Raw genomic sequence first — 55722 nt, forward strand, 5'->3', positions numbered from 1 at the left:
CTTCGACAACCGCGATGTCGGCCTGTCGCAACGCTGCCCCGCGCCCGGTGTGCCGTCTTCCGCCGACGAGATCCTTGAGGCGCTGCGACGTGGAGTCCCTCTTCGCCCGGCCTATACGCTCAATGACATGGCGCGCGATGTCGTTGGCCTGATGGACGCGCTGGATATCCCACGCGCGCATGTCTTCGGCATCTCAATGGGGGGCGCCATCGCCCAGATTCTGGCGCTCGATCACGGCGCAAGACTGTTGACCGCGACCTTCGTGATGACCGCCTGCGGGCCGTTTTCCGCGATCAGCGGGAGCGAACCCGAATCAACCGCCGAACTGACGTCGCGCCTGTTGAGCCGTCCTCAAGGCCTCGCGGACTATGTCGCCTCTCAGATCGCCGAGAGCGCCCTGTGGGGCAGTCCCGGATTTCCTGCCACGGACGAAGAACTGCGTGAAATGGCGGCGTGCGCCCATGCGCGGGGCGTGGATGCGCAGGGAATCAACCGGCAATTCCTGGCCGTCGCGTCGCAGCACGGCAGATGCGAGGCGCTGCGCCGCCTCGCGCTGCCCTGCCTTGTCATTCACGGAACGCACGACGCCCTGATACCGCCGGACAAGGGTCGCGAACTCGCCGACATCATCCCCGGCGGCGAATACAAACAGATCGACGGGATGGGGCACATGATAACCACAGCCCTTGCCCCCCTGATCGTCGAAACGGTCAGCGACTTTGTCGCCCGCCGCGCGGGCTGAGGCCGGAAGAACCTATTCCAGCTCTTTCGCCGCCAGTGCCCGATGGATTTCCCGGCGCACCAGCTTGCGGACATTTCGGGTGATCCGTTCGCCCAGAGCGCCCTGAAGTTCCTGGCGCACGATGTCCGCGACCAGTTCGCGCAGGCTTTCTTCGTCCAGCACCGCTTCGTCGTCGAAAACCGATACAGGCTCCCGGGAGTCGTCCGATGCGTGGGGCTCAGGAGGCCTGTGCACGAACATTCCGCGGATATCGCCGCCCGCCCCCTTGCCTTCGCCGTCCTGCGCGCGCCCGTCAGCGCCGTGGCCGTCCTGCTCCGGCATTCCCTCCGGTTGCGCGGCAATCGTTTCCCTTTCGAACACGCCCCGGATCACGCCCGCCGGGGACGACCGGGAGGGATTCCCGCCGTTCTCCCACTCGATGGGCCGGACTGGCGTTCCGGCATAGTCGTCTTCGCCGGGGCCGTCCGGTTCGAACTGCTCGTGACTGCGCCCGATCGCTTCTTCCAGGGCCTTGATCTTGGCGGTGAGGTTCTCGGTGCGCCGTTCGAAGTCTTCTTCCAAAGCCTCACCGTCTCCGATGCCCTCCTCCGCCGGCTCAATGATGTCGTCCGAAATCGATTCCCGAAAGCTGTCCGCGCCTTCGTCTGCCTCCCGATCCGTCTCTGCGCGCGGATCATCGGCCGGTTCCCCCCCCTTCAGGTCGCCGGATGACTCGCGCTCCACCAGATCCAGATGCAGGCGGGGCTGGAATTCTCCCGCCGCCCCTCCGTCTGAGGGATCGATCACGTCGTTTTCGTCGGGCCTTTCGGTCACCGCTTCACACCCGGCCTCGCGTGCCGACGCGAACAGAGTCGCCTCGGGGTCACGCCACGGCTCTTTGCCCACGTCCAGCCCGCTCTCGGCGTCGGGCGAATCGTCGACGCGGTCGGGTTCGAATGCCGCGGCCATCTCCGGCTCGGGCGCGATGCCGGTCTCTTCGCGCTCTGTCTCTGCAGGTTCGGCCTCGACAAGATCGATACCGTCAGGTGCGGCACCCTCATCCGCGGCGTTGTTTCCGAACTGATTACTAAACCATCCGGTTTCGTCCCGCAGCGCATTGATCTCGTCGATCCATGATTCGCTTTCGCCCTCTGACGTCTCGTCATCCGCCACCCGCAAGGCCGGCGTGAGCACGAGCTTGTCCTGCGCGACCCGTTCGCGGGAAACGACCCGTCGCGGCCCTATACGGCTGTCTTCGCTGACAAGTCGCCGAATCGAGGACAGAACATCCTCGATAACGGTCTTTGATACTGGATCAGACATGTGCTCGCCCATTCTCGCCTCTGGGCGAGTTTAACCCCCGTTGCGACTTCTCACAACAGAAAGGGCCGCGTCCTATTTCTTGCCGATCGCCTGAAGAACCCGGTCCAGATCCTTGCCGCGCTTGCTCAGACGCGCCGGGGCGTCCTTGACCATGTTGTAGTAAAGCGTCGGATCATAGATCTGCACGGGCAGGCCCAGATGCTCGGCCGTCAGAAGGCCTTGGGCGAACAGCACCTGGTAATAGGCAAAGGACAGCTCGCCGCGCGCCTGGTTGCGCAGGGTCAGCGCATCAAGCAGATCCTGCTCGGCGATCAGCACGTCAAGCGTCGTGCGCGCGCCCAGCTTGGCCTCTTCCCGGGTTCCGTCGAACGCCACCCGCGAGGCCCGAACCTGTTCCTCGGTCGCCTTCAAGCTGGCCCGCGCGGTGTTCAGGCGCACATAGGCATCGGTGACCGCCTGGACGACCTGATCCTTGACCTCCAGCAGATTGCCCCGCGCCGCGTCCCGCTGCGCCATCGCGCGGCGATGCGTGGCGGCCAGCGCGCCGCCCTGAAAGATGGGCTGCTGGACGACGACCGACGCCGCCGCATTGTCGGTGCTAAACGACGTGCCCGAATATTCGGTGATTCCGGCCGACAACCGCAGGTTGGCGGTTGGTCCGTAGGCCTTGCTCGCGCTCAGCACGTTCAGTTCCGCCGCCTTCACCTGATGCTGGACCGCCTGAATCTGCGGGTGGTTGCGCTGCGCGACGGATTGCGCGTCCTTTTCAGAGGCCGGAATCCTGGGCAGGGGCGGCTGGCCGCTCAGCTTGCCCGGCGCATGCCCGACCACATTCACATATTCCGCCCGTGCACTGGCCAGTTCGCCGCGCGCCGTCGCCAGGCCGGACTGGGCATTGGCCACGCGCGCCTCGGCCAGGGCGACGTCGGTGCGGGTTACTTCACCGACATCAAATCGGTCCCGCGCGGCCTTCAGCTCCTCTTGCAGCACGCGCAGGTTGTTTTCCCGCAGCCGCACGTTTTCCTCGGCGATCAATGCGTTGACATAGGCAGCAACCGCCCGCAGCATTACCTGCTGTTCGACCTGCAACAGCGACTGCCGGGTGGCGAGCACGGTTTCCTGCGCCGCCTGTTTCCTCAGCCGCGAGGCCCCGCCGTCATACAGCAGCGCATCCAGCTGCAGCCCCGTGAAGAAGGAGCTGTCGTCATAATTGTAGGAAACGCCAAAACGGCTCACCCCGTCCGTAAAAGACCGCGTAACCTGGGTCGTCCAGGTCACCACGGGACGCAAGGCGGCGACGGCCCGCGCCACGTCTTCGTCCGCCGCACGCAGCAGGGCCCGGTTCTGTTTCAGCAGACCGCTGGTGTTGTAGGCACCGACCAGAGCGTCGGCAAGGTTGTCGGCCTGCGCCGCCCTCGGCCCCGCTCCGACGGCACCCATCGCGATCCCTCCGGCAAGGACCATCGCCCGAACCAGACCTTTACCAAATGCTCTGCTCATGACTGCCATTCCGATCACTCTGTAGCTTTGGCCCAATCCTGAGGCCTTTCCATGTCCCGAACAATATCGCCGGCGCCGACTTCAGCACCGCATAACGTTGTCACAATGCGAATTCATGCTCTCTTTCAAAGCCGGGAAGCACCCGGGCCGAGGCATTGAACTCGAACCGCCAGGACACCGCACCGCCGACCTTGAGCCCGGTTTTCACCGTGCCCAGCGCGCCGTCCATGAAGATCGCGGCGATCCGGCCGCCTTCCTTCAGCTGATCGATCAGCGCATCGGGCACGCGTTCGACCCCGCCTTCGATCACGATGACATCATAGGGCCCGTGCTCGGCGGCGCCTTCGGCCAGCGGGCCGGCATGGACGATCGCATTGTCGGCCCCGATCTCGGCCAGCAGCGGTTCGGCCTCGGCGGCCATGGCTTCGTCCTGCTCGACACCGACCACGGCCTGCGCCATCCGCGCGATCACCGCGGTCGAATAGCCCAGCCCGCAGCCCACATCCAGAACCAGATCGTCCGGGCCGATGGACAGAGCGTCCAGCATCTTCGCCAAAGTCCGAGGCGGCAGCAGCTCGCGCCCGCCGCCGAGATCGACACATTCGTCGGCATAGGCGGCCTCGCGCCGGGCGTCCGGCACGAACAGTTCGCGCGGCACCTCCAGCATCGCCTCGATGATCGGGAACTTGGTCACGTCCGAGGGCCGAATCTGGGTATCGACCATGACGCGGCGGCGGGTGGCGAAATCGGTCATTGCAGCGCTCTCTCGCTCTTTCGGGTCGAAGCGCTTTTGCCACATCCCCGCACCGCCGGCAACGGGCTGCATCGGGAAAACGCAGTCGCCGCCCCTGCGCGAGGTGCGACAGATCGGCCCTTGCCGCGCCCGCATCGACGGCTCCGACGCCGCGCAGTCTATACCCCCAGCGCCGCCAGCACGCCAGGAAGCGCCTCGGGCAGGTCTTCGGCGATCACCCCCGGGCCCACGGCCCGCGCGCAGTCCACATGCAGCCACACGGCGGTTTCGGCCGCTGTCACCGGCGGCAGGCCGCGCGCCAGAAGCCCCGCGATCAGCCCCGCCAGAACATCCCCCGCCCCGGCGGTGGCCAGCCAAGGGGCCGCGCGGTCGCCATGGGCGGAATGCACCGCCGCCGCCCCGCCCGGCGCCGCGATCACCGTATCAGGCCCCTTGAACAGGACCACGCAGCCGGCCCGGTCCGCCGCCTCGCGCGCGGCGTCCACCTTGGAGTAGGCCGGTCCGCTGCGCGGCGGTTCGGCCAGGCGGGCGTGAATGTCGGGAAAGAGGCGTGCGAATTCGCCGCCATGGGGTGTCAGCACGCAACCGTCATGCAGCACGCCGGACAGCCCCGAATCGCCGGCCAGCAGCGTCAGGGCGTCCGCGTCCAGCACGGTCGCCCGCCCCGCCTCCAGCGCCGCCTTGACCAGCGCGGCCTGGGCCTCGGCCGTGCCAAACCCCGGCCCCAGGCACAGGGCGTTGAACCGGCGGTCCGCGAGCAGCGCCGACAGCGCCGCGCCATCCGCGATCCGGCGCAGCATCAGGGCGGTGATCTGGCAGGCGACCTCCTGCTGCGCGGCCGGCGGCACGCCCAGAGTCACCAGTCCCGCCCCCACCCGCAGCGCCGCCCGCGCGGCCAGCCGCGCCGCACCGGTCCGCCCGGCCCCGCCGCTCAGCACCAACGCGTGTCCGTGGCGGTATTTGTGATCGGCGTCGCTCTTGGCCAGGCGCTCGGGCGCGATCGTGCAGGCGCGCGCAACAGGGCCATCCGTTTCGCGCAACAGACCGCCGCCGGACCGGATCCCGATCGGCTTGACCGCCACATGACCCGCCGCGATGGTGCCCGGATCCAGCCGGTGCCCCAGCCGGGGACGCTCGAAGGTCACGGTCAGGTCGGCGCCGGGACGCGCATCCGGGTTCTGCGCGGCGATCACCGCGACGTCGAACAGCGCCCGCCCGCTGTCCGAGCAATAGCCCGACGGCATGTCCACCGCGACCACGCGGGTGCGGGACACGGTGCCGCGCATCCGGGCCAGACGTCTCAGGGCGGCGGTCGCCCGGTCGTCCAGCGGGCGCGACAACCCGGTTCCGAACAGCGCATCCACAGCCAGATCGGCCCCTGCGCCCGCCTCGCCCGCGTTGAATGCCTCCAGCGGCGCGACCGCCCCGCCGGCTGCCCGCCATCTGTCGCAATTCGCCTTGGCATCGGCGGGCAGGCGCGCCGGGTCGCCATAGGAGAAAACGTCAACCCCCCAGCCCCAGCCCCGCAGCAGACGGGCGATCACATACCCGTCGCCGCCATTGTTTCCCGGACCGCACAGCACCACCGCCCGGCCCGGCACCGCAGCCAGGTCGGGCCAGTGCGCGAACACGGCCTCAACCACGCCCCGCCCCGCGGCCTCCATCAGGTCAAGCCCGGTCAGCCCGCCCTCGGCCATCGCCCGCCGTTCGATCGCGCGCATCTGCTCTGCCGTGAGAAGTTCGCTCATTTCGGTCCCTCGTCCTGTGCTCACGATTCAAAACTGCCCGCAATTTGTGCAGCTCGCCCAAATTTCGATCACAACGCCGGCACAATTTCCGACTGCGCGCCGTCCCTGACCGTATCCGATTGTGCCCTGCCACAAGAAGTGATCTGACGCGCAATGACAAGGATGCGAGGAGTGCCGCGATGAAGAAGATCGAAGCGATCATCAAGCCGTTCAAGCTGGACGAAGTCAAGGAGGCGCTGCAGGACGCCGGCGTCCAGGGACTGAGCGTGATCGAGGTCAAGGGCTTCGGCCGGCAGAAGGGGCATACCGAGCTTTATCGAGGCGCCGAATATGTCGTGGATTTCCTGCCCAAGGTGAAGATCGAGGTCGTCCTTGATGATGATCAGGTGGACGGCGCCATCGACGCCATCGTGGGGGCGGCGAAAACCGGCAAGATCGGCGACGGCAAGATCTTCGTCAGCCCGGTCGAACAGGCCATCCGCATTCGCACCGGCGAAACCGGGCCGGACGCGCTGTAACGCAGACAATTTCCAATCAAGAGGACAATGGAAATGAGCAAGGACGCAGTTCTTCAGCTGATCAAGGAAGAAGAGGCGGAATACGTAGATATCCGCTTCACCGACCCGCGCGGCAAGCTGCAGCACGTCACCGTGCTGGCCGACCAGGTGGACGAGGACTTCCTGGAAGAAGGCTTCATGTTCGACGGCTCGTCGATCGCCGGCTGGAAGTCGATCGAAGCCTCGGACATGAAACTGATGCCCGACACCGACAGCGCCTATGTCGATCCGTTCTACGCCGAAAAGACCGTCTGCATCCATTGCTCGGTCGTGGAACCCGACACCGGCGAACACTACGAGCGCGACCCGCGCGGCACCGCCCAGAAGGCCGAGGCCTATCTGAAGTCCTCGGGCATCGGCGACGTGGCCTATTTCGGCCCCGAGGCCGAATTCTTCCTGTTCGACGACGTGCGGTTTTCCAACACCATCAACAAGGTGTCCTATCAGGTGGACGCCACGGATGCGTCGTGGAACACCGATGCCGAGTTTGAAATGGGCAACATGGGCCACCGTCCGGGCGTCAAGGGCGGCTATTTCCCGGTCAACCCGGTGGACGAGGCGCAGGATCTGCGTTCGGAAATGCTGTCGACCATGAAGCGGCTGGGGATGAAGGTGGACAAGCACCACCACGAAGTGGCCAGCTGCCAGCACGAGCTGGGCCTGATCTTCGACAGCCTGACCCGGCAGGCCGACGAGCTGCAGAAATACAAATACGTCATCCACAACGTCGCCCACGCCTATGGCAAGACCGCGACCTTCATGCCGAAACCGATCGCGGGCGACAACGGCACGGGGATGCATGTCAACATGTCGATCTGGAAGGACGGCAAGCCGCTCTTTGCCGGCGACAAATATGCCGATCTCAGCGACGAGGCCCTGTGGTTCATCGGCGGCATCCTCAAGCACGCCCGGACGCTGAATGCTTTCACCAACCCGTCCACCAACAGCTACAAGCGCCTGATCCCCGGTTTCGAGGCCCCGGTCCTGCGTGCCTATTCGGCCCGCAACCGGTCGGGCTGCGTGCGCATTCCGTGGACGGAATCGCCGAAAGCGAAGCGCGTCGAGGCCCGCTTCCCCGACCCGTCGGCGAACCCCTACCTGTGCTTTGCGGCCCTGCTGATGGCCGGCCTGGACGGCATCAAGAACAAGATCGATCCGGGCGAGGCGATGGACAAGAACCTCTATGACCTGCCCGCCGAGGAACTGGCCGGTATCCCGACCGTCTGCGGCAGCCTGCGCGAGGCGCTGGATGCGCTGGCCGCCGACCACGACTTCCTGCTGCAGGGCGACGTGTTCACCAAGAACCAGATCGACGGCTACATCGCGCTGAAGATGGAAGAGGTCGAACTTTACGAACACACCCCGCACCCGGTGGAATATCAGCTCTACTACAGCTGCTGATCCCTGCCTGCGCGGCGGGACGCGCGCGCCGTGTCCCGGAATGCAGCCTGAACATGATGCGCCCCGCCGACCTGCCGGCGGGGCGCATTGTCTTGTGAGGCGTATCGAACCACGCCCCCAGCGGCCGCCCCCCAAATTGCCGCGAAAACCGTTGGTTGGCCAGGTTTCACGCAGGACGCGATCGCCGCTTTTTTGCGTTGCACGGCACCGCGGGTTCGGATAAACGGCTGCTGCGCACCGCGCTCGGCCCATCGGACGATCGGGCCTTCGGTCTTTCCGGGCCAGGCTCGCACCTCGGGCCGGGCACGGTGGGAATTGACGGTCGCAGAGAAGAATGCCGGTGTAGCTCAGCTGGTAGAGCACGTCATTCGTAATGATGGGGTCGGGGGTTCGAGTCCCTTCACCGGCACCATTCTTCTCTCGCAAGGCGCTGTCATGTTCATGGTCAAGATCATGGCGCGATGTCAGCCTAACAGGCGCCCGCCACGACCGCGGCCCTTTCCTGTCTGATCCAGCATTGCCGGTTTCGCCCGCTGGACAAGCGCTGAGGCGCGGGCACCATGCCACGCCTCAAACGGACCGGGAAAATTTCCACCAAGCCGAAGCGCGGCATTCCACCACGCCGGACGGCCGAACGGATCGAGGCGTCAGTCCGACTTGAAACCGTAATTGCCGAAGCTGACCATGACCTCGTCGATTTCCGCCGCGCTCAGGATATGGGGTTTGCCAACGCTGCGGGCGAGGATCCAGCTGCGCGCTAGGGTTTCCAGTTCGATCATGCGCCACAGTGCCTTGTCGAGCGTTTCGCCCACAACCACCGCGCCGTGATTGGCCATGAGACAGCCGTGGCGGTCGCGCATGGCGCGGGCGACCTCGTCGCACAGATCCTCACCGCCGAACAGCGCATAGCCGGCCAGCGGCACGGTGTTGCCGCCAAAGGCCGCGACCATGTAGTGGCAGGCGGGGATCTCTTCGCGGTTGATGGCAAGCGCGGTGCAATGCACCGGGTGGGCGTGGACCACCGCGTGCATGTCGGGCTTGTCCCGCAGGAGCCGCTGGTGAAAGCGCCATTCGGTTGAGGGTCTCGGCCCGACGGGTGCGGGTTCGGCGGCGTCGAGCGGAACCGAAACGATCATCTGGGGCGTCATCGCCTCGTAAGGCACCGCCGAGGGCGTGATCAGCATCGCGCCGCCAGCCCGAACCGAAACATTGCCCGAGGTGCCCTGATTGATCCCCAGCGCATTCATCCGCAGGCAAGCGTCGATAATGGCCTGCCGGATTTCGATGCGGTCGGTGTAGGGCGTCTTCATGCCGCCGCCCGTTCGGGGAAGAGCGCCGCCAGCCCCTCGGCCGAGGCCGCGCAGACGCCGCGTTCGGTGATGAGCCCGGTCACCAGCCGGCCCGGCGTGACGTCAAAGGCCGGGTTGGCCGCGCCTGTCCCGTCGGGCGTCACGCGGACGGCGCCGATCCCGCCATCGCCCAGCGCCCCCTGAACATGGGTCACCTCGCCCGCGTCGCGTTCCTCGATCGGGATTTCCGCCACGCCGTCGGACACCGTCCAGTCGATCGTGGGCGAGGGAAGCGCGACGTAGAAGGGCACGCCGTTGTCTCGCGCGGCGAGCGCCTTGAGATAGGTTCCGATCTTGTTGCAGACGTCGCCGGTGCGCGTGGTGCGGTCGGTGCCGACGATCACCATGTCCACCAGACCGTGCTGCATCAGATGCCCGCCGGCATTGTCGGTGACATAGGCGTGCGGAATGCCGTGGCTGCCCAGTTCCCAGGCGGTCAGCGCGCCCTGGTTTCGCGGGCGGGTTTCATCCACCCAGACATGGATGGGCAGGCCCGCGTCATGGGCCTGATAGATCGGGCTGGTGGCGGTGCCCCAGTCCACCGTCGCGATCCAGCCCGCATTGCAGTGCGTCAGCAGGCGCACGGGCTCTCCGGTTGGTTTGCGGGCGGCGATTTCCCGAATTATCTCAAGCCCGTGCTCGCCGATCCTGCGGTTGATTTCCACATCCTCGTCGGCGATCGCATGGGCCAGTTCCAGCGCCGCCGCGGCGCGGTCCCGGGACGCGAGGGGGCGCAGTGCATTACGGCAGCGGTCCAGCGCCCAGCGCAGGTTGATCGCCGTGGGGCGGGTGGCGTTCAGCTGCTCCCATGCCGCGTCCAGGTGCGCATCCGACGGGTCCAGCCGCATCGCCAGCGCCATGCCATAGGCCGCCGTCGCCCCGATCAGCGGCGCGCCGCGCACCCGCATCTGGGTGATCGCATCGCAGAAATCCTGCAGAGTCGCGACCGGCTGCACGCGAAAGTCATGCGGCAACCAGCGCTGGTCGATGATTTTGAGAACCTGCTCGCCCCGGTCCCACCAGAGCGAACGGTAATGTGTGCCGTTGACCTTCATCGGGCCGCTCCATCGCCGTTCTTGCCGCTACCGCAGTGGCACAGCGCGGCCACCCATTGCAAGAGGTCAGCCGGCCTGGAACTCCGGCGCGTCCGAGCGATCAGTAGTGCCGCCGGCGGTCTGACGGACCCGGCAGACGATGACCCGCGCGCCGTCCTTTTCCTCGACCCGGTTGATGCGCACCTTGCCCAGACCCGGCAGGTTCAACTCGCGCCCCTCGGCCAGCATCTCGCCCAGCACGGCCAGCGTGGCTTCGGCCGCGGGCTTGGCGTCGCGCTTCTTCACGCCGGATGTCGCGACAACGCGGTCGATCAGTTCCTTCTTGCGCAGATCGGGCGCGGGTTCGGAAGCCGCTGCCTTGACCACCTGCGGCATCGGCGTCGGCGCCGTTACAGATGGCTGTTCCGGTGCGGGTGCCGGTTCAGCCTTTGCCGATGCCGATTTGGCCGTCTTGACTGTCTTGGCCGACCGCGCGGAGGTGGTCTTGCGCGTTGTGCGCGTTGCGGTGGATTTGACGCTGGTCGTCTTGCGGGTGGCGGCTCTGCTCGTTGCCATGGTCCTGCTTTCTCTTTGAGTTTTTGTCATTTTCTACTTCAGCATCCGCATTTATCCAAGCTTTTCGGCACATTTCGCCGGTCAAACCGGTCATGACCCCAGATATGGTGCGTAAAAGACGCAAAAAGGGCGGACCCCCGAAGGCCCGCCCCTGTTGCGTCCCAATGCCGAAGCGATCAGTGCGCGGTCTGCGCCGCCTCGCTGCCGGCGGCCGCGGCCGCCTTGGCCGCGGCGGCCTCCTCGGCGGCCTCGTCCCACTCGATCGGCTCGGGCTGGCGCACCAGCGCGCGCTCCAGCACCTCTTCGACGGTTTCGACCGGGATGATCTCCAGACCTTCCTTCACGTTGTCCGGGATCTCGGCCAGATCCTTTTCGTTCTCCTTCGGGATCAGCACCGTCTTGATGCCGCCACGCAGCGCGGCCAGCAGTTTCTCCTTGAGCCCGCCGATCGGCAGCACATGCCCGCGCAGCGTGACCTCGCCGGTCATGGCGACATCCTTGCGCACCGGGATGCCGGTCAGCACCGACACGATCGAGGTGACCATGGCGATCCCCGCCGAAGGCCCGTCCTTGGGCGTGGCGCCCTCGGGCACATGAACGTGGATGTCCCAGCGATCGAACTGCGGCGGCTTGATGCCGATCCGGGGCCCGATGGAGCGGACATAGCTGGATGCGGCCTCGATCGATTCCTTCATCACGTCGCCCAGCTTGCCGGTGGTCTTCATCCGGCCCTTGCCGGGCAGGCGCAACGCCTCGATCGACAGCAGCTCGCCGCCCACGCTGGTATAGGCGAGCCCCGTGACCACGCCGACCTGGTCCTCCTTCTCGGCCAGACCATAGCGGAACTTCTTGACGCCGAGGAACTCCTCGATGTTGTCCTCGGTGACCACGACGCGCTCGGCCTCGCCCTTGACGATCTTTGTCAGCGCCTTGCGGCAGAGCTTGGCGATCTCGCGTTCGAGGTTCCGCACCCCCGCCTCGCGGGTGTAATGCCGGATGATCGCGGTCAGCGCCTCGTCGGTCAGCTCGAACTCCTTGGCCTTGAGCCCGTGGTTCTTCACCTGCTTGGGAATCAGGTGACGCTTGGCGATCTCGCGCTTTTCATCCTCGGTGTAACCGGCCAGCGGAATGATCTCCATCCGGTCCAGAAGCGGCCCCGGCATGTTGTAGCTGTTAGCCGTGGTCAGGAACATCACGTTCGACAGGTCATATTCGACCTCGAGATAGTGATCGACGAAGGTGTTGTTCTGTTCCGGATCCAGCACCTCGAGAAGCGCCGCCGCCGGGTCGCCGCGGAAGTCCTGGCCGAGCTTGTCGATCTCGTCCAGAAGGATCAGCGGGTTGGTGGTCTTGGCCTTCTTCATCGCCTGGATGATCTTGCCCGGCATCGACCCGATATAGGTCCGCCGGTGGCCGCGGATCTCGGATTCGTCGCGCACCCCGCCCAGGCTGATGCGGATGAACTCGCGCCCCGTGGCGCGCGCCACGCTCTTGCCCAGCGAAGTCTTGCCGACGCCCGGAGGCCCGACGAGGCACAGGATCGGACCCTTCATCTTCTGGCTGCGCTGCTGCACGGCCAGATATTCGACGATCCGTTCCTTGACCTTTTCCAGCCCGTAGTGGTCGGCGTCCAGGATCTCCTGCGCCCGCTTGAGATCCTTTTTGACCCGGCTCTTCTTGCCCCACGGGATCGACAGCAGCCAGTCGAGATAGTTGCGCACCACCGTCGCCTCGGCGCTCATCGGGCTCATGGACTTGAGCTTCTTGAGCTCGGATTCGGCCTTTTCGCGCGCCTCCTTCGACAGCTTGGTGTTGGCAATCTTCTCTTCCAGCTCGGCGATCTCGCTGGCGCCCTCGTCGCCGTCGCCCAGCTCTTTCTGAATGGCCTTCATCTGCTCATTCAGGTAGTATTCGCGCTGGGTCTTCTCCATCTGGCTCTTGACGCGGGTCTTGATCCGCTTCTCGACCTGCAGGACGCTCAGCTCGCCTTCCATCAGGCCATAGACCTTTTCCAGCCGCTCGCTGATCACCAGCGTCTCGAGCAGATCCTGCTTTTGCGCGACGTCGATGCCCAGATGCCCGGCCACGAGATCGGCCAGCTTGCCCGGATCGGTCGCCTCGCTGACGGCGGCCAGGGCTTCGTCGGGGATGTTCTTGCGCACCTTGGCGTAGCGGGCGAATTCGTCCGCCACCGTGCGCAGCAGCGCCTGCGTGGTGGCCGCGTCGCCCGGCACCTCGGTCAGTTCCTCGGCGACGGCCTCGAAATAGGCGTCATTGTCAACGAATTCGGTGATCTTCACCCGGGTCTGGCCCTCGACCAGAACCTTCACGGTCCCGTCGGGCAGTTTCAGCAGTTGCAGAACATTCGCCAAGACGCCGGTGCGGTAGATACCCTCCGCCATGGGGTCGTCCTCGGACGGGTCGATCTGGCTGGACAGCAGGATCTGCTTGTCATCTGCCATGACCTCTTCCAGCGCCCGGACGGACTTTTCCCGCCCGACGAACAGCGGCACGATCATGTGCGGGAACACGACGATGTCCCGCAGGGGAAGGACGGGATATGTAGTGTTGAGAGGGTCTTGCATGCTCTATCCTTGGTGTTGGCAAGACGACCGGTCCCTGTAAGGCAACGCTGGCCGTCTCCTTTTCTGGTTCCTTGGAATATGGGGCGCGGCGTGCGCGATTCAACCGACCCAAGGGCCTGTCGAAGAATGGCCCTGCACGCCCAAATGCGCAAGGGCGCAATTTGGGCGATTTTCATGCGTCCGGGGCGGACGCGATCAAAGCGGTTCTATGTCGCCGAGCGCCCGCCGGGCGTGAAATTCGGCCTCCCACGCGGCAAACCGGCCCTCGGCGATGGCCGCGCGCATCCCCGCCATCAGCTCTTGGAAATAGTGCAGGTTGTGCCATGTCAGCAGCATGGCGCTGATGATCTCGTTGGCGCGGAACACATGATGCAGGTAGGCCCGCGAATAGCCGCGGCAGGCGGGGCATGTGCAGGATTCGTCCAGCGGGCGGGGATCCTCGCGGTGGCGGGCGTTCTTGATGTTGAGCACACCGTGGCGGGTGAACACCTGCCCCGTCCGGCCCGACCGCGACGGCAGCACGCAGTCCATCATGTCGATGCCGCGCTTGACCGCGCCAACGATGTCGTCGGGCTTGCCCACCCCCATCAGATAGCGCGGCTTGTCCACCGGCAGCATGTCGGGGGCGAAATCCAGCGTGGCAAACATGGCCTCCTGCCCCTCGCCCACGGCGAGCCCGCCCACCGCGTAGCCGTCGAACCCGATCGCCTTCAGCGCCTCGGCCGATTCCTCGCGCAGATCGCGTTCCAGCCCGCCCTGCTGGATGCCGAACAGCGCGTGGCCGGGGCGGTCGCCGAAGGCATCGCGGGACCGCTGCGCCCAGCGCATGGAAAGGCGCATCGATTCGGCGATCCGCGTCCGGTCGGCGGGCAGCGCGGGGCATTCGTCGAACGCCATCACGATGTCCGACCCCAAAAGCCGCTGGATCTCCATCGACCGCTCGGGCGTCAGTTCATGGCGCGAGCCGTCGATATGGCTGCGGAAGGTGACTCCGCGCTCGGTCAGCTTGCGCAACTCGGCGAGACTCATCACCTGAAACCCGCCTGAATCGGTCAGGATCGGCCCATGCCAGTTCATGAAACGGTGCAGCCCGCCCATGCGGTCGATCAGTTCCGCCGTAGGGCGCAGCATCAGGTGGTAGGTGTTGCCAAGGATGATGTCGGCGCCGGTTTCCCGCACGCTTTCGGGCAGCATCGCCTTGACGGTGCCGGCGGTGCCCACCGGCATGAAGGCGGGCGTTCGGATCTCGCCGCGCGGGGTGCGTATCACGCCCGTGCGGGCCTTGCCGTCGGTCGCATGCAGGTCAAAGCTGAATCCCTGGGTCATCTCGGTCCGGTCCCTTCTGAACGGGCGGCTTCTGCACCGAAAACCGCCCCCTTGGCAAGGGACCGGACGCTGGTCACGCCGCGCTTGCCGTCTTGGACCGCAGAAGCATCCCGAAAAGGTCGCGCGGGTCGTCCGGGTCGGCCAGCATGTCGAGCTCCTGATAAAGCCCGGTGCCGCGGATCCGGTCGCGGACATAGCGCAGGGCGCTGAAATCCTCGATGGCAAAGCCCACGCTGTCGAACAAGGTGATCTGCCGGTCGCTCGTCCGCCCCTGTGCCGCGCCGGTAATCACCTGCCACATCTCGATCACCGGATGGTCGGGGTCGAGCTGTTGGATCTCGCCCTCGATCCGGGTCTGGGGCGGGTATTCCACGAAAATGTCCGATCGCAGCAGGATGTCGCGGTGCAGTTCGGTCTTGCCGGGGCAGTCGCCGCCGATCGCATTGATATGCACGCCCGCGCCGACCATGTTGTCGGTCAGGATCGTGGCATATTGCTTGTCGGCGGTGCAGGTGGTGATGATCTGCGCCCCCTCGATCGCCTCTTCGGCGGTCCGGCACTTGACCACGTTGACGCCCTGACCTGCGAGGTTGCGGGCGCATTTCTCGGTCGCCGCCGGATCGATGTCATAAAGACGCACCGTCTTGAGCCCGCAGACCGCCTTCATCGCCAGCGTCTGGAACTCGGACTGCGCGCCATTACCGATCATCGCCATGGTATCGGCCCCCTTGGGCGCCAGATACTTTGCCACCATCGCCGAAGTCGCCGCCGTGCGCATCGCCGTCAGCAGGGTCATTTCCGTCAGCAATGTCGGATAACCCGTTGCCACATCGGCCAAAAGGCCAAAGGCGGTGACGGTCTGAAGCCCCTCCTTGGTGTTTTTCGGATGGCCGTTGACGTATTTGAAGCCGTAAGCTTCCCCGTCCGAGGTCGGCATCAGCTCGATCACGCCTACCTCGGAATGCGATGCCACGCGTGGGGTCTTGTCAAAGCTTTCCCAGCGGCGGAAATCGGCCTCGATATAATCGGCCAGTTCGCGCAACATGGGCTCCACCCCGATCAGGTGGATGAACTGCATCATGTGATCGACAGAGACGAAGGGCACCAAGGCCCTTTCCGAGGGTTGTGTCATGCGGCAATCCTTTCGGACTTGGAAACGGCCCGACGGCTCAGGTGGATGCCTGCGATCATGCAGCGCACCGACCCGCCGGCGGTCTCGATGGTGGGAACGGACAGCGGTAGCAGCCGCGCAGATCGCTCGATGACGGCGATCTGATCCGGGCGCAGCGCCTCCAGCGCCCGAGCCGACAGCGCCAGCAGGCGGCGCTCGCCCTCCAGCTCGATGGCGTTGCCGGCAAAGGCGGCGATCTGGGCCGGCGTCAGGTCGATCACCGCGCGCCCGGTCTCGGCCAGCCGGTCGGCCACCTCGCGCCGGCGGACGGGATCGGTGATGAGGCTCAGCCCGATCAGCGCGAAATCGGTGCCGATCCCCATCAGGACATTGGTGTGATAGATGGCCCGCCCCGCCTCGTCGGCGGCATCGAACGCCATCGGCTCGAAACTGAAATGGGTGCAGAAACGCTCCAACAGAACCGGGTCGGCCCGGCGCGAGCGCGCCACATAGGCCACTCGCCCGATATGGTCGAGCACCATCGCCCCGGTGCCTTCCAGCGCCAGCCCGTCCAACTCCAGCCCGGAATAGTCGATCACGTCCTGCACGCGATAGGCGCGTTTGAGCATGTCGATCACGTCCCAGCGCCGTTCGCGGCGGCGGTTTTCGGCGAACATCGGGTAGATGGCGACATGGCCGCCGGCATGGGTGGAAAACCAGTTGTTCGGAAACACGCTGTCGGGCGTGTCGCGGTCGCCGAAATCGTCGAAGACATGCACCGTGACCCCCGCGTTGCGCAGGGTTTCCACCGCAGTGTCGAACTCGGCCAGGGCACGGGCGGCGATCTCCGGCCCGTCGCCGGCAACCTGAAAGGCGTTGTCGCCGCTGGTCTCGGGGTTCGACCGGAACGCGTGCGGACGGATCATCACGATATCGGACGGGGCTTGCAGGCTCATGACAGGTAGCTCCGTGTCGGGCGGTCGAATACGCGGCGCCCCAGCGCGCTGGCGGCCAGGTCCACCATCAGCTGTGCCGTGCGGCCGCGTTCGTCCAGAAACGGGTTCAACTCGACGAGGTCCAGCGAAGTCATCAGCCCGCTGTCGCAGATCATCTCCATCACCAGGTGGCCTTCCCGCACCGTGGCGCCGCCCGGCACGGTGGTGCCCACGGCAGGCGCCACCATGGGGTCCAGGAAATCCACGTCCAGCGACACATGCAACATGCCGCCGGCCGCTGCCACCGTCTCCAGGAACGCAGCCAGCGGCCGGGCGATGCCCTGCTCGTCGATCTCGCGCATGTCGTGATAGCGGATCCGCGTGCCTTCCAATGCCTTCCGCTCTGCCGCATCGACCGACCGCAGGCCCATGATGCAGATGTTCTCCTGCGGCACCGGGTTTTCCACCTTTGGGAAACCGCCGAATCCGGGCCGCCCGGTCACATAGCCCAGCGGCGTGCCGTGAAGGTTGCCGGAATCGGTCGTCTCGGGTGTGTGAAAGTCGCTGTGCGCGTCCAGCCACAGCACGAATTGCGGCCGCCCCTTCGAGGCCGCATGGTTCGCCACCCCCGCGACGGAGCCCAGCGACAGGCTGTGATCCCCGCCCAGAAAGATCGGCAGGCCGCGATCCATCTGCTCCTCGGCCACACGGATCAGCCGGTTGGTCCAGCCAATGGTTTCGTTCGGCGCGAAAAGATGCGTCTCACCGGTATCCGGCGCATGCTCGGCCGGGGCCAGGTTGCCGATATCCTCGACCCTGTGGCCAAGCGCGCGCAGCGCCCGCGCCAGCCCGGCGGTTCGATAGGCGTCCGGCCCCATCAGGCAACCGGGTCGGCGTTTGCCGCTGTCCACGGGGGCCCCGATCAGAATGCAGGTCTTCGTCTTCATCTTCGGATCTGTCCGTCCGCGTTGCGGCCTGAAAATTTCTCCGAAACGCGTTGAAAACCAGTTGGCATTTTGCTCAATATGGATGCTGGCCGGCCATTTCGAAAGATATCATGGACAAAACGGACGAACGCCTGATCGCCGCCCTGCGCCACGACGCGCGCGCCTCGCTGTCGGATCTGGCCGCGCAGCTGGGACTGTCGCGCACCACGGTGCGTGCGCGGCTGGAAAAACTGATCCGCACCGGCGACATCGTGGGCTTCACCGTCGTGCTGAAAGAGGACACGATACGCGACCCGGTGCGCGGGTTGATGATGATCGGCATCGAGGGCCGCGGCGCCGGGCGGATCACCCGCCAGCTTCAGGGCATGCGCGAGGTGCGCGCGATTCATACCACAAACGGCCGCTGGGACCTGATCGTTGAACTCGGCACCGAAACGCTGGAGGATCTCGACGCGGCTCTCGCCCGCATCCGCAGCCTCGAAGGCGTCAGCACGTCGGAAACCAACCTGCTCCTAGCGACCAAGAAATCGACCTGAAACGCCCCCCATTCTCTTCATCTTGCCGAAAATACTCCGGGGGAGCGCGAGGGGGCAGCGCCCCCTCGCACCGGTCGGATCGCGCCAGCGATCCGAAACCAACGCTCTCTCCGTCCGGCTCCTCTAGCCGCGCACCGAGCCGTCGCCCTGCACCAGATATTTGAAGCTGGTCAGCTGAGCGGCCCCAACCGGGCCGCGCGCATGCATCTTGCCGGTGGCAATACCGATTTCCGCCCCCATGCCGAACTCGCCCCCATCGGCAAACTGGGTCGAGGCATTCTGCATCAGGATCGCGCTGTCCAGCCGCTCGAAGAACCGGTTCGCGGCCGCGGGATCCTCGGTGATGATGCAGTCGGTATGGGACGAACCAAAGCGCCGGATATGCGCAATGGCCTCGTCAATGTCCTTCACGGGCTTGGCGGCGATGATCATGTCCAGGTATTCCCGCCCCCAATCGTCCTCGGTGGCCGGAACGGTGTCCTCGATCCGCTGCAGTTCACCCGCCGCGCGGACCTCGACGCCGGCCTCGATCAGGGCGCTGATCACGTCGCGGCCGATCGTGTCCGCAACCTCTTCGTGGATCAGCAGGCATTCGGCCGCGCCACAGATGCCGGGGCGCCGCGTCTTGGCATTCAGCACGACGCGCAGAGCCTTTTCCGCATCCGCCGCCTTATCGATGTAGACGTGAACGATGCCCTCGAGATGGGCAAAGACCGGCACCCGCGCCTCGCGCTGCACCAGTCCGACAAGCCCCTTGCCCCCGCGCGGCACGATCACGTCGATGTAATCGGTCATGGTCAGCATCTCGCTCACCGCCGCGCGGTCGCGGGTCGGCACCAGCTGGATCGCGTCCTCGGGAAGGCCCGCCGCCTGCAGCCCCTCGACCAGACAGGCGTGGATCGCCGTCGAGGAATGGAAGCTCTCAGACCCGCCGCGCAGAATCACCGCATTGCCCGATTTCAGGCACAGCGCCCCGGCATCGGCCGTGACGTTGGGACGGCTTTCGTAGATCACGCCGACCACGCCCAGGGGCGTGCGCACGCGCCGGATATGCAGCCCCGACGGCATGTCCCATTCGGCGATCACCTCACCCACCGGGTCGGCCTGCCCGGCCACCGCGCGCAGTCCCTCCACAATGCCCTGAATGCGGGATTCGTCCAGCATGAGGCGATCCATCATCGCCGGGCTCAGCCCCTTGTCCCGGCCATAGGCCATGTCCTTTTCGTTCGCCGCGATGATCTCGGCGCGCCGGTTCCAGACCGCGTCTGCGGCCGCCAGCAGCGCCTTTTCCTTGGTTTCGGCACCGGCGAAGGCAAGGGTCTGGGCGGCGGCCCTGGCGCGACGGCCGATGTCCTGCATCAGGGCGGGGATGTTGTCGAGGTCTTTCATGTCAGTCGTCCTTCCTGCAGCGCGGCACCCGGCCGAAAGGGCGGGATTTGGGTATTTGTAACCAGAAAGAAGCAGCGAGTCAGAGTGCCATATCGTCCCGGTGGATCAAGACCGCACGGCCTGGATAGCCGAGGATGGTCTCGATTTCCGACGATTTGCGGCCGCGGATGGCGTCGGCCTCGGCCGAGGTGTAGCGGCTGAGGCCCTGGCCCAGCTTGCGCCCGTCCGGCGCGAGGATCGCCACCGGATCGCCGCGGCCGAACTCGCCATCCACGCCCGTGATGCCGGCGGGCAGCAGGCTCTTGCCGTTGGCAAGCGCCCGGGCCGCGCCCGCGTCCACGGTGATGTCGCCGCGCGGCTTCATCGCGGCGATCCAGCGTTTGCGCGCGGCGCGCGGGTCGATCTGCGCCGGAAACAGGGTGGATGACGCGCCGTTTTCAAGTGCTTTCAGCGGGTTCAACGGCGACCCTTGCGCAATGACCATGGCGCAGCCGCCGGCAGTGGCGACCTGCGCTGCCATCAGCTTGGTCTTCATGCCGCCCTTGGACAGGCCGGATCCGGCATCCCCCGCCATCGCCTCGATCTCGGGCGTGATGCGCTCGATCACGTCGAACCGGCGCGCCTGCGGATCCGTGGCGGGGTTGCCGGAGTAGAAGCCGTCCACGTCCGACAGCAGAACCAGCAGGTCGGCACCGACCGTCACCGCCACCTGTGCGGCCAGCCGGTCGTTGTCGCCATAGCGGATCTCGTCGGTTGCAATCGTGTCATTCTCGTTCACGATCGGCACCACGCCCAACCCGATCAGTGTGGCCAGCGTCGCGCGCGAGTTGAGATAGCGGCGCCGGTCGGCAGTGTCCTCCAGCGTCACCAGCACCTGCGCGGCGGTGATGCCGTGGGGCGCGAGCGCATCTTCGTAGGCGCGCGCCAGGCGGATCTGGCCCACCGCGGCGGCGGCCTGCGCCTGCTCCAGCGCCAGTTCCGCGCCGCCCAGTCCCAGAACGCCGCGTCCCAGCGCGATGGAGCCCGAAGACACCAGAACCACGTCGGCCCCGCGCGCCTTGAGCGACGCCACGTCGTCGGCCAGCGATTTCAGCCAGTTCCCGCGCAGCCGCCCGGTGTCCCGGTCCACCAGAAGCGCCGAGCCGATCTTGACGACGATGCGCTTCGCGTCGCTCAGGGGTGCCAAGGCGCGGTCTCCTTGGCGGGCTTGTGGCGCAGGCGATCCTCGTCGATCTGCGCACGCAGGGCGCGCAGCACCTCGGTGACGCCCGTGCGGCTCACGCCCGACATGGTCAGCACCGGGCCGCCGCTGACGCGTTGCAGTTCGGCCCGCGCGTCGGCAAGACGATCGTCGTCCAGCGCGTCCACTTTGTTCAGCACCGTCACCCGCGGCTTGGCGGCAAGATGCCCGCCATAGGCTTCGAGTTCGTGGATGATCGTGCGGTAATCCTCGCCGACGGCAGCAGAGGTGCCGTCCACGAGGTGCAGGAGCACCGCGCAACGTTCCACATGGCCGAGAAAGCGGTCGCCGATCCCCCTGCCCTCGTGCGCGCCCTCGATCAGGCCGGGGATGTCGGCCACGACGAATTCCACCCCGTCCACGCCGACGACGCCCAGATTGGGGTGCAGCGTGGTGAAGGGGTAATCGGCAATCTTGGGCCGGGCGTTCGACGTCGCCGCCAGAAAGGTGGACTTGCCCGCATTCGGCAACCCAAGAAGCCCCACATCCGCGATCAGCTTGAGCCTCAGCCACAGCGTGCGTTCGACCCCCGGCTGGCCGGGATTGGCCCGGCGCGGCGCCTGGTTGGTCGAGGTCTTGAAATGCAGGTTGCCCCACCCGCCATTTCCGCCGCGGGCAAGCTCGACCCGTTCGCCGACCCGGGTCAGGTCGGCGATCACGGTTTCCTGATCCTCGTCGAGAATCTCGGTGCCCACCGGCACGCGCAGAACGATGTCCTCGCCATCCTTGCCTGTGCGCTGCTTGCCCATGCCGGGGCGGCCGTTCTCGGCAAAGAAATGCTGTTGATAGCGAAAGTCGATCAGCGTGTTCAGCCCTTCGACCGCCTCGGCCCAGACCGAACCGCCCTTGCCGCCGTCGCCGCCGTCGGGGCCACCATATTCGATATACTTTTCCCGCCGGAAGCTGACGCAGCCGGCACCGCCGGACCCGGACCGGATATGGACCCTTGCAAGATCAAGAAATTTCATGGGTCACCCCTATCGCACAGGCCCGGCGGACCTCAATCACAGTTTCTTGCTGTAGGTCCAGGTCGGCACCGTGGCGCCGCGCGCCACCGAGTAGCTCTCGGCATCGCCCAGATATTCAAAGCCGCACCGCGTCAGCACCCGCGCCGAGGCCGGGTTGTCCTGGAACACGCTGGCGAACATCGTGTCATTGCCCAGCGGATTGGCGGCGACCAGCGCCTCGACCGCCTGGCTGGCCACGCCGGTATTCCAGAAGATCGGCGCCACCCAATAGGACACCTCGGCCTGGTTCCGGTCCAGCCGGCGCAGCGAGATGATGCCCTTGAGCTCCGGCCCGCCCGAGCGGGTGCCGTCCATCGCCCACACGTCTTCGTCCCGGCTCTCGGAGAGGGCGCGCGCGATGAAGGCCTCGATCGCGCCCGGCGGCAGCGGGTGCGGAATCGAGGTGGTCATGCGCGCCACGCGTTCGTCGCCTGCGTAATGTTCGATCAGCCCCTGATCCGACCGGCGCAGCGGCCGCAGGTCGAACTGTTCGGTTTCCACCACGGGCTGGTTGATGATCGCATCCATTTTCATGTTGCGTGTCCCTCCTCCGAACACTTCCTCGTGTGCGGGCAAACCCTGCTCTTCTCCTCAACCTCAGGTATTCACGCGCCTTGACTGGATCAACGGTTGATGTCGGAAAACTGAAGAGGGGACCGGCCGGTTCGCCGATCCCCCCAGAATTGTCCTCAACCTACGGGTTTACGGCTTACTCGGCGGCCTCCGCTACCGGAAGGACCGAAATGAAGGTGCGGCCCTTGAGTCCCTTGTGGAACTTCACGGCGCCCTCGGCGGTTGCAAAGATGGTGTGATCCTTGCCCATGCCCACGCCCTGGCCCGGCCAGAACTTGGTGCCGCGCTGACGCACGATGATGTTGCCCGGAATGGCCGTCTGGCCACCGTAGAGCTTGACGCCAAGGCGGCGACCGGCAGAGTCGCGACCGTTACGGGACGAACCGCCTGCTTTCTTGTGTGCCATGTCTGTTCTCCTTAGCCCTTGGCCAGCTCTTTGGCCTGCTCAACCCATTCGGGCTTGATCTTGATCGCGTCGATAGCAGCAATATCGTCTTCGGACAAGGCAGCGATCTGCGCAAAGGTGGTCAGGCCGGCATCGTTCAGCTTCCTGGCGGCGGCGGGGCCGACGCCGGTCAGCTTGGTCAGGTCGTCACCGGCGGCCTCGGCGGTGGCTTTCGCCGGCGCGGCCTTCTTCGGCGCGGCGGCGGGAACCGAACCGGCACCCACGGCGGCCTTGACGCCGGTCTTGTCGGCGCCCGAGGTCAGGATCTCGGTGATCTTGACCAGCGTCAGCTTCTGGCGGTGGCCCTTGGTGCGCTTGGAGCTGTGCTTGCGGCGGCGGCGAACGAAATGGATGACCTTTTCGCCCTTGATCTGGTCGATCACCTCGGCCTGAACGGCCGCGCCGTCCACCAGCGGAGAGCCCACCACCGGGGCGTCGCCCCCGAGCATCAGAACTTCGTTGAACTGGATCTTTTCTCCGGCGTCGGCCGCCAGCTTTTCGACGCGCAGCACGTCGCCCGGCTGAACCTTGTATTGCTTGCCGCCGGTCTTGAGGACAGCGAACATGTCCTTTTCCTTCTCTTCTCCCGCGTCCTTCGGCCCCCGGTTCCCCGGGCGTTTCGGCTGATGCCGCCTCGAACAGCGCGCCCTTTGAGGGCGTCATGACTACGAATCCCGGCGCGATGGATCCGGCCGGGATGCGGGCTTTTGGCAGGATCGGCCGCACCTGTCAAGCCCGTCGAATCAAGCCCGCCGACGGCCCCTCAGATGTCCTGTCCAGGCTGCAGGGTCGCCATGCGCGTCGCCAACGCCTCGAACCGGTTGGCCATGATTTCGTATTGCACCGCATTCAGCAGCGCATAGACCCGCTGCATGGCGGGATCTTCCAGCGCCTCGGCATAGGCTTCCAGATCGGCGTCGCTGAAATCCCGATAGGTATAGGCCGCACCGGCCAGCGCGCTTTCCTGCAAAGCCGTGCGCAGGCGCGGCTCATCCCGCAGCAGCATCGCGCGCAGCTCGTCGGGATCGACCTTGAGATCGATCACCCCCGCCGCGCTGGCCGCCAGCATAAAACGATACTGGATCTCCTGGATCGCCCGGACGCTGCTGCCCGTGCTGTCGATGGCCTTGTTCATCCGTTTGAGCAGTTCCAGCCGGCCGCTGCCGGTCCTGACCATCTCGGCCACGAGCCGGCGGCCCTCTTCCTGCTTGGCCTCGTCGTCCTCGATCATGTGAGAGTCATTTTCGGCCGCGACGAGGCGCTGGCCAAGATCCGAGGCGTAGAACTCCACCGCATGGGCCAGATCATCGGGGTCGAGCGTCTTTTCGAGGATATCCAGCGCCATGCCACGCATCCTGGCTGTGTCGAACACCTCTTTCGTCAGCCGCGTCCACTCCGAGCCGAACGCGCCCGCGTCGATGCCCAGCAACCGGGGCGCGTCGCCCGCGCTGAGCGCGATGCTGTCCAACGCCACGTCGAAACCGGTGGTCTTGAGAAAGGCCTCGATACGCGCGCGGTCCGCGGCGCGGCTCGCGGCCGGGAGGAACAGGGCGGCGGCCAGAAGGGCCATCGCCAGGGCGCGAATCGCGGCCACGGCGGCAAGGCGGAGCGGGGTCGTCGAAATGGCTGTAGTCATGGGCGGAATGTAGGACAAAGCCGGCGCGGCGCAAAGCAGAAGAATGCCGGGGAGGCGACGGGTCAATTGGGGGTTGTCACGGGGCGAAAACCCGATTATGTGCCCATCAGCCCCGCGGAGAGGTGCCGGAGTGGTCGAACGGGGCGGTCTCGAAAACCGTTGTCCCTTCACGGGGACCCAGGGTTCGAATCCCTGTCTCTCCGCCATACCATCCCGACCTGACCTGCGACCCTGATCGACGATCCACTCGCTGTGGGCGACGAGATCTGCGAAGACGCGATGCGCGCGAAGAGCGCCGCGCATGGGTATTTGGGACCAGAAAGAAGCAGGATCGGGTTGCCGGAAATGCCCGCGGCACGCGGACGGTCGGCGAGAGCTGTTCCGAGCCGTGCGTGCTGCCCCCGAAAGGGTACCGGCAGAAGTGGAGGCGGATCGGATGCGGCTTGCTGGCGCAACCTATCCTTTCGACAGATCGACCGCTGCCAGCCCCAGTTCGCGGGCCGTGGCCAGGGACAGGATGCCCGAGTCCAGCCCCCTGGGCTCTTGATAGCGGCGAATGGCGGCGCGGGTGCGGGCGTCCATTTCGGCGGTGATCGGGCCGTGATAAAGCCCCCGCACCGCCAGCGCGCGCTGGACCGAAGCAATGAATTGCGGCGTCAGGGTATCCGGGCACGGTGTCTCGAACCAGGCCTCCTTGCGCTCGCGCACGATCTTCTGGGTGGTTTCCGTGCGGTAGCTGGCCGGGCGGATGACCGCGCCATCCGGGGCCAATTCCGCGGGACGCGCCAGAACCTGTTCGGTCACCGTCTCGATCACGGCCGGGGTCACATGGCGCCCCCAGCAGGTGCCGGGGCGCGCGCCGGGCGGGGCGGCCTGCGCGCTGCGGGTGATTGGCGGTTCTCCGACCAGCGCGCCCTCGATCCGATCCACCTGCCCGGCACAGGCCGACAGGACGGCCAGCGTCAGCGCGACGGGAAACCATTTGGGCAGGATCATGCTCGGGCCTCTGTCTCGGGCGTTTTGCGGCAGATTACTCCAAACCGACCCGTGGCGCAAAGTCCGGCGGCGGCGCCAGCAGGAGATCCAGCATGGACGAGATGTCCTCGATCCGTTCGGCGATCACATGGGTCACCGAATGTGCCCGCTGCAACCGCCCCGTCACCCGCAGAAGCCGCCCCGCGATCACCGCCCGGCGAAAGCGTTCGTAGACCTTGCGCCAGACGATCACGTTGACCACGCCGGTTTCGTCCTCGAGCGTGACGAAGATCACCCCCTTGGCGGTGCCGGGGCGCTGGCGAAGGATCACCAGCCCCGCCACCGCGACCCGCGCGCCGTCGGGCGGGTCGTCCAGCCGTGCCGCGGGCAGACAGGCGGGCGGGCGCGGCCAGTCGGAGGGCGGATGTGGGACGGGGCGTGAAGGCATTAGAACATTATGAGAACATATCGCCTTGATGTCCAGCACCGCCGCGCCCATGTCGCAAATGGGTCTGGCACCCGGACCGGGGCTTGACTAGATATTTGCGCGAAACACCGAAGGGGACCCGCGAAGATGGCAAAGATTACCTATGTCGAGCATGACGGCACCGAGCACACGGTCGAAGTCGCCAACGGCCTGACCGTGATGGAGGGCGCGCGCGACAACAACATTCCCGGCATCGAGGCCGATTGCGGCGGCGCCTGCGCCTGCTCGACCTGCCATGTCTATGTTCATCCCGACTGGGTGGCCAAGCTGCCGCCCAAGGAAGACATGGAAGAGGACATGCTGGATTTCGCGTGGGAGCCCGATCCGGTGCGGTCGCGTTTGACCTGCCAGATCAAGGTCACCGACGAACTGGACGGCCTGATCGTGCAGATGCCCGAAAAGCAGATCTGATGCGGCGCGCGCTGGCGGCCGCCCTGGCCCTGGCGGTTGCCGGACAGGCCGATGCCGGCGCGCGGATCGTCGCCGCGGAATACGCCGAGCCCACGACGCGCCATGCCCATGGCGTGCTGGGCGATGATGTGGAATGGGGCGCGCTGCGGCTGACGGTCATGGACAGCGCCGGCGCGACCCGCGCGATTCTGTTGCGCCTCCCCCGGAGGCGCGTGTTCGAGGACATCGCGCCGCGCGTCGTCACGCTGGCCGGCCGCGACGCGCCGCTGGCAATGGTGGTCGAAAGCGACGCGGGCCTGGGCGCGCGGCTGGCGCTGTATGACGCGGCGGGTCTGGTCGCGGCCACGCCGTTCATAGGGCAGGCCCATCGCTGGCTGGCGCCGGTCGGCGCGGCGGATCTGGACGGCGACGGCCGGACCGAGATCGCCTATGTCGATCGTCCGCACCTGGCGCGGATCCTGCGCATCTGGCGTTTCGAGGATGGCCGGTTGCGCGAAATCGCCTCGGCGGCGGGGTTCAGCAATCACCGGATCGGCGAGGCGTTCATCTCGGGTGGGCTGCGCGACTGTGGCGAGGGACCCGAGATCGTCACGGCGGATGCGGAGTGGAAGCGGGTTCTTGTCGCGCGCCTGCGCAACGGGCGGATCGAACGCCGGGATTCCGGAGCCCTTGACAGCCCGGCGCGCATCAATGCGGTCATGGCGTGCCGGGCACGCCTCGACCCGTGAGGCTCGCACGTTGCCCCGCATGTTGCCCCGTATCGAGCGAGGGGGCGCTGCCCCCTCGCGCTCCCCCGGGGTATTTCCGACCAGAAAGAAGCAGCACCGCGGGGTGTCCCCGGGTGCCGGTGGTCAGACCGGGATCACGGCGAGGGCGACGCGGCGGCCTTCTGCCAGGAGCACGTTGTAGGTGCGGCAGGCCGCGGGCGAGTTCATCGTCTCCACCCCGATGCCGGCATTTTCCAGCTCGGCGCGCAGGTCGGCGGGCAGGTGGGCGATCTCGGCACCGGTGCCGATGAAAAGCACGTCGATTTCGCCCACCATGTCAAGAAGGGCCCGCCGATCGTTGAGTCCGCCCCAGGGCCTGGTGCCGGAGGGGCTGGCGATCATCGCGCCCTGGTGGATGCGGCCGCCGATGCGGAAGAACCCCGCACCATATCCGTCGATCGGTTCGGCATCGGTATAGACGACTTCGTTGATGCGCATGGTACGCGCCTCCTTGCCTGCCGATTCAGCGGCGCCCACGCCGCGGGTGTCGTGTCAAGACATAGGCCGGGTACGGCCCCGAGGCAAACCACAGGGGCCGATCCGTTCATCAGGCATCCACGTTGGCGAACTGGTTGCCGGCAGTGTTCGAGGGCTTGGACCAGTCGCGCTTGACCCCCAGCCACAGCAGGATCGCAGAGGCCACGAAGATCGACGAATAGGTGCCGACGATCACGCCCCAGATCATCGCGAAGACGAAGCCGCGGATGACGTCGCCGCCGAGTAAATAGAGCGACACGAGCGCGATCAGCGTGGTGACCGAGGTCATCAGGGTCCGCGACAGGGTTTCGTTGATCGAGAGGTTCAGCACTTCTTTCAGCGGCTTCTGCTTGTATTTCCGCAGGTTTTCGCGCACCCGGTCGAACACCACCACGGTGTCGTTCAGCGAATAGCCGACGATGGTCAGAAGGGCGGCGATGATGGCGAGGTCGAACTTCAGCTGGATTTCCGAGAAGATGCCGATGGTCAGCGTTACGTCATGCACCAGCGCCAGCACCGCGCCCACCGCGAACTGCCATTCAAAACGCAGCCAGATATAGACCAGCACGGCCGCGATCGACAGCAGCACCGCGATGATGGCGGTCTGGATCAACTCGCCCGACACTTTGGGGCCGACCGATTCCACCGACACGATGCGCAGGTCGGGTGAGACCGACTTGAGCGCCTTTTCGACCTTGCGTGTCAGGTCCGCCGTGGCGGCCTCTTCGCCTTCCTGCGCCTGGATTCGGATCATGGCGACGTTCTCGTCCGGCCCGAAGGTGGGGTCGAACACCTCGGAGATCACGATGTCGCCCAGCCCCAGCGGCGCAAGCGCGTCGCGATAGGCGCCCACGTCCACGGGTTGCGTGCTTTCGATGCGGATCGTGGTGCCGCCGCGGAAGTCGATGCCGTAGTTCAGCCCGCGCACCCCGAACGAGATCAGCGCCAGCACGATCATAAAGCCCGAGATGCCCAGCCAGAGTTTCCAGCGGCTGAAGAAATCGAACGAGGTCTGTTCGGGAACCAGTTTCAGTTTCATCTCATACCTCGATCGTCTTGGGGCGGCGGCGGTCGAACCACATCACGATCAGCAGCCGGGTCACATAGATGGCGGTAAAGACCGAAGTCACGATCCCCAGCCCGAGCGTGATGGCGAAGCCCCGCACAGGCCCCGACCCCATGGCGAACAGGATCACCGCGGTTATGAGCGTGGTGATGTTGGCGTCCAGAATGGCCGAGAGCGCCTTTTCATAGCCCAGTTCGATCGCCCGGGCAGGCCCCTTGGCGGTCCGCAACTCCTCGCGGATGCGTTCGTAGATCAGCACGTTGGCATCCACCGCCATGCCCACCGTCAGCACGATGCCGGCGATGCCCGGCAGGGTTAGCGTGGCGCCGATCAGGGAGAGAAGGCCGAAGATCAGGGCGATGTTCAGCGCCAGCGACACGTTGGCGAAGATGCCGAACAGGCCATAGCTGAGCACCATGAAGACCAGCACCGCGACAAAGGCGACCACGGTCGCGATCTTGCCCGCTTCGATGCTGTCCTGGCCCAGTTCCGGGCCGATCGTACGCTCTTCGAGGAAATTCAACCCTGCCGGCAGGGCGCCCGCCCGCAGGAGAACGGCCAGATTGGTGCTTTCCTCGATGGTGAAGCGACCGGTGATGATGCCGGACCCGCCGGGGATGTGCGACTGAATCACCGGGGCGCTGATCACTTCGTCATCCAGGACGATCGCGAAGGGGCTTCCGATATTGTCTCGGGTATAGTCGCCAAAGCGACGCGCGCCGGATGTGTCGAACCGGAAGGTAACCGCGGGCCGGCCGTTCTGATCGAAGGAAGGCTGGGCATCCACCAGATCCTCGCCGGTGACAACGGGGGCGGCCTGGATCACGTAATAGACGCCCTCTTCGTCCATCGCCGGCAGCACCTTCTGGCCGGCGCCGGCGCGGACATTGGGGTTGGTTGTGCGGCTCACCACCGGGTTGAAGGTCAGCCGCGCCGTGGTGCCGATGATTTCCTTCAGTTCGGCCGCGCTGCCGATGCCGGGCACCTGGATCAGGATCCGGTCGGTGCCCTGGCGCTGGATCGTGGGTTCGCGCGTGCCGACCTCGTCGATCCGGCGGCGGATGATTTCCAGCGCCTGGCGCACGGTGCGGTCGGTGACCGCCTGTTTCTCGGCCTCGGTCAGGGTGATGACCAGCGTATCGCCCTCGGCGCGCACATCGATGTCATTGGCGCCGGCGGCGGTGAGGCTCTGGACCGGACGGGCGAGTCCGCGGACCACCTGGATCGCGCGGTCCATGCCGTCGGGGTTGCCGATGCGGACCCGCAGTTCATCCGGCTTCTCGGACGGCAGCAGCCGGATCGTGCCGATCACGGCGCGTTCGGGGCGCAGGGCGTCGCGGACCTCGGGCCAGAAGGATTCCATCCGTGCCTCAAAGACGTCCGCGACGCGGACCTCGGCTAGAAGATGCGCGCCGCCGCGCAGGTCGAGGCCCAGATTCACCAGCCCCGACGGCAGCCATTCCGGCCACTGCGCGGCCCGGGCCCGCAACTCGGGACTGTCCTGGCCGACCTCGAGCGCGGCGCGGGCGTCATTGGCCTGTTCGACGCGGGTATAAAAGGCGTTCGGCAGCGCCAGCAGGATGCCGGCGGCGCAGATCAGCCAGATCAGCACCCGTTTCCAAAGATCGATCTGAAGCATCAGCCCGCCCCGTCACCGTTTGTCGTGGAGTTACTTTTCGGCCGGTTCGGTCTTTCTCAGAACCTGCGCGATGGTGTTCTTGACCACGCGAACCTTTACGCCATCGGCGATCTCGACCTCGATTTCGCCATCTTCCTTGACCTTGGACACCTTGCCGATGATCCCGCCCTGGGTGACCACCTGGTCGCCGCGGCGCAGGGATTCGACCATGGCCTGGTGCTCTTTCATCTTTTTCTGCTGAGGCCGGATCAGCAGGAAATACATGATCGCGAAGATCAGGATGAGCGGAATGAACTGGGCGATGGCGCCACCTTCCATGGGTCTGTCCTCTTGTTCGGAAGAGGCCCCGACGGGCCCCGAAAATTCTGCGCGAACCTATGCGCTGGGCCGTGGCTTTGCAAGGCGGGTTCTGGCGCTTTCGGAAACGCAGGGACAGGGGGCTGTCTGCCCCCTCTTGCCCCTGCGGGGCAATTCACCCCCGAGAGTATTTGCAGGCAAGATGAAGCGAAGGGGGCGTGAAGGGGGGCGTCGCGCCCGGCGCATCATGCCCCCTACCCCTCGCCCCGTGCTTGGGGCATAAGGCAGCGAAAGCCTGAGTCAAACCGACGGAACAGATCCATGCACGACATCCGCGCCATTCGCGAAAACCCCGACGCCTTCGACGCCGCCCTTGCCCGCCGGGGCGAGCCGCCCGTGGCCGCCGAACTGCTGGCGCTGGACGAGCGCCGCCGCGCCGCGATCACCGCTGCCGAAGAGGCGAAGGCCGCGCAGAACCGCGCCGCCAAGGCGATCGGCGCGGCCAAGGCCAAGGGGGACGAGGAAGAATTCGAGCGCCTGCGCGCCGAGGTGGCCGCGAAGAAGGACGAGGTTCAGAGGTTGCAGGCCGAGGCCAAGGCGCTGGACGCCGAGTTGCACGAAAGGATGCTGTGGATTCCCAACCTGCCCGCCGAGGACGTGCCCGACGGCGCGGACGAGTCGGACAACGTGGAAATCCACCGCTGGGGTGAGCCGCGCAGCTTCGATTTCCAGCCGCTGGAGCATTTCGAGATCGAGGGCGTAAAGCCGGGGATGGATTTCGAGACGGCGGCGAAACTTTCGGGCGCGCGGTTCGTTCTGCTGAGCGGAGCGGTTGCGCGGATCCACCGGGCGCTGGCGCAGTTCATGCTGGACACGCATATCCAGGAAAACGGCCTGACCGAGGTCAACGGTCCGGTTCTGGTGCTGCCCGAGATCATGGAGGGCACCGGCCAGCTGCCGAAATTTGCCGAGGACAGCTATCGCACCACCGACGACTGGTGGCTGATCCCGACATCGGAGGTGACGCTGACCAATATCGTGCGCGATCACATCATCGAGGAAAGCTATCTGCCGCGCCGTTATACCGCGCATAGCCTGTGCTTCCGCTCCGAAGCCGGCAGCGCGGGCAAGGACACGCGAGGCATGCTGCGCCAGCATCAGTTCGAGAAGGTCGAGATGGTGTCGATCACCCGTCCCGACGAGAGCGACGCCGAGCAGAAGCGGATGCTGCGCTGTGCCGAGGGGATCCTCGAGACGCTGGGCATTCCCTACCGCACGGTGGTTCTGTGCACAGGCGACATGGGGTTCGGCGCCCGCCGCACCTATGACATCGAGGCCTGGCTGCCGGGGCAGAACACCTATCGCGAAATTTCGAGCGTTTCGACCTGCGGCGATTTCCAGGCGCGGCGGATGAATGCGCGGTTCCGCCCCGCAGGCGGGGGCAAGCCCGAATTCGTTCACACGCTGAACGGGTCGGGGCTGGCCGTGGGGCGCTGTCTGATCGCGGTGCTGGAGAACGGGCAGAACGCCGATGGTTCGGTCACGCTGCCCGAGGCGCTGGTGCCATACATGGGCGGCAAGCGCACGCTGACCGCGGAGGGTGAGCTGATGTGATCCGCGGCGGGCGGCTCGACCGCCTGCCCCGCATCACTTTTTCTTCTTTTTCTTCTTGGCCTTGGCGGCCTTTTCCGCCTTGAGGGCCTGCGCGAGTTTGCGGGCCTTTTTCCGGGCCTTTTTCTTTGCTCTCTCGAATTCGGCAGCCAGGGCGGCGGCGCGTTCGGCGGCCTTGCGGGCCTTTTCCTGGGCGCGGGCCAGCTTGCGCGCGCGCGCCTCTTCCTCTTCGTGGCGGCGGCGGGCCTTTTCTTCCGCTTTTCGCGCCTTGCGCACAGCCCTGTCCTCTTCCCCGGCAGCCGGGAGCGCCCCGGCTGTTGCGGGTTCGGGCGGGAGCGCCTTGGCGGGCGGTTCCGCCGCGAGCATCCCGGTCGGGACGTTTCGGTCCTTGGGCAACGCCTTGGGTGCAGCTTCGGATTTCGGCAGGGCCGCGGGCGGATCCTCGGCCGGGAGCGCCTGCACCAGCGCCTGCGCCGCCGCGATGAGACGCGTCGCCCGCCGCGCGCCGACGCCGCGGATCATCTGAATGTCGTCCGGGCGCGCATCCGCGACCGCGCGGGCATCGCGATAGCCATGCGCCTCGAGCGCCCTGGCCAGCGCCGGACCGACGCCCTGTATTCTTTTCAGCTCGGCCATGAAACCTCCTCTTGCCATCATGCGGCGGCCACCCGGCGCGGACGGCGGTCCCGTTTCGGAAAGGGCACCAGGCGGCCGGCCTCTTCGTCCCACAGCTTGAGGTTCAGCGCACGGACGGCCTCGATGAACCCGATTCGGCGCGGGGCGAATTCGGGAGGCAGTGAATAGTGGCACTTGCGCAACCGATAGCTGGGGATGCGGGCGTTGCAATGGTGAATGTCGTGCAGGGTGATGCAGGCCACCGCCGTGTCGAACCACCAGCCGAAATCCAGCGCCGACGATCCCTGAAGCGCGGCGACCTGCGGGTCCAGGTCGGGGCGCCGGTTCCAGTAGGTGTCTTCGAAATTGTGTTGAAGATAGACCAGAAAGACGCCGATCATGCCGCCCAGCAGGCTGGCCGCGAAATAGATGCCCAGCCCCTGCCAGCCCGAAAGCCCCCACAGCAGCGAGACCCAGACCGCGATCGCGGCATTGTGGAACAGCACCGGCACCACGCCGAACCGTGTTGTGTTCTTGGGCCAGCGGTAACGGATGAAATAGGTGAAGAACGCCCCCACCGGGATCAGGATGAAGGGGTTGCGGTAGAGCCGGTAGAACAACCGCTCCCAAAACCCCGCGGCGTTCCATTCGGCGACGGTCATCGTGTGGATCTCTCCGGTTTCGCGATGGGCCAGATTGCCGACATTGGCGTGATGCAGGTTGTGGTTCTGCTTCATCACCTCGAAGGGCGCAAAGGTAAAGGGCGACAGCACATGGCCGGCGATTTCATTCTGCGCGCGCGTTTCGAACAGCGAATGGTGCCCGCAATCATGTTGCAGCACGTATAGACGCACCGCCGAAAAGGCATGCACGACCATTGCCGGGATCAGCACATACCAGCGATCCGCCTGCGTGATGGCCAGGTAGAGCGAAGCGAAATAGACCGCGAAGGTGGTGCCCAGGCTCAACCCCGCCAGGCGGTTGTCCCTTTCGGTAAAGCTTCGGGTATGGGCGCGCAGATCCATCACTCACCGGAACACGATTTTCAACAATGCGCCAACAGGATAGCGGCAAAACGCAATACGGCAACCCGTGACCGGCAAAACCGGCCCGCACACGGGGGACAAAGGCTATTTGTCGCGCCGTTTGATCCCGTAGAGTTCCAGCCGGTGACCGCGCAGTTCGTATCCCAGTTTGGCGGCGATTCGCTCCTGCAACGCCTCGATCTCGGGATCGACGAATTCGATCACCTCGCCGGTGACAAGGTCGATCAGGTGGTCGTGGTGGTCGCGATCGGCATCCTCGTAACGCGCCCGGCCATCGCCGAATTCCAGCCGTTCCAGAATGCCGGCCTCTTCGAACAGCTTCACCGTGCGATAGACCGTGGCGATGGAGATGCCCGGATCGACCCGGCTGGCGCGGGCATGGAGTTCCTCGACATCGGGGTGATCGTCACTTTGTTCCAGCACGGTCGCGATGGTGCGCCGCTGGCCGGTCATGCGCAGGCCGCGGGCCTCGCAGCGGGCGATGATCGTCTTGGACATCAGCTTTCCCCGGATGTGAGTTCTGGCCCGGTTTTATCGCGGCGCGCGGGGCTCTGCCACCGGCTTTTCGTCACGCGTGACGTTCCGCCCCCCGGGCTCGCCCCGCCCGCCCTTGCCCGCCGTTCCGCGGGCCGGACCTTCCGCACCGTCATCGGAAGTTTTCCCGGCAAGCGGTTGACTTTCCGCGCCGCGACCGTCATGTGCAGGGTCAGGCACCGTCTTCTGCCGCGTGAGCAGTCGATCGCGGGATCATCCCGCCTGGCCCCGAACGGGGACGCAAACAGGACGGTCGCCCATTCCATCCCGACATCACGCGTGGGACGACGGCGCAAGCCGGCCCGCATCTGGCATTCGGCCAGCGGACCCGAGGCGATGCGTCCCCCGAAGACGCCGCGCGGATGCGGCGCGCACCGGCCTGTCATCGGGACACCCGGACAGGTTCGAAAGGACAGAAATTGAACGACTTCCAATCCATGGGCCTGCCGGCCCGACTGCTCGAGCGGCTTCACGCCATGGGCTTCGACGCCCCGACCCCGATTCAGGCCCGGGCGATTCCGCACGGGATTGCGGGGCGCGACGTGCTGGGGCTGGCGCAGACCGGCACCGGAAAGACCGCCGCCTTCGGCCTGCCGCTGGTGGCGCAGATGATGGATCACGGCCGCAAACCCGCCCCCCGCACGGTGCATGGCCTCGTGCTGGCGCCGACACGGGAACTGGCCGGACAGATCGCCGGCACCCTGCGCGATCTGACGGACGGCTCGCGCCTGAAGATCGCCGTGGTCGTCGGCGGCCAGTCGATCGGCGCCCAGATCCGACGGCTGGAGCGCGGCATCGACATCCTGGTGGCGACGCCGGGGCGGCTGATCGACCTGCTCGACCGCGGCGCGCTGACGCTGGATGCGGCGCGGTTTCTGGTGCTGGACGAGGCCGACCAGATGCTGGACATGGGCTTCATCCACGCGCTGCGCCGGATCGTGCCGCTGTTGCCGGCGGAACGCCAGACCATGCTGTTTTCGGCGACGATGGCCAAACAGATGAACGAGATCGCGCAAAGCTATCTGACCGATCCGGTGCGCATCGAGGTCACGCCCCCGGGCCGCGCCGCCGACCGCATCGCCCAGTCGGTGCATTTCGTCGAAAAATCGGCCAAGACGGGGAAGCTGATCGAGCTTCTGGACGAACACCGCGACGATCGCGCGCTGGTCTTCGGACGGACCAAGCACGGCTCGGAAAAGCTGATGAAGGTGCTGGACAAGGCCGGGTTCGCCACCGCCTCGATCCACGGCAACAAGAGCCAAGGCCAGCGCGACCGGGCGATCGCCGCCTTCAAGTCGGGCAAGGTCAAGGTGCTGGTCGCCACCGACGTGGCCGCGCGGGGGCTGGACATTCCGGACGTGAAACACGTCTACAACTACGACCTGCCCAATGTGCCGGACTCTTACGTCCACCGGATCGGCCGCACCGCGCGGGCCGGCAAGGACGGAGCGGCGGTGGCCTTCTGTTCGCCCGACGAGATGGGCGAGCTGAAGGCGATCCAGAAGGTGCTGGGCATGGCGATCCCGGTGGCATCGGGCGAACCGTTTGCGCCGCTGGACGAAGCCGAGACGCCAAAGCGCCGTGGCCGGAACCGGCCGGCGCGCAAGGGCGCGGCCCCGTCGGACGGCCAGCGCCGTCGGCGGCGCGCGCGGCGCAAGGCCGCCTGAGCGGCGCTCAGGCCGGGGCCGGCAGGATGTCGGCCCAGATCGGCAGGTGGTCCGAGGCGATATGCGCCGGCCGCGCGTCATGCACGCCAAAGGCCCGGACCGCCAGCCCTTCGCTGTGCGCGATCCGGTCCAGCGCCCCCACCGGCCGGGGCGAGGGATAGCTGGGCCGGGGCGGCAGAAACCGCATCTTCGGCGCCAGCCGGTCCAGCGGGGCGTTGTTGGACCATTCGTTGAAGTCGCCGGCCCAGACCATCGGCAGGGGCCGCAGCCGTTTCAATTCCTGCCACAGATGGGTGACCTGCGCCTGCCGCGACTGCGGCAGCAGGCCCAGATGCACGCCCACGACCCGCACCAGGCCGATCGGCGTGTCGAACTCGACCCGGACCGCGCCGCGCGGCTCGAACCCCGGCAGGGAAATGTGCCCCTTGCCGATCTCGGCCAGGTCGTCGCCGCGCCAGATTACCGCGTTGCCGTGCCAGCCCAGCGACCCCGCTCCGCCCAGATCGACCACATTCCAGCCGGCTTCTTCCAGCACGAAATGCGGCAGCGCCGCGGGACGCGGCGGCAGGCGCTTGTCGGCCTCTTGCAGCACGACGATATCGGCCCTGATCCCCTCCAGCACCTGCAGGATGCGCCGGGGCTGTCGGCGCAGGTCGAGGCCGACGCATTTCTGGATGTTGTAGCTGGCAATGCGCAGACGGGGAAAGGGACTCATCGGTGCGAAACGCCTGAATTCTGTCCCCTTCTTTGTGGGGATCGCGGCTGGGAATGACAAGGGCAGGACCGGCGCGGCGCCCGGTGCAGAGCGCCGTTGCCCAAAATTCAGGCAGTCATGTGCCGCAGAAGGTGGCCTGCACCACCTCGTCCGGCGCGGGCGGGCGTTGCAGGTCGGCGTGATCGGGCTGATCCTCGAAGGGCCGCGCGAGCACTTCGTTCAGCCGGTGAAAGGGACCGTAATCGCCCGCCACCGCCGCCTCGATCATCTGCTCGATCCGGTGATTGCGCGGGATGAAGGCAGGGTTGGCCGCCTTGATCCCGGCGTGCGGATCAGGCTCTCCGGCCAGGCGCCCCCGCCAGCGGGCTTCCCATTCGTCGAAAGCCCTCGGATCGGTGAACCAGTCCCGCGCAGCCGGCGTGCCCAGCGCGCGGAACGTGTTGGTGAAATCCGCCCCCTGCGCCGCCATCCGCTCCAGCAGGTCCGCGATCAGGTCCGCATCGCCGTCGCGCGCCGTGGTCAGCCCGATCTTGCGGCGGAACAGGGCGAGCCATTCCTCCTCGATCCGCGCGGGCGTGGCGTGGACGATCTCCGTGGCCTCTTCGGCGGCCGCCTCGCGGTTGTCCATCTGCTGGATCAGCGCGGTGGCGAACTGCGCCATGTTCCAGACCACGATCCCCGGCTGGTTGCCATAGGCATAGCGCCCGCCGTGGTCGATGGAACTGAAGACCCGGCCCGGGTGATAGTCGTCCATGAAGGCGCAGGGGCCATAGTCGATGGTCTCGCCCGAGATCGCGCAATTGTCGGTGTTCATCACCCCGTGGATGAAACCCACCCCCATCCACAGCGCGACCAGCCGCGCCTGCGCGTCGCACACCGCGCGCAACAGGCCCATCGGTCCCTCCGCATCCGGGTAGTGCCGGGCGATGGCATAGTCGGTCAGCCGCTTCAGGTTGTCGATGTCACCGCGCGCGGCAAAGACCTGGAACGTCCCGACCCGCAGGTGGCTGGCCGCGACCCGCGTCAGCACCGCGCCCGGCAGGGGGCGCTCGCGGATCACCTCCTCGCCCGTCTCCACCGCTGCCAGCGCCCGCGTGGTGGGGATGCCCAGCACCGCCATCGCCTCGGAGACGACATATTCGCGCAGCACAGGCCCCAGCCAGGCCCGCCCGTCGCCGCCCCGCGACCAGGGCGTGCGGCCCGAACCCTTGAGCTGGATGTCGCGGCGCAGCCCGTCCGTGCCCACGACTTCGCCCAGCAGGATCGCGCGACCGTCGCCCAGCTGGGGGTTGTAGCGGCCGAACTGGTGCCCGGAATAGAGCTGGGCCAGCGGCTCGGCGCCCTCGGGCAGGGCATTGCCCGCAAAGATCTGCGCCATCTCGGTCAGATCGCCGGGCGAGACGCGCAGGATCCGCGCGAGGTCATCGTTGAAGGCGATCAGGCGCGGCGCGCGCACCGGCTGCGGCGCCTGCCGGGCATAGAAGGCTTCGGGCAGGCGGGCATAGGTGTTGTCAAAGGGGATGCGGATCGTCATGCCCGAAAGATATGCGCCAGATGCAGAAATTCCACAAGCGCCCGCGCTGCCGGGCGGGGACGTGCCCCCGGATCGCTTGTGATCGGGGGCCGGGCCGCTTAAGTCTGGCGCAACCGCAATTTCGAGAGGTCACCCGATGCTCCAACTCCGCTTTCCCGTCCGCGATGCCGCTACCGAAGCCGGGGCCAGAGAACTTGGCGATCTGCCGGTCTGGAAACTCGACGATCTCTACAAGGGCGAGGACGACCCGAAGCTGGCCGAGGATCTGGACTGGCTGGAGAAGGCCTGCGCCGATTTCGCCGCCGATTACGAAGGCAAGCTGGCTGATCTGGACGCCCAAGGCCTGCTGCGCTGCATCCACCGACAGGAGGACATCAACCGGGTCGCGGGGCGGATCATGTCCTTTGCGGGGCTGCGCTATTACCAGCTGACCACGGATGCGGGCCGAGCCAAGTTCCTGTCCGACTGCCAGGAAAAGATCACGAATTTCACGACGCCGCTGGTGTTCTTCGATCTGGAGCTGAACCGGATCGACGGCGCGGTGCTGAAGGCGCATATGCAGACCAGCCCCGAACTGGCCCGCTATCGCGCCATGTTCGACCGGATCCGCGCGATGAAGCCCTATCAGCTGAGCGACGAACTGGAGCGGTTCCTGCACGATCTGGGCGCGGTGGGGGACGCCTGGCAGAAGCTGTTCGACGAAACCATCGCGGGGCTGGTGTTCAACGTGGATGGCGAAGAGCTGAACATCGAAGGCACGCTGAACCTGCTGACCGAGCAGGACCGCGCCAGGCGCGAGGCGGCGGCGCGGGAACTGGCGCGGGTGCTGGGCGAGAACGTCAAGATCTTTGCCCGCGTCCACAACACTCAGACCAAGGAAAAGGAAATCATCGACCGCTGGCGCAAGATGCCCAGCCCGCAGATGTCGCGCCATCTGGCCAATGACGTGGAGCCCGAGGTGGTCGAGGCGCTGCGTAGCGCGGTGGTCGCCGCCTACCCCCGCCTGAGCCACCGATATTACGAGTTGAAGCGCAAGTGGCTGGGGCTCGACCGGATGCAGATCTGGGACCGCAACGCGCCGCTGCCGATGGAGGACACCCGCACCGTGCCTTGGGAAGAGGCGCGGGAGACGGTGCTGGAGGCCTATGCCGCCTTCGACCCGCGAATGGCCGAGATCGCGCGGCCCTTCTTTGAAAGGGGCTGGATCGACGCGGGTGTGAAGCCGGGCAAGGCGCCGGGGGCCTTTGCCCACCCGACGGTGACGGATGCGCACCCTTACGTGATGCTGAACTATCTGGGCAAGCCGCGCGACGTGATGACGCTGGCGCACGAGCTGGGGCACGGGGTGCATCAGGTTCTGGCGGCGGAACAGGGCGAACTGCTGTCGTCAACCCCGCTGACGCTGGCCGAAACCGCGTCCGTTTTCGGCGAGATGCTGACATTCCGCGCGATGCTGGAGAAGGCCGGCGACCGGACCCAGCGCAAGGTTCTGCTGGCCGGCAAGGTCGAGGACATGATCAACACAGTGGTCCGTCAGATCGCGTTCTACGACTTCGAATGCAAGCTGCACGAGGCGCGGCGGGCGGGCGAGCTCACGCCCGAGGACATCGGCGCGTTGTGGATGAGCGTGCAGGCCGAGAGCCTTGGCCCCGCCTTCGACTTCATGGAAGGGTACGAGACTTTCTGGGCCTATATCCCGCATTTCGTCCACTCGCCCTTCTACGTCTATGCCTATGCCTTTGGCGACGGGCTGGTGAACGCGCTCTATTCGGTCTATGCCGAGGGCGATCCAGGCTTTCAGGACAAGTATTTCGAGATGCTGAAGGCGGGCGGATCCAAACACCACGGGGAGCTGCTGGCACCGTTCGGACTGGATGCGTCGGACCCGGCCTTCTGGGACAAGGGGCTGAGCATGATCGCGGGGTTCATCGACGAGCTCGAAGCGATGGAAGGCTGAACGGGCGATGGGCACGCCCTCTGCTTCGATCCGCGAGCGGTTCAAGGGGTTTCTGGAGCGGGTGCGTCGCCGGGTGCCGCCGGGGCTGCGGCTGGTGCTGGGGCTTTTGCTGATTCTGGGCGGGGTGCTGGGGTTCCTGCCGATTCTGGGTTTCTGGATGATCCCGCTGGGGATTGCCGTGGCGGCGCTGGATATCGAACTATGGCGCCGCTGGCGCCGGCGGCAGAAAAACGGGCGCAAGAGGTAACGCCGGATTTCGGATCGCTGGCGCGATCCGACCGATGCGAGGGGGCGCTGCCCCCTCGCGCTCCCCCGGGGTATTTCCAACCAGAAAGAAGCAGGGTGAGCTTTTTCGGCCAAGAGAAGCGAGGCCGCCATGGGGCTCCGCCCGCTCGCGCCTCGGACTGTCCCCCGGACCTCTCCGCCGGGCTGCGCCCCCGGACCGGCGCTCACCCCTCAATACGAGTGAGGTCGGCGACGGCGAGGCAGGTCTGGCGGATGTCGTGCAAAAGGTTCAGCCGGTTGCGGCGGATCACCGGGTTGTCGGTGTTGACCTGCACGTCTTCGAAAAAGGCGTCGATCGGTCCGCGCAGGGCGGCCATCGCGGCCATCGCGGCCGGGAAATCCTCGGCCTGCAGCGCACGCGCGATCTTCGCGTTCGCCTCTTCCAGCGCCGCGAACAGCGCCTTTTCGCTGTCGGTTTCGGCCAGCTTGAGATCGGCGCCGAAGGAGTATTCCACCCCGTCCCTTTCCTCGGCTTGGGTGAGGATGTTGTTGGCCCGCCGAAACCCCTGCAGCAGGTTCTCGCCGTCCTCCGTCCCCATCACCTCTTGGAGGGCGCGGGCGCGCTTGACCAGAAGCGCCAGATCGTCATTGCCCGGCATCGACAGGCAGGCGTCGATGATGTCGTGCCGGATGCCCTGGTCGCGCAGGAACACCTTGAGCCGGTCGTGGATGAAGGACAGCAGATTGTCCGACAGCCCCGGCACCCGGCGCTCGAGCCCGCGCAGGATGGATTCCTCGCTGTCCCCCGAGACCCGCTTGCCGCGGAGCCGCGCCATCACCGTCTCGAAGGCCGCGCCAAAGAAGCCGTGGCGAGCGATCTCGGCGACGATGTCCACCATCGCCTCGCGCTCTTCCTCTTCGGCCTCGTCGTGCAGGTGCTGCTTGTGCCGCATCAACTGGGCGTCGATGAACCGGCGCAAGGGCAGGCGCAGGTCGTTTTCCAGCACCAGCCGGATCACGCCCAGCGCGGCGCGGCGCAGGGCGAAGGGATCCTTGGAGCCCGTGGGCTTTTCGTCGATCGCCCAGAACCCGGTGAGCATGTCGAGCTTGTCGGCCAGCGCCACCGCCACCGATACGGGCGCCGTCGGCACCGCGTCCGAGGGGCCTTGGGGCGAATAATGTTCCTCGGCCGCCGCGGCCACCGCCGCATCCCGCCCCGCGGCCGCGATGTAGTAGCGGCCCATCGTGCCCTGGAGCTCGGGGAACTCATAGACCATCTCGGAGCTGAGATCGGCCTTGGCGAGTTCCGCCGCCTCCTGCGCGCGGTCCGCATCGGCGCCCACCGGGCCGGCAAGTTCCGCCGCCAGCGCCCTGATGCGCCGGATCCGGTCGCCCTGGCTGCCCAGCCGGTTGTGAAAGGTCACCTCGTCCAGCGACCGGACCCATTGCAGGATGTCCGTCTTCGCCACCCGCAGATCGTTTTCCCAGAAGAACTTGGCATCGGCCAGCCGAGCCGCCAGCACCCGCCGGTTGCCGGCAAGGATCGCCGCGCCGTGGTCGGCGGTTTCGCGGTTGGCCACCGTGACAAAACGTTCGATGCGGCCCGTCGCGGGGTTCCGGACCGAGAAGAATTTCTGGTGCTCCTTCATCGAGGTCTGCAGAACCTCGCCCGGCAGGTCGAGGAATTCCTCGCCGATCTCGCCCATCAGCGGAACCGGCCATTCCACCAGGCCGGCGACCTCGGCCAGCAGGCCCCTGTCCTCGACCACCTCGAGCCCCGAGGCAAAGGCCAGATGCGTGGCCTCGTTCCAGATCTGGTCGGCGCGCTCTTCGGCCGACAGGATCACGCGGGCCTGGCGCAGTTTGGCCACGTAGTCCTCGAAGGAAGACACGGTGATCGGCGCCGGCGCCATGAAGCGGTGGCCGCGCGTTTCGTTGCCGGCCCTGATGCCTTCGATTTCCATCGGCACCACCTGCGCGCCGGTTTCATCGGTCAGGATGCACAGGATCGAATGCAGCGGGCGCACCCAGCGCAAGCTCCCCGAACCCCAGCGCATCGCCTTGGGCCAAGGGAAGGAGCGGATCGTCGCCTCGAGCACCTCGGCCACGATTTCGGCCGCCGGGCGGCCGGGTTTCTCGATCTTGGCAAAGAACACCCTGCCCTTGGTCGTGTCGCGTTCCTCCAGCTGGTCGCGGGTCAGCCCGGCGCCGCGCAGGAAGCCCTCGATCGCCTTTTCGGGCGCGTCTACGCGGGGGCCCTTGCGTTCCTCGCGCACGGTAGGGGATTGCGCGGGCAGCCCCTCGACCGCCAGCGCCAGCCGGCGCGGGGTGGAAAAGGCCTGCGCGGCGGCATAGGTCAGCCCGGCCTCGACAAGACCGTCGGTGATCTTTCTTTTCAGATCCTCGGCGGCGCGGGTCTGCATCCGCGCGGGGATTTCCTCGGAAAACAGTTCGATCAGAAGGTCGGGCATCTCGTGCTCCTAAGCCTTTGCGGGCCGGCGGCGGGCGCCCCGGCGGTGTCGGTTTCGGCAGATCGGCAACCCGCCATCGGGACGGTGCGGTTCATTCGGCGGCCTTTCCCGGCCGCGGCGGGCAGGCCTCGCCCACCGGCGTGCCGTCCCAGGCCTTGCGGCCGCAATCGTTCGGTTCGTTCCAGGCCCAGCCGCGCCCGTCCTCGGCGATGGCGACCACCCGGTCCACGCCGTAATGGATGTTCTTCTGCCCCAGGTAAAGCCGGACCGATCCGTCCCTGAGCCCCGCGTCGATGGTCTCTTCCTCGAAACAGTCGAACCAGTCCGGCGCCACGCGCGGCTCTTTCGGCGGCAATTCCACGAAGCGGCCCCCGAGCGCCGCCGGGTCCTCGGACAGGGTGAAACAGGCGCGGTAGCGGATCGGCGAGCTGTCGGCGTCGATGGCGCGGAAATCGGCATAGGCGACAGGCTCGGGCTGGCCGGTGGCGACCGACACCATCTTTACGTCCTGCCCCGGTCGCGGGGTCACGTCGTAATAATATCCATAGACCTGCATGTAATACATCCCGACCCCGAACAGGGCGGACAGGACCACCAGTCCGATGGCGATGACCTTGCCGCTCATTCGCTCCAGCCGCCCGCGGGGGTCTGGACGAAGGCATCGGCGCATTGCTTGGCCAGCGCCCGCACCCGGCCGATATAGGCCTGCCGTTCGGTGACCGAGATCACCCCGCGCGCGTCCAGAAGGTTGAAGATGTGGCTGGCCTTGATGCACTGGTCATAGGCGGGATGGGCCATGATGATCCGCTTGCCGGTCTTGGGGTCTATGGCGGGCTGGGACAGGATCGCCAGACATTCCTGCTCGGCCTCTTCGAAATGGCGCAGCAGCATGTCCGTATCGGCCACGTCGAAGTTCCAGCGCGCGTATTCCTCTTCGGTCTGGCGGAACACGTCGCCATAGGTCAGCGGGATCGGCGCGTCGGGATCGTTGAACGGCATGTCCATCACATGCTCGATGCCCAGCACATACATCGCCAGCCGTTCGAGCCCATAGGTCAACTCGCCCGAAACGGGTCGGCAGTCATGCCCACCGACCTGCTGGAAATAGGTGAACTGGCTGACCTCCATGCCGTCGCACCAGACCTCCCAGCCCAGCCCCCAGGCGCCCAGCGTGGGGCTTTCCCAGTCGTCCTCGACGAAACGGATGTCGTGCAGGTTCATGTCGATGCCGATCGCCTGGAGCGATCCCAGATACAGATCCTGCAGATCCGGCGGGCTGGGCTTGATGAGCACCTGATACTGGTAATAGTGCTGCAGCCGGTTGGGGTTTTCGCCATAGCGCCCGTCGGTGGGCCGGCGCGAGGGCTGCACATAGGCCGCCGCCCAGGGCGCGGTCCCGAGGCTGCGCAGCGTGGTCGCGGGGTGGAAGGTGCCGGCGCCCACCTCCATGTCATAGGGCTGCAGGACGGCGCAGCCCTTGTCGGCCCAGTAATTCTGAAGCCGCAGGATGATCTCCTGGAAAGAGCGCGGCGCGCTGGTCGTGTCGGTCATCATTCACCCCTTGTTGCGGCCCCGGATCCTGCACCCGGAGAGGCCCACGCGAATGCGTGCCTTTCCTATGCAAGCGCCGGTGCGGGGTCAACGGCGCAAATCCCCGCCCCGAAGGGGAATTACGGCGTGGAATTCGATGCGCAAACCTGCTTTATCCTTGGTGAACATTTCCAGCGCCAGAGGCAAGAAGTCGATATGAAGAGTGCATTGACCACGTTTTTTATGCTGATCTGGATCATGCTGCGTCCGGCGGCCGCGCAGCAGGCCACTTGGATCCAGATCGAGGCGCAACCCAGCCTGCGCGCCGCGCAGGATCGCGCGCGGTATTTCTCCGAACGGCTCGAGGACGTGCACGGATTTGCGCTGGGCGGGGGCTGGTATGGCATCATGGTCGGCCCCTACAGCCGCGCCGATGCCGAACGCGCGCTGCGCCTCTACAAGGCCGAGGGCCGCATTCCGGGCGATTCCTTTCTGTATCAGGGCGCTGCGCTGGGGGCGCAATTCTGGCCGGTTGGCAGGACACCGGCCACGGCACGGGCCGCGACACCGACCCCCGCCGCGACCTCAACCCCACAACCGCAGGCCACCGCCCTGCCCAACGAAACCCCGGCGCAGGCGCGGCGCAGCGAACGACTGTTGAGCGCGCAGGAGCGGCGTGCGTTGCAGATCGCGCTCAGGGCGGCGGGGTTCTACAACTCGACCATCGACGGCGTGTTCGGACGCGGCACGCGGGCGGCGATGGCCGACTGGCAGGCGGCGCGGGGGTATGAACCCACAGGCATCCTGACCACGGCCCAGCGCAAGGCGCTGATGGACGAATACAACGCGCCGCTGATTTCGGTGGGGATGCAGCGCGTGCTGGACCCGCAGGCGGGGATCGAGATCGCGATGCCGACCAGGGAGGTGAAGTTTTCCCGCTATGAACCGCCTTTTGCCCATTATGAGAGCGCGGGCGATCTGGGCGTGCGGCTGATCCTCATCAGCCAGCCGGGCGATCGGGCGACCCTCTATGGTCTGTATGACATCCTGCAGACGCTGAAGATCGTGCCGCTGGAGGGTGAGCGCAAGCGTGGCAAGACCGATTTCGTGATCGAGGGGCGCGGCAATGGCATCGTCACCCATGCCGAGGCCAGCCTGAAGGACGGGCAGGTAAAGGGATTCATCCTGGTCTGGCCGCAAGGCGACGAGGATAGGCGCGCCCGCGTTCTGGCCGAGATGAAGGCGAGCTTCACCCGAACGGAGGCGGTTCTGGACCCGGCCGCGGGGGGCGACGCCGAACAGCATGTCGATCTGGTCTCGGGCCTGGAGCTACGCAAGCCGCGCCTGTCGCGGTCGGGTTTCTTCGTGGACGAAAAGGGCACGGTCGTGACCACCGCCGAGGCGGTGCAGGGCTGCACCCGCGTGACGATCGCCGAGGACTACCCCACCCGCGTGGCGGCGGTGGATGCCGCGCTGGGCGTGGCGGTTCTGACCCCCGAGGAACCGCTGGCGCCCTCCGTCGTGGCCCGGTTCCGCGCCGGCACGCCACGGCTGCAATCCGAGGTCGCGGTGGCCGGATATTCCTATGAGGGTGCGCTCGGCGCGCCCTCGCTGACATGGGGGAAGCTGGCCGACATCTCGGGCCTGAATGGCGAGCGCGAGCTTGACCGCCTGGCACTGGCCGCGCTGCCCGGAGATGCGGGCGGGCCGGTCATGGACACAGGCGGCAACGTGATCGGCATGCTGCTGCCCGACCCCGGCGGCGCGCGGACGTTGCCGAAACGGGTGAGCCTTGCCGCCGATGCGCAGGCGATCCGGGAGGTACTGGATGCAGCGGGCCTCAGTCCCGCAGACGCGGAGCTGGCTGCCGGAGAGCTTTCGCCGGACGCGCTGGCGCGCCGGGCTGACCGGATGACCGTTCTGATCAGCTGCTGGAAGTGAGGCGAGCGAGCGAAGTCGCTGCCTTTTGCGCTCTGACGGAAGACGTCAGTCCGGTTTCGGATTGGCTGCGCCAATCCGACCGATGCGGGGGGCTTTGCCCCCCGCGCCCCCCAGAGTATTTGGGGCAAGATGAAGGGAACGGGCAGCATGCCCGGCCCCGACCGCCCGCAAATGCGTTGGTGTCACGCCGCGGCAAGCCCGGGGGTGAGCCGGATCAGCGTCGGCCGATCGGCGGCGAAGGCCGCGCGGACCGTTTCCTGCATCTCCGTCAATGTGGCCGGGGCGGCGGCGTTGGCACCGTAGGCCCGGGCCAGCGTGCAGAAATCCGGGTTGTGCGCAATCACCGCGTTGGGGGCGATCTGCGCGGCGACCATGCTGTCCTCGATCTCGCCCAGCTTGCCATTGTCCCACAGGATGATCGGCAGCGGCAGCCCAAGTTCGACCGCCGCGCCCAGTTCCTGAAGGGTAAACTGAAAGCCGTAGTCGCCGGCGATGGCCATGGTCGGCAGGCCGGCCGCGTGCCGCGCCACCGCGCCGCCGATCGCCGCCGGCAGCGCATAGCCCAGCGTGCCGAATCCGGTCGGGTGGTGCCAGTGGCCGGGGCGGTCCATGTCCCAGACCTCCTTGGCGACATAGGCGAACTGGGTCATGTCGGAATAGATCATCGTGCCTTCGGGCGTGCAGGCGCGCAGGGCATCGCAGACCGGCACGATGCCGGGGCGTTCGGCATCCGACTCGGCCCGCCAGCGGGCACGGGCGGTGGTGGCCTCCTGCGCCGTCCAGCCGGTGGCGGGCGACGCATCGGCGGTGGCCCGGTCGAGCGCGCGCAGGAAATCGCCCGCATCCGCGAGCAGCCGCAAATCGGCCCGGTGGCGGTCGGAAAGAACCTGGGGGTCGATGTCCACCCGCACCAGGGGCGCGGTGTGGCCCAGGCGGTCGCGCCAGAGGTCCACCTCGGCCAGTTCGGTGCCCACGGCAATCACGAGATCGGCGCTGGCGACGATCTCGGCGCTGGCCGGGCGTGGCAGGGTGGCGCCGAAGTTCAGCGGATGATCCGGACCGACGATCCCGCGCCCGGCATAGGTTTCGAACACCGCCGCCCCGAGGCGGTTGAGCAGCGCACGCCATCCGGGCTGCCGCGCGCCGCCGCCCAGGATGAAGAGCGGACGGCGGGCGCAGGCCAGCCGCGCGGCCAGATCGCCCAGATCCAGCGCAGCGGGCATGCGCCGGGCCGGTTCACCGCGCGCGGGCGCGGGCGGGGCGTCGGCCTCCAGCAGACGGATCGGCACCTGGATGTGGCGCGGGCGCGGGCGGGCGGTGGCGAATTCGTCCAGCGCCCGGTCGATCAGGGCATAGGCGGCCCGAGCATCAGGCGCCTGTTCGGACCATTCGCAGACGGTTGCGGCGGCGGCGCGCTGGTCGCGCATCTGGTGCAACTGCCCGCGCAGGGACACCGCATCGTCAAGACAGGACGAGATCACCAGCATCGGCACCGAATCCGAATACGCCTGCCCCATCGGCGTCATGATGTTGCACAGACCGGGGCCGGTGATGACATAGGCCACGCCCGGTTTGCCGGTCGCGCGGGCATAGCCGTCGGCCATGAACCCCGCACCCTGTTCGTGACGCGCCAGCACATGGGTCAGACCGGCCTCTTCGATGCCGCGATACATTTCCTGATTGTGCACGCCGGGGATGCCGAAGATGACCTCGACCCCGCGAGCCTTCAGCATGTGGGAAATCTGCGCCCCCAGCGGACGAACCGCCTGCGCGCCTTCGGATCTGGTCATCAGGCCCTCCAGAATCTTGCCGTGAAAATCGCATAGACCGACAGCACCTCGAGCCGCCCGATCAGCATCGCCGCGGACAAGAGCCACTTGGCCATCGGGTTCAGCCCCGCGAAATTGCCCGCTGGCCCGATCTGATCGCCCAAACCGGGGCCGATATTGGCCAGCGCCGTGGCCGCGCCCGACACCGACGTGATGAAATCCAGTCCCGTCAGCGCCAGCGCCACCGAGAACACCCCCAGCGACACCACGAAGAACAGAAAGAACGCCATCACCGAACTGAGCACGTCCGGCGTCACCGGACGCCCCTGGTAATTGACCGGAAACACGCCGTGCGGATTGCGGATCCGCTTCATCTGCACCCGGATCGAGGAAAACAGCAGCTGATAGCGGAAGATCTTGACCGAACAGGCGGTCGAACCCGCGCAGCCGCCAATCAGCCCGATGAAAAAGAACAGCGCGATCAGGAAGCTGCCCCAGCCCATGTAGTCCACGCTGGCATAGCCGGTGCCGGTCAGGATCGACACGATGTTGAACAGCGCCTCGCGGAAGGCCTGTTCCCAGTGATGCGGAAAGATCCGGGTCAGCACGAAGGCGGTCAGCACCACCAGCACGAGGATCGTCAGAAGGAAGGCGCGCACCTGCGTGTCCCGGAACAGCGCCCCTGTATTGCCGTTGACCATCTGCACATAGCGGACGAAGGGCAGCGCGGCGAGAATCATGAAGACCGACGCCGCATATTCCGGCGCGCCCGAAAAGGTGCCGAAGGAGGCGTCGTAATTGGCGAACCCGCCGGTGGACACGGTGGTGAGAGCATGCACGATCGCGTCGAAAGGTTTCATGCCCAGGCCCAGATAGGTCAGCGTGCAGGCAATGGTCAGCCCGATATAGATGGTCGAGATCTGCGCCGAGATCTGAGCCGCGCGGGGCAGGATCTTGCCCATCGTATCAAAGGCCTCGGTGCGAAATATCTGCATGCCGCCGACGCGCAGTTCGGGCAGGAACACCATCGCCACGACGATGATGCCGATGCCGCCCAGCCATTGCAGGATGCCGCGCCACAGCAGGATGCCGCTGGGCAGATCGTCCAACCCCGAGATCACGGTCGAGCCGGTGGTGGTCAGGCCCGACATCGCCTCGAAGAAGGCATCGGTCAGGGACAGTTCGGTCGCGCCCAGCATCAGCGGCAGCGCTCCGAACAGCGGCAGCGCCGCCCAGACGATGGTGGCGATCAGAAAGGTCTGCTGAAGCGTGAGCCGGTCGCGCACCCCGTTGGCGCAGCTCAGCGCGACGAGGCTGCCGATCAGCACCGTGATCGTGCCGCTTTCCAGAAAGACCGGCCAGTGGCCGTTTCCCTCGACGAGGTCGGCCAGCAAGGGCAGGCTCATGGTCGCGCCAAGGATGGCGACCAGCAGGCCGATCACGTATCCGACGGGGCGCAGGTCCAGCATGGCCCGCAGGGTTGGCGGGTCCGGGCCGGACTGTCAAGCAGCCCGGACCAGCCGCGCCGAGGTTTCCGGCGGCAACGCCGGGTCAGCCGCGCGAGCCCTTGTCGGGCGCCGGCATCGAGGGCGGCGGCGACGGTGCGCGCTTGCGACGAGGCGAGGGATCGGGCGCGGACTTGGGCTCCGGTTCGGCTTTGGACCTGGGGTTCGGCATCGCCGCTTGGGTCGCGGGCTTGGGATCGGGTTTGGCGGCTGACTTGGGCGCGGGCTTCGAATCGGCCTTGACCGCGGATTTCGGCGCGGGTTTCTCCGCAGCGCCGGCCGTGTTGGTGGCAGATTTCACTGCGGCCTGCCGCGGCTTGGGCGCCGGTTTCGAATCGGCGGTAGTGGGTGTCGCGGCCGCCTTGCGCGCGGCGCTGGCTGGAACGGCTTTCTTCGCTGCGGGCTGGTCCGCCGAAACTTTCGGCACGCTCTTGCGCTTGCACGCACGCGGTTTCGCCTTCGTCGGCGCGGGAGGCACAGGGCGCGCCACGCTCCAGACCGCGAGGGCGGCCTTCTGCATCTGCAAGGTCGCCTCGGTCATGGACTGCGCAAGTTCCATCTGCGCAGCCAACGCCTCGCCCGCCACGCGGATTGCCGCCGCCTGCAACTCCATCGGATTCGGGAACGGTGTCATGTCCTGTCACTCCTGTTCAGGGTCAGGGCGACTCCGGATCGACGCGGGACGGCGAGCGGAGTCGCGTCTCATCCCGATCATAACGCGAATCTTTCGCGATTGCAGAACAATTTGCCGCAGCGCAGCGATTCCGTGCGAATTCCGGCTCAGCCGACGTGGAACAGCGTGGAAAACAGGCGCGGATCCAGGCTCGTCGCGGCGAAGGTCTCGCCCTCGGTCAGGATGCTGACCGCATCGTGGCTGTGCAGGCTCTCCTGATGGCTGGCGACGATACGGAAATCGCCGATGCGCGGATCGGCCCGCAACTGTTCGCAGAACAGGCGCGCCGCGTCCTCGACGAAGATCGGGTTGGCGGCGTTCAGCTCGGCAAAGGCCTGCTCGTCTTCGCGCTTGACCATGACCTGGGTTTCGGTCGGCACCGCGCGGCGGGACAGTTCGATCAGATCCTCGAACCACAGGCAGGGACCGTCGCAATTCACCTGGACGGATATCCGCGCCACCGACCGCTGCGAATGCGGCGTGGCCAGCTGACCGCGCTGCGATCGGGCATGTTCGCTGAGTTCCAGCGAACAGGGACAGGTCGAGGAATAGACATAGTCGAGATGCATGAACTTCTGCCGCACCCCGCCCATGTCCACCAGCTCCAGCGCGATGTCGTAATACTGATAGCCCGACAGCCCCGACCGCAGGCTTTCCACCTTCATCGGGAAGGAAAACCGCATCATGATCCGGGCGTCGAAACTGTCCAGATCGGTCATGTAGTCGTCCAGCGCGTGTTCCATCACCTCGAAGCTGAACGTGCGCTCGGCATGGCGATAGAAGCTGCGCATGATCCGCGACATGTTGATGCCCTTCTTTTCGGCGTCGAGGCTCACGGTGCCGGTCACGCTGGTCTCCAGCGTCACGTCGCCGTTGTCGCGGGTGTGGAACCGGATCGGCAGGCGGAAATTCGAGATCCCCACATGCTCGATATGCTGCTTGGCGCCTCGGATCAGGCTGGAGGGCCCGTTCTGCAGATCGGGCAGCGTGGCCTTGTAGGCGTGATCGGCATCGAATTCATGCGGATAGTCGCGCGACAGATCCGGATAGTTCGACACCGCGCGCCCCGGCAGAAGGCGCGCGATGGCCGGATCGAGATTGGAGATCTCGGTCGGCGAAGCCGTCGCGGCCCATGTCCGCAACAGGTCGAGCGCCGCCGCGGCCGCTTCCTGATCTGGCGTCTTTTCGATGTCGCGGGTCTGAAGGTTCATGCGCGTTTCCCCCTGATCGCAGGTTCGGACCTCAAGATATGCTCGCAGCCCCGCAGTTTCCAACATTTTGTTCAAGATTACGCCTCCGGGTGCGAACCGACTCAGATTTCACCGGCCATCGCCAGAGACGCCCCGCCCGAAACGTCCCGCGCTTCGTTCCGGTTGAAAATGCCCCCAGTCCGTTGGTGATGTGGCGGCGAGCCGTGGGCGCGGGTGGCGTTCGAGTCCACCGGCGGTCATGACGCGCTGCTGTGTGCAGCGCCGACGCGGGCCGGCAACGCATCGCCGGGGCTGCAAACCGCTGCGCGATGCGCTTTCCATGTCGGCGTTCTCGGCCGCCTGCCATGACCCCGGCGTGCGAGCCTTCTCCGAAAGGCGCGGGGCCGGGGGCAAGGCCCCAGGCAGACCATCATCGCCGCCGCGCGAAAGCTGCTGCGCGTCCTGAACGCAATGATCCGGGAAAACAGACCGTATCACTGGGCCTGTGGAACGCACTTGCCGAAGAGGTGGGGGGCTTGCCCTCCCATATTGGCGGGAATGCTAATAACCGCGCCCCGCGCCGGTCGGATTTGCGCAGCCGATCCGAAGCGCCGGCCTCACACCTTGTAGGTCGGGTGGAATCTGCCCGCCGGCGACAGAGTGAAGATCTCGAACCCGTCCGCGGTCACGCCGATGGAATGTTCGAACTGCGCCGACAGCGACTTGTCGCGGGTCACCGCGGTCCAGTCATCAGCCAGGATCTTGGTCTCGGGACGGCCCAGGTTCACCATTGGCTCGATGGTGAAGAACATCCCTTCCTCCAGCACCGGCCCGGTGCCGGGGCGGCCGTAATGCAGCACGTTGGGCGGTGCGTGGAACACCTGCCCCAGCCCGTGCCCGCAGAAATCGCGCACCACGCTCATCCGGTGCGCCTCGACGAAGGACTGGATGGCGTGACCGATATCGCCGAAGGTATTGCCCGGCTTCACCATCTCGATCCCCTTGAACAGCGCGTCATGGGTGACTTGGATCAGCCGCTCGGCCTTGCGCGACAGCTTTCCCGCCACATACATCCGGCTTGTGTCGCCATACCAGCCATCCACGATCACCGTGACGTCGATATTCAGGATATCGCCGTCCTTCAGCACCTTGGGCCCCGGAATTCCGTGGCAGACCACATGATTGACCGAAATGCAGCTGGCGTGCTGATAGCCCTTGTAGCCGATCGTGGCCGAGGTCGCGCCCGCCTCTTCGATCATCCGCGTGATGATCCGGTCGATCTCGGCCGTGGTCTGGCCCGGAAAGACATGGGGGATGATGTCGTCCAGTATCTTTGCCGCAACCTGACCGGCCTTGCGCATGCCCGCGAAATCCGCGGGTTCATGGATACGGATGCCGTCGCGGGTCACGCGACCATTCTTTGACTTGCGCACGTTCCGGCCTCGCTCGATCGGTTCAACGGCCCTTATTTAGGCCCGCCGGCCGACAAAGGCCAGAGGGCTTCATTCCGCCGCGGCCCGTTCCTGGCGGGGGGCATCCTGCAGCTTGCCCCCCATCAGGCTTTCGATCAACACGCTCATGACCTCGGCCTTGTTGCGTGTGCCGGATTTTCGATAGATCGCATGCAGATGAGCCTTGACCGTGCCCTCGGCATTGCCGCGCAGCTCGGCAATCTCGGCGGTCGAGAACCCCTTGACCAGAAAGGTCGCCACATCCCGCTCTGCCGCAGTCAGGCCCCAGTCGTCAAAATGCGCCTCGATCACGTCGTGCACGGCGGCACTGGCCATGTCCAGGCTGTTCTCCAGATGCGCCTTGCGCCGCAACAGACGAAGGACGAAGAAGGTAACTGATTTCGAACATCACCGAAACGGCCAGCGTGACCGCTGCAAATGCCTCGACATACAGGTGCGGGTCGGTCGGCGTCATGCTGCCGGTGTCCCCGAAATCGCGGAACAGGTCCACCACGAAGAACGCGGCGCAGAAGATCTGCGCCGGTATCAAAAGCATCAGGGCAATCGGTCTGCCCGAGTTCCGATCCATCAAGGCCAAGGCCCACCTATGCCTGTGCGCCGGGGAGCGTCTTTGCCCCCGTCACCATCGCACGCGGCAGATTAACCCCTGTGCGCCGGCTTTCATAAATCACGGCGGCAATGTGTAGCACCACCGAAATCTCGGCCCAGGTCACGAACATTTCGTGCAGCTCCTCGAGCCATTCCACGCCCCAGAACATGTCGGTGGTCATCAGCCAGCCGGTCAGGCCGATCAGCAGAAGCGTCACGATCAGGTTGTAGATCATGAGCGCCCCCAGCGGCGTATGCCCCAGATGGATCCGCCGTCCCGTAGCGATGTCGCTGATCTGCTCCATCGCGGCGGACAGGCTGGGCCGAAAGCTGCTGAACCGGGCGTAACGGGTGCCGATCAGACCCCAGACGATGCGAATCGCCACCAGGGCGATCACGAAATAACCGATCCACAGATGCAGCTTGCTTTCCTCGTCGATCACCAACGCATTTGCCGCAAAGGCGGCCACCAGCGACCAATGAAACAGGCGGACGACCGGGTTTCAGACCTTGACCTTTCGCGTCATCAACATCTCCTTTTGACAAGTCCCAGTGCCCGGCGGCACCGGAACCCTGCTGGCGTTCGTCAGTCATCGACCTTGGTCTTGACCACCTCCAGATTGGAGTCGAAGTAAATCTCCATCTTCTTGCCATCCTTCATGGCATAGGCTTCGTAATAGCCATCCTCGGCCTTGACCCGGCGCACATCATGGCCCTCGGCCTGAAGCTTCGATTTGATCTGCGAGGCGATTTCCTGGGGAACGGCATCATCGCTGGAGGCCAGGGCCGAGCTTGCCGGCAGAGCGATCGAAAGAGCCAGAGCGAAGGCGGTTGCGGTCTTGAACATGGGTTTCTCCATTCCCTGGGTTGCGTTCGGTTTCATGTATCGTTCGTTCGGTGCGTCGGCCGGGCACGTTGCCTGGGCTTGGGGGATGATGGCCTGGCGCCCGCCGACACCGACCGATCTGCCCATGATCGGCTGTCCACACCATTGACCACAGGTTTGCATCGGCCGGCATCGGCTGGCCGTTTAGGGCCCTAAACCTTTGGTTTAGGCGACAAGTCGCTCAAGATTTTTCTTTTTTGGTCAACGCATTAAGGAATTGCGACCGGCAATGGTGCGCGCGGCTCGATTCCCTTGGGCGAAATATCGCAACCCAGCGCCAGAACCTCGACACCCGCCGCGCGCGCCTGTCGCAGCGCCTCGGCATAGGCGGGATCGATATCCTCGGCGACGCCCACCCGAAGGGAATCGGTCCGCTGCACGAGATAGAGCACCACCGCCCGGTGGCCGGCCCGCGCCATTTCCGCCAGTTCCGCCATGTGCCGCGCCCCGCGCGCGGTCACGCTGTCGGGAAACTCCGCAAGCCTTGGCTCGCGGGAAAGCGTCACGCTCTTGACCTCGACATAGGCATCCGGCAGCCCCGGTTCGCTCAGCAGGAAATCGATCCGGCTGCCCCGGCCATAGGCAACCTCGGCGCGCACCGTGCCATAGTCGGCCAGCGCGGCCACCTGTCGCGCCTGCAGCGCCGCGCGCAGGGCGCGGTTGGGCACCGAGGTATCGACCCCGGTGAAATGGCCGTTCTCGTGATCCACCAGCCGCCAGCCGAATTTCAGCTTTTTCCGTGGGTCGTCATTGGGTTCCAGCCAAATCCTGATGCCCGGGTCGGCGAGCCCCGTCATCGAGCCCGGATTGGCGCAATGGGCCGTGACCTCGCGCCCATCCTCCAGCCGGCAATCGGCCAGGAACCTCTTGTAGCGGCGGATCAGGCGGGCGGGGACGAGAGGGGTTTGAAAGCGCATGAATCCCGGCCTATACCTGCCACCAGGCCCGCGCAAGGCCGGGCCGGAAGGAGGCAGACATGGC

General features: G+C 66.2%; 55 protein-coding genes and 2 tRNA genes (2 of these 57 cut by a window edge). 14 read left to right on the forward strand and 43 right to left on the reverse strand.

The features are described 5' to 3' along the window. Positions 1–742 carry the 3' portion of an alpha/beta fold hydrolase gene (locus C4S70_RS10110; protein ID WP_160114865.1) on the forward strand. Its footprint begins 158 nt before the window's first position, so 742 of the gene's 900 nt are visible here — the last part of the coding sequence; its start codon lies off the left edge, out of view; it ends in the stop codon at positions 740–742. Positions 743–754: 12 nt separating this feature from the next. Here C4S70_RS10110 and C4S70_RS10115 read toward each other — a convergent pair whose 3' ends face one another. From C4S70_RS10115 to C4S70_RS10130, 4 genes are all read right to left on the reverse strand, one after another. Further along, a complete protein-coding gene (locus C4S70_RS10115; protein WP_146064193.1) occupies positions 755–2056 on the reverse strand; it encodes a hypothetical protein in 1302 nt (433 codons plus the stop codon). Positions 2057–2116: 60 nt separating this feature from the next. Beyond that, positions 2117–3544: a TolC family outer membrane protein gene (locus tag C4S70_RS10120; protein WP_104007990.1), complete on the reverse strand. Its 1428-nt coding sequence runs from the start codon at positions 3542–3544 to the stop codon at positions 2117–2119. 100 nt (positions 3545–3644) lie between these two features. Then, entirely contained in the window at positions 3645–4298 is a 654-nt protein-coding gene (locus tag C4S70_RS10125) for a protein-L-isoaspartate O-methyltransferase family protein (RefSeq protein WP_104007991.1), read from the reverse strand. A gap of 158 nt (positions 4299–4456) precedes the next feature. Beyond that, positions 4457–6046, reverse strand: coding sequence for an NAD(P)H-hydrate dehydratase (locus C4S70_RS10130; RefSeq protein WP_104007992.1), 1590 nt, complete (start codon positions 6044–6046; stop codon positions 4457–4459). Between the two features lie 179 nt (positions 6047–6225). On the opposite strand from C4S70_RS10130, the gene C4S70_RS10135 reads away from it, so the two are divergent. From C4S70_RS10135 to C4S70_RS10145, 3 genes are all read left to right on the forward strand, one after another. Next, a complete protein-coding gene (locus tag C4S70_RS10135) occupies positions 6226–6564 on the forward strand; it encodes a P-II family nitrogen regulator (RefSeq protein WP_104007993.1) in 339 nt (112 codons plus the stop codon). A gap of 33 nt (positions 6565–6597) precedes the next feature. Then, positions 6598–8004, forward strand: coding sequence for a type I glutamate--ammonia ligase (glnA, locus tag C4S70_RS10140; RefSeq protein WP_104008079.1), 1407 nt, complete (start codon positions 6598–6600; stop codon positions 8002–8004). Between the two features lie 336 nt (positions 8005–8340). Beyond that, positions 8341–8416, forward strand: a tRNA-Thr gene (locus C4S70_RS10145). A 235-nt stretch (positions 8417–8651) separates the two neighbouring features. Here the strand turns inward: C4S70_RS10145 and C4S70_RS10150 are convergent. The 8 genes from C4S70_RS10150 to rocF all read right to left on the reverse strand — a co-directional run bounded on the left by C4S70_RS10150 (position 8652) and on the right by rocF (position 17867). Continuing rightward, positions 8652–9314: a class II aldolase/adducin family protein gene (locus C4S70_RS10150; RefSeq protein WP_104007994.1), complete on the reverse strand. Its 663-nt coding sequence runs from the start codon at positions 9312–9314 to the stop codon at positions 8652–8654. Further along, entirely contained in the window at positions 9311–10408 is a 1098-nt protein-coding gene (mtnA, locus tag C4S70_RS10155) for an S-methyl-5-thioribose-1-phosphate isomerase (protein WP_104007995.1), read from the reverse strand. Before mtnA ends, C4S70_RS10150 begins: the two co-directional genes overlap by 4 nt. A 66-nt stretch (positions 10409–10474) precedes the next feature. After that, positions 10475–10963 carry an HU family DNA-binding protein gene (locus C4S70_RS19095; RefSeq protein ID WP_235003786.1) on the reverse strand — a complete coding sequence of 163 codons (489 nt, stop codon included), beginning with the start codon at positions 10961–10963 and terminating at the stop codon, positions 10475–10477. Positions 10964–11139: 176 nt separating this feature from the next. Further along, entirely contained in the window at positions 11140–13548 is a 2409-nt protein-coding gene (gene lon, locus C4S70_RS10165; RefSeq protein WP_104007997.1) for an endopeptidase La, read from the reverse strand. 195 nt (positions 13549–13743) lie between these two features. Further along, positions 13744–14874 (reverse strand): tRNA guanosine(34) transglycosylase Tgt, encoded by a 1131-nt coding sequence (gene tgt / locus C4S70_RS10170; protein ID WP_104007998.1) that lies wholly within the window; start codon positions 14872–14874, stop codon positions 13744–13746. A 73-nt stretch (positions 14875–14947) separates the two neighbouring features. Beyond that, positions 14948–16006: an ornithine cyclodeaminase gene (locus C4S70_RS10175; protein ID WP_104007999.1), complete on the reverse strand. Its 1059-nt coding sequence runs from the start codon at positions 16004–16006 to the stop codon at positions 14948–14950. Continuing rightward, on the reverse strand, positions 16003–16941 hold the full coding sequence (ctlX, locus tag C4S70_RS10180) for a citrulline utilization hydrolase CtlX (protein ID WP_235003787.1): 939 nt from the start codon (positions 16939–16941) through the stop codon (positions 16003–16005). Before ctlX ends, C4S70_RS10175 begins: the two co-directional genes overlap by 4 nt. Further along, complete coding sequence (gene rocF / locus C4S70_RS10185; RefSeq protein ID WP_104008000.1) at positions 16938–17867, reverse strand: arginase; 930 nt, start codon at positions 17865–17867, stop codon at positions 16938–16940. Before rocF ends, ctlX begins: the two co-directional genes overlap by 4 nt. A 110-nt stretch (positions 17868–17977) precedes the next feature. Here rocF and C4S70_RS10190 point away from each other — a divergent pair, with 110 nt between their 5' ends. Continuing rightward, positions 17978–18403 carry an Lrp/AsnC family transcriptional regulator gene (locus C4S70_RS10190; RefSeq protein WP_104008081.1) on the forward strand — a complete coding sequence of 142 codons (426 nt, stop codon included), beginning with the start codon at positions 17978–17980 and terminating at the stop codon, positions 18401–18403. Between the two features lie 123 nt (positions 18404–18526). Here C4S70_RS10190 and C4S70_RS10195 read toward each other — a convergent pair whose 3' ends face one another. From C4S70_RS10195 to C4S70_RS10225, 7 genes are all read right to left on the reverse strand, one after another. Beyond that, complete coding sequence (locus C4S70_RS10195; RefSeq protein WP_104008001.1) at positions 18527–19792, reverse strand: glutamate-5-semialdehyde dehydrogenase; 1266 nt, start codon at positions 19790–19792, stop codon at positions 18527–18529. Between the two features lie 79 nt (positions 19793–19871). Further along, positions 19872–20978: a glutamate 5-kinase gene (gene proB / locus C4S70_RS10200; protein ID WP_104008002.1), complete on the reverse strand. Its 1107-nt coding sequence runs from the start codon at positions 20976–20978 to the stop codon at positions 19872–19874. Beyond that, positions 20966–22000 carry a GTPase ObgE gene (obgE, locus tag C4S70_RS10205; protein ID WP_104008003.1) on the reverse strand — a complete coding sequence of 345 codons (1035 nt, stop codon included), beginning with the start codon at positions 21998–22000 and terminating at the stop codon, positions 20966–20968. The genes proB and obgE overlap by 13 nt, the downstream gene beginning before the upstream one ends. Positions 22001–22036: 36 nt before the next feature. Beyond that, positions 22037–22573: a GNAT family N-acetyltransferase gene (locus C4S70_RS10210; RefSeq protein WP_104008004.1), complete on the reverse strand. Its 537-nt coding sequence runs from the start codon at positions 22571–22573 to the stop codon at positions 22037–22039. Positions 22574–22748: 175 nt separating this feature from the next. Further along, positions 22749–23018, reverse strand: coding sequence for a 50S ribosomal protein L27 (rpmA, locus tag C4S70_RS10215; RefSeq protein WP_104008005.1), 270 nt, complete (start codon positions 23016–23018; stop codon positions 22749–22751). A gap of 11 nt (positions 23019–23029) precedes the next feature. Continuing rightward, positions 23030–23623 (reverse strand): 50S ribosomal protein L21, encoded by a 594-nt coding sequence (locus C4S70_RS10220; RefSeq protein WP_104008006.1) that lies wholly within the window; start codon positions 23621–23623, stop codon positions 23030–23032. A gap of 197 nt (positions 23624–23820) precedes the next feature. Next, positions 23821–24693, reverse strand: coding sequence for a DUF2059 domain-containing protein (locus C4S70_RS10225; protein ID WP_104008007.1), 873 nt, complete (start codon positions 24691–24693; stop codon positions 23821–23823). A gap of 116 nt (positions 24694–24809) precedes the next feature. Between C4S70_RS10225 and C4S70_RS10230 the strand changes: the two genes are divergently transcribed. After that, a tRNA-Ser gene (locus C4S70_RS10230) sits at positions 24810–24899 on the forward strand. A gap of 250 nt (positions 24900–25149) precedes the next feature. Here C4S70_RS10230 and C4S70_RS10235 read toward each other — a convergent pair. Together C4S70_RS10235 and C4S70_RS10240 are read right to left on the reverse strand one after the other, a co-directional pair. Beyond that, a complete protein-coding gene (locus tag C4S70_RS10235) occupies positions 25150–25689 on the reverse strand; it encodes a peptidoglycan-binding domain-containing protein (RefSeq protein WP_104008008.1) in 540 nt (179 codons plus the stop codon). A gap of 34 nt (positions 25690–25723) precedes the next feature. Continuing rightward, a complete protein-coding gene (locus C4S70_RS10240; protein WP_104008082.1) occupies positions 25724–26116 on the reverse strand; it encodes an OB-fold nucleic acid binding domain-containing protein in 393 nt (130 codons plus the stop codon). A gap of 126 nt (positions 26117–26242) precedes the next feature. Between C4S70_RS10240 and C4S70_RS10245 the strand changes: the two genes are divergently transcribed. Further along, a complete protein-coding gene (locus C4S70_RS10245) occupies positions 26243–26566 on the forward strand; it encodes a 2Fe-2S iron-sulfur cluster-binding protein (protein WP_104008009.1) in 324 nt (107 codons plus the stop codon). Beyond that, on the forward strand, positions 26566–27294 hold the full coding sequence (locus tag C4S70_RS10250) for a VCBS repeat-containing protein (RefSeq protein ID WP_235003788.1): 729 nt from the start codon (positions 26566–26568) through the stop codon (positions 27292–27294). The genes C4S70_RS10245 and C4S70_RS10250 overlap by 1 nt, the downstream gene beginning before the upstream one ends. A gap of 123 nt (positions 27295–27417) precedes the next feature. Here C4S70_RS10250 and C4S70_RS10255 read toward each other — a convergent pair whose 3' ends face one another. The 4 genes from C4S70_RS10255 to yajC all read right to left on the reverse strand — a co-directional run bounded on the left by C4S70_RS10255 (position 27418) and on the right by yajC (position 30833). Continuing rightward, complete coding sequence (locus C4S70_RS10255) at positions 27418–27771, reverse strand: Mth938-like domain-containing protein (protein ID WP_104008010.1); 354 nt, start codon at positions 27769–27771, stop codon at positions 27418–27420. A gap of 109 nt (positions 27772–27880) precedes the next feature. Further along, positions 27881–28849, reverse strand: coding sequence for a protein translocase subunit SecF (secF, locus tag C4S70_RS10260; RefSeq protein ID WP_104008011.1), 969 nt, complete (start codon positions 28847–28849; stop codon positions 27881–27883). 1 nt (position 28850) lies between these two features. Continuing rightward, positions 28851–30515 carry a protein translocase subunit SecD gene (secD, locus tag C4S70_RS10265; RefSeq protein WP_104008012.1) on the reverse strand — a complete coding sequence of 555 codons (1665 nt, stop codon included), beginning with the start codon at positions 30513–30515 and terminating at the stop codon, positions 28851–28853. A 30-nt stretch (positions 30516–30545) separates the two neighbouring features. Beyond that, on the reverse strand, positions 30546–30833 hold the full coding sequence (gene yajC / locus C4S70_RS10270) for a preprotein translocase subunit YajC (RefSeq protein WP_104008013.1): 288 nt from the start codon (positions 30831–30833) through the stop codon (positions 30546–30548). A gap of 300 nt (positions 30834–31133) precedes the next feature. On the opposite strand from yajC, the gene serS reads away from it, so the two are divergent. Then, entirely contained in the window at positions 31134–32426 is a 1293-nt protein-coding gene (serS, locus tag C4S70_RS10275; protein ID WP_104008014.1) for a serine--tRNA ligase, read from the forward strand. A gap of 33 nt (positions 32427–32459) precedes the next feature. Here serS and C4S70_RS10280 read toward each other — a convergent pair whose 3' ends face one another. The 3 genes from C4S70_RS10280 to C4S70_RS10290 all read right to left on the reverse strand — a co-directional run bounded on the left by C4S70_RS10280 (position 32460) and on the right by C4S70_RS10290 (position 34582). After that, a complete protein-coding gene (locus tag C4S70_RS10280; protein WP_160114866.1) occupies positions 32460–33059 on the reverse strand; it encodes a helix-hairpin-helix domain-containing protein in 600 nt (199 codons plus the stop codon). 17 nt (positions 33060–33076) lie between these two features. Continuing rightward, entirely contained in the window at positions 33077–34063 is a 987-nt protein-coding gene (locus C4S70_RS10285) for a fatty acid desaturase (protein WP_104008016.1), read from the reverse strand. A gap of 105 nt (positions 34064–34168) precedes the next feature. Next, positions 34169–34582 (reverse strand): Fur family transcriptional regulator, encoded by a 414-nt coding sequence (locus C4S70_RS10290; protein ID WP_104008017.1) that lies wholly within the window; start codon positions 34580–34582, stop codon positions 34169–34171. A gap of 455 nt (positions 34583–35037) precedes the next feature. On the opposite strand from C4S70_RS10290, the gene C4S70_RS10295 reads away from it, so the two are divergent. After that, a complete protein-coding gene (locus C4S70_RS10295; RefSeq protein WP_235003789.1) occupies positions 35038–36285 on the forward strand; it encodes a DEAD/DEAH box helicase in 1248 nt (415 codons plus the stop codon). A gap of 7 nt (positions 36286–36292) precedes the next feature. Here the strand turns inward: C4S70_RS10295 and C4S70_RS10300 are convergent, their stop codons facing one another. After that, entirely contained in the window at positions 36293–37000 is a 708-nt protein-coding gene (locus C4S70_RS10300; RefSeq protein ID WP_104008019.1) for an endonuclease/exonuclease/phosphatase family protein, read from the reverse strand. Between the two features lie 115 nt (positions 37001–37115). Continuing rightward, positions 37116–38534, reverse strand: a complete 1419-nt coding sequence (locus C4S70_RS10305) for a protein adenylyltransferase SelO (protein ID WP_104008020.1) — start codon at positions 38532–38534, stop codon at positions 37116–37118. Positions 38535–38670: 136 nt separating this feature from the next. Here C4S70_RS10305 and C4S70_RS10310 point away from each other — a divergent pair, with 136 nt between their 5' ends. Continuing rightward, positions 38671–40491 carry a M3 family oligoendopeptidase gene (locus C4S70_RS10310; RefSeq protein ID WP_104008021.1) on the forward strand — a complete coding sequence of 607 codons (1821 nt, stop codon included), beginning with the start codon at positions 38671–38673 and terminating at the stop codon, positions 40489–40491. A 7-nt stretch (positions 40492–40498) separates the two neighbouring features. After that, positions 40499–40738, forward strand: a complete 240-nt coding sequence (locus C4S70_RS10315; RefSeq protein WP_104008022.1) for a hypothetical protein — start codon at positions 40499–40501, stop codon at positions 40736–40738. A 202-nt stretch (positions 40739–40940) separates the two neighbouring features. Here the strand turns inward: C4S70_RS10315 and glyS are convergent, their stop codons facing one another. The 3 genes from glyS to C4S70_RS10330 all read right to left on the reverse strand — a co-directional run bounded on the left by glyS (position 40941) and on the right by C4S70_RS10330 (position 44738). Then, on the reverse strand, positions 40941–43187 hold the full coding sequence (glyS, locus tag C4S70_RS10320; RefSeq protein WP_104008023.1) for a glycine--tRNA ligase subunit beta: 2247 nt from the start codon (positions 43185–43187) through the stop codon (positions 40941–40943). 91 nt (positions 43188–43278) lie between these two features. Continuing rightward, a complete protein-coding gene (locus C4S70_RS10325) occupies positions 43279–43812 on the reverse strand; it encodes a DUF6446 family protein (RefSeq protein ID WP_104008024.1) in 534 nt (177 codons plus the stop codon). Continuing rightward, positions 43809–44738 (reverse strand): glycine--tRNA ligase subunit alpha, encoded by a 930-nt coding sequence (locus tag C4S70_RS10330; protein WP_104008084.1) that lies wholly within the window; start codon positions 44736–44738, stop codon positions 43809–43811. The genes C4S70_RS10325 and C4S70_RS10330 overlap by 4 nt, the downstream gene beginning before the upstream one ends. A 207-nt stretch (positions 44739–44945) precedes the next feature. On the opposite strand from C4S70_RS10330, the gene C4S70_RS10335 reads away from it, so the two are divergent. Beyond that, entirely contained in the window at positions 44946–46658 is a 1713-nt protein-coding gene (locus C4S70_RS10335; protein WP_327315371.1) for a serine protease, read from the forward strand. A 182-nt stretch (positions 46659–46840) separates the two neighbouring features. Here the strand turns inward: C4S70_RS10335 and C4S70_RS10340 are convergent, their stop codons facing one another. The 10 genes from C4S70_RS10340 to sfsA form a co-directional block, all read right to left on the reverse strand. Then, positions 46841–48391, reverse strand: a complete 1551-nt coding sequence (locus C4S70_RS10340; protein WP_235003802.1) for a 5-guanidino-2-oxopentanoate decarboxylase — start codon at positions 48389–48391, stop codon at positions 46841–46843. A 56-nt stretch (positions 48392–48447) separates the two neighbouring features. Next, positions 48448–49896: a TrkH family potassium uptake protein gene (locus tag C4S70_RS10345; protein ID WP_104008026.1), complete on the reverse strand. Its 1449-nt coding sequence runs from the start codon at positions 49894–49896 to the stop codon at positions 48448–48450. 82 nt (positions 49897–49978) lie between these two features. Then, on the reverse strand, positions 49979–50566 hold the full coding sequence (locus C4S70_RS18640) for a histone (protein WP_160114867.1): 588 nt from the start codon (positions 50564–50566) through the stop codon (positions 49979–49981). Between the two features lie 146 nt (positions 50567–50712). After that, a complete protein-coding gene (gene folE2 / locus C4S70_RS10355) occupies positions 50713–51816 on the reverse strand; it encodes a GTP cyclohydrolase FolE2 (protein ID WP_104008086.1) in 1104 nt (367 codons plus the stop codon). Positions 51817–52412: 596 nt separating this feature from the next. Next, entirely contained in the window at positions 52413–53228 is an 816-nt protein-coding gene (gene map / locus C4S70_RS10360; RefSeq protein ID WP_104008027.1) for a type I methionyl aminopeptidase, read from the reverse strand. Positions 53229–53297: 69 nt separating this feature from the next. Further along, positions 53298–53582, reverse strand: coding sequence for a helix-turn-helix domain-containing protein (locus C4S70_RS19100; RefSeq protein WP_146064194.1), 285 nt, complete (start codon positions 53580–53582; stop codon positions 53298–53300). Continuing rightward, entirely contained in the window at positions 53539–53802 is a 264-nt protein-coding gene (locus C4S70_RS19105; protein ID WP_160114868.1) for a hypothetical protein, read from the reverse strand. Before C4S70_RS19105 ends, C4S70_RS19100 begins: the two co-directional genes overlap by 44 nt. A gap of 49 nt (positions 53803–53851) precedes the next feature. After that, entirely contained in the window at positions 53852–54343 is a 492-nt protein-coding gene (locus C4S70_RS10370; RefSeq protein WP_268807783.1) for a cytochrome b/b6 domain-containing protein, read from the reverse strand. Positions 54344–54441: 98 nt separating this feature from the next. Beyond that, the gene (locus C4S70_RS10375) at positions 54442–54702 is read right to left on the reverse strand and encodes a PepSY domain-containing protein (RefSeq protein WP_104008087.1); all 261 of its coding nucleotides are present in this window, start codon (positions 54700–54702) and stop codon (positions 54442–54444) included. Between the two features lie 248 nt (positions 54703–54950). Next, on the reverse strand, positions 54951–55658 hold the full coding sequence (sfsA, locus tag C4S70_RS10380; protein ID WP_104008028.1) for a DNA/RNA nuclease SfsA: 708 nt from the start codon (positions 55656–55658) through the stop codon (positions 54951–54953). 59 nt (positions 55659–55717) lie between these two features. On the opposite strand from sfsA, the gene C4S70_RS10385 reads away from it, so the two are divergent. Continuing rightward, on the forward strand, positions 55718–55722 hold the beginning of the coding sequence (locus C4S70_RS10385; RefSeq protein ID WP_104008029.1) for a competence/damage-inducible protein A. 733 nt of this gene lie beyond the right edge of the window; the window shows 5 of its 738 coding nt (coding positions 1–5); the start codon lies at positions 55718–55720; its stop codon lies off the right edge, out of view.

This window comes from Jhaorihella thermophila, from assembly GCF_900108275.1.
GTDB classification, from domain to species: Bacteria; Pseudomonadota; Alphaproteobacteria; order Rhodobacterales; family Rhodobacteraceae; genus Jhaorihella; species Jhaorihella thermophila.

Coding starts and splice junctions, on each gene's coding strand:
- yajC (WP_104008013.1), bottom strand. CDS start 30,833: ATGGAAGGTGGCGCCATCGCCCAGTTCATTCCGCTCATCCTGATCTTC.
- C4S70_RS10305 (WP_104008020.1), bottom strand. CDS start 38,534: ATGACGATCCGCATCCCCTTTGACAACACCTATGCCCGCCTGCCCGAA.
- C4S70_RS10245 (WP_104008009.1), top strand. CDS start 26,243: ATGGCAAAGATTACCTATGTCGAGCATGACGGCACCGAGCACACGGTC.
- C4S70_RS10210 (WP_104008004.1), bottom strand. CDS start 22,573: ATGAAAATGGATGCGATCATCAACCAGCCCGTGGTGGAAACCGAACAG.
- C4S70_RS10120 (WP_104007990.1), bottom strand. CDS start 3,544: ATGAGCAGAGCATTTGGTAAAGGTCTGGTTCGGGCGATGGTCCTTGCC.
- C4S70_RS10250 (WP_235003788.1), top strand. CDS start 26,566: ATGCGGCGCGCGCTGGCGGCCGCCCTGGCCCTGGCGGTTGCCGGACAG.
- C4S70_RS10285 (WP_104008016.1), bottom strand. CDS start 34,063: ATGGATCTGCGCGCCCATACCCGAAGCTTTACCGAAAGGGACAACCGC.
- C4S70_RS10340 (WP_235003802.1), bottom strand. CDS start 48,391: ATGCTGAAGGCTCGCGGGGTCGAGGTCATCTTCGGCATCCCCGGCGTG.
- C4S70_RS10125 (WP_104007991.1), bottom strand. CDS start 4,298: ATGACCGATTTCGCCACCCGCCGCCGCGTCATGGTCGATACCCAGATT.
- C4S70_RS18640 (WP_160114867.1), bottom strand. CDS start 50,566: ATGACACCGTTCCCGAATCCGATGGAGTTGCAGGCGGCGGCAATCCGC.
- tgt (WP_104007998.1), bottom strand. CDS start 14,874: ATGACCCAGGGATTCAGCTTTGACCTGCATGCGACCGACGGCAAGGCC.
- folE2 (WP_104008086.1), bottom strand. CDS start 51,816: ATGAACCTTCAGACCCGCGACATCGAAAAGACGCCAGATCAGGAAGCG.
- C4S70_RS10195 (WP_104008001.1), bottom strand. CDS start 19,792: ATGAAAGACCTCGACAACATCCCCGCCCTGATGCAGGACATCGGCCGT.
- C4S70_RS10280 (WP_160114866.1), bottom strand. CDS start 33,059: ATGGCCGAGCTGAAAAGAATACAGGGCGTCGGTCCGGCGCTGGCCAGG.
- C4S70_RS10175 (WP_104007999.1), bottom strand. CDS start 16,006: ATGACACAACCCTCGGAAAGGGCCTTGGTGCCCTTCGTCTCTGTCGAT.
- secF (WP_104008011.1), bottom strand. CDS start 28,849: ATGAAACTGAAACTGGTTCCCGAACAGACCTCGTTCGATTTCTTCAGC.
- glnA (WP_104008079.1), top strand. CDS start 6,598: ATGAGCAAGGACGCAGTTCTTCAGCTGATCAAGGAAGAAGAGGCGGAA.
- serS (WP_104008014.1), top strand. CDS start 31,134: ATGCACGACATCCGCGCCATTCGCGAAAACCCCGACGCCTTCGACGCC.
- mtnA (WP_104007995.1), bottom strand. CDS start 10,408: ATGAAGGTCAACGGCACACATTACCGTTCGCTCTGGTGGGACCGGGGC.
- C4S70_RS10255 (WP_104008010.1), bottom strand. CDS start 27,771: ATGCGCATCAACGAAGTCGTCTATACCGATGCCGAACCGATCGACGGA.
- C4S70_RS19105 (WP_160114868.1), bottom strand. CDS start 53,802: ATGCTTTTGATACCGGCGCAGATCTTCTGCGCCGCGTTCTTCGTGGTG.
- C4S70_RS19095 (WP_235003786.1), bottom strand. CDS start 10,963: ATGGCAACGAGCAGAGCCGCCACCCGCAAGACGACCAGCGTCAAATCC.
- glyS (WP_104008023.1), bottom strand. CDS start 43,187: ATGCCCGACCTTCTGATCGAACTGTTTTCCGAGGAAATCCCCGCGCGG.
- C4S70_RS10315 (WP_104008022.1), top strand. CDS start 40,499: ATGGGCACGCCCTCTGCTTCGATCCGCGAGCGGTTCAAGGGGTTTCTG.
- C4S70_RS10225 (WP_104008007.1), bottom strand. CDS start 24,693: ATGACTACAGCCATTTCGACGACCCCGCTCCGCCTTGCCGCCGTGGCC.
- C4S70_RS10235 (WP_104008008.1), bottom strand. CDS start 25,689: ATGATCCTGCCCAAATGGTTTCCCGTCGCGCTGACGCTGGCCGTCCTG.
- C4S70_RS10330 (WP_104008084.1), bottom strand. CDS start 44,738: ATGACCGACACGACCAGCGCGCCGCGCTCTTTCCAGGAGATCATCCTG.
- ctlX (WP_235003787.1), bottom strand. CDS start 16,941: ATGAGCCTGCAAGCCCCGTCCGATATCGTGATGATCCGTCCGCACGCG.
- C4S70_RS10240 (WP_104008082.1), bottom strand. CDS start 26,116: ATGCCTTCACGCCCCGTCCCACATCCGCCCTCCGACTGGCCGCGCCCG.
- C4S70_RS10115 (WP_146064193.1), bottom strand. CDS start 2,056: ATGGGCGAGCACATGTCTGATCCAGTATCAAAGACCGTTATCGAGGAT.
- C4S70_RS10300 (WP_104008019.1), bottom strand. CDS start 37,000: ATGAGTCCCTTTCCCCGTCTGCGCATTGCCAGCTACAACATCCAGAAA.
- C4S70_RS10190 (WP_104008081.1), top strand. CDS start 17,978: ATGGACAAAACGGACGAACGCCTGATCGCCGCCCTGCGCCACGACGCG.
- secD (WP_104008012.1), bottom strand. CDS start 30,515: ATGCTTCAGATCGATCTTTGGAAACGGGTGCTGATCTGGCTGATCTGC.
- C4S70_RS10345 (WP_104008026.1), bottom strand. CDS start 49,896: ATGCTGGACCTGCGCCCCGTCGGATACGTGATCGGCCTGCTGGTCGCC.
- C4S70_RS10290 (WP_104008017.1), bottom strand. CDS start 34,582: ATGTCCAAGACGATCATCGCCCGCTGCGAGGCCCGCGGCCTGCGCATG.
- sfsA (WP_104008028.1), bottom strand. CDS start 55,658: ATGCGCTTTCAAACCCCTCTCGTCCCCGCCCGCCTGATCCGCCGCTAC.
- lon (WP_104007997.1), bottom strand. CDS start 13,548: ATGCAAGACCCTCTCAACACTACATATCCCGTCCTTCCCCTGCGGGAC.
- C4S70_RS10375 (WP_104008087.1), bottom strand. CDS start 54,702: ATGTTCAAGACCGCAACCGCCTTCGCTCTGGCTCTTTCGATCGCTCTG.
- C4S70_RS10325 (WP_104008024.1), bottom strand. CDS start 43,812: ATGAGCGGCAAGGTCATCGCCATCGGACTGGTGGTCCTGTCCGCCCTG.
- rpmA (WP_104008005.1), bottom strand. CDS start 23,018: ATGGCACACAAGAAAGCAGGCGGTTCGTCCCGTAACGGTCGCGACTCT.
- C4S70_RS10310 (WP_104008021.1), top strand. CDS start 38,671: ATGCTCCAACTCCGCTTTCCCGTCCGCGATGCCGCTACCGAAGCCGGG.
- C4S70_RS10220 (WP_104008006.1), bottom strand. CDS start 23,623: ATGTTCGCTGTCCTCAAGACCGGCGGCAAGCAATACAAGGTTCAGCCG.
- C4S70_RS10135 (WP_104007993.1), top strand. CDS start 6,226: ATGAAGAAGATCGAAGCGATCATCAAGCCGTTCAAGCTGGACGAAGTC.
- C4S70_RS10150 (WP_104007994.1), bottom strand. CDS start 9,314: ATGAAGACGCCCTACACCGACCGCATCGAAATCCGGCAGGCCATTATC.
- rocF (WP_104008000.1), bottom strand. CDS start 17,867: ATGAAGACGAAGACCTGCATTCTGATCGGGGCCCCCGTGGACAGCGGC.
- obgE (WP_104008003.1), bottom strand. CDS start 22,000: ATGAAATTTCTTGATCTTGCAAGGGTCCATATCCGGTCCGGGTCCGGC.
- C4S70_RS19100 (WP_146064194.1), bottom strand. CDS start 53,582: ATGGCCAGTGCCGCCGTGCACGACGTGATCGAGGCGCATTTTGACGAC.
- C4S70_RS10130 (WP_104007992.1), bottom strand. CDS start 6,046: ATGAGCGAACTTCTCACGGCAGAGCAGATGCGCGCGATCGAACGGCGG.